Raw genomic sequence first — 56895 nt, forward strand, 5'->3', positions numbered from 1 at the left:
TCCGTCGTCCTCGCCCTCATCGTGCTGTGGACGCGCGACCTGTCCCTGAACATGCTGACGCTGGGCGCGCTGACCATCGCCATCGGCCGGGTCGTCGACGACTCGATCGTGGTCCTGGAGAACATCAAGCGGCACCTCGGCTACGGCGAGGAGCGCCAGGAGGCGATCCTCAAGGCGGTCCGCGAGGTGGCCGGCGCGGTGACGTCCTCGACGCTCACCACGGTCGCCGTCTTCCTGCCGATCGGCCTGGTCGGCGGCATGGTGGGCGAGCTGTTCGGCTCCTTCAGCCTGACCGTGACGGCCGCGCTGCTGGCATCCCTGCTGGTCTCACTGACGGTCGTACCGGTGCTGTCGTACTGGTTCCTGCGTCCCCCCAAGGGCACCCCCGAGGACGCCGAGGAGGCCCGCCGCCGGGCCGAGGAGAAGGAGGCGAAGAGCCGTCTCCAGCGCCTCTACGTCCCCGTCCTGCGGTTCGCGACGAGGCGCCGTCTGACCAGCCTGGCGCTCGCGGCCGTGATCCTGGTCGGCACGTTCGGCATGGCGCCGCTGCTGAAGACGAACTTCTTCGACCAGGGCGAGCAGGAAGTCCTCACCGTCAAGCAGGAGTTGCGGCCCGGCGCCAGCCTGGCGACGACCGACACGCAGGCGAAGAGGGTCGAGAAGCTGCTCGGCGACACCAAGGGCGTCAAGGACTACCAGGTCACCATCGGCTCCTCCGGCTTCCTGGCGGCCTTCGGCGGCGGCACCGACACCAACCAGGCGTCGTACCAGGTCATGCTGGACGACTCGGTGCCGTTCGAGGACGTGCGGAACAGCATCGAGGACGGCCTGCACAAGCTGTCCGGCATCGGCACCACCACCGTCGCCGCCGGTGACGGCTTCAGCAGCCAGGACCTCAGCGTCGTCGTGAAGGCGGCCGACGGGGACGTCCTGCGCGAGGCCGCCGAACAGGTCCGCAGGACGGTGGCCGGACTGGACGACGTCACCGACGTCACCAGTGACCTGTCGCAGAGCGTGCCGCGCATCTCGGTCAAGGCCAACTCCAAGGCCGCGGAAGCCGGTTACAACGACCAGACGCTCGGCGCCGCCGTGGCCGAGGCGGTCCGCGGCACCACGGCGGCCAAGGCGATCCTGGACGACACCGAGCGGGACGTCGTCATCAGGTCGGCGAAGCCGGCCGAGACGCTCCAGCAGCTGCGGAACCTGCCCCTCGGCCCGGTGAAGCTGGGTGACATCGCCACCGTGCGGCTGGTCGACGGCCCGGTCTCCATGACCCGGATCGACGGTCAGCGCGCGGCCACTGTCACGGCCAGGCCGACCGGCGACAACACGGGCGCGGTGAGCGCGGACCTGACGTCCAAGCTGAACAGCCTGAAGCTGCCGGCGGGCGCCACGGCCGAGATCGGCGGGGTCTCCGAGGACCAGGACGACGCGTTCAAGAACCTGGGCCTGGCGATGCTCGCGGCGATCGCGATCGTCTTCATGCTGCTGGTCGCGACCTTCCGCTCGCTGGCCCAGCCGCTGATCCTGCTCGTCTCGATCCCGTTCGCGGCGACCGGCGCGATCGGCCTGCTGGTCGTCACCGACACCCCGATGGGCGTCCCCGCGATGATCGGCATGCTGATGCTGATCGGCATCGTGGTGACCAACGCGATCGTGCTGATCGACCTCGTCAACCAGTACCGCAAGCAGGGATACGGCGTCGTGGAGGCCGTGATCGAGGGCGGCCGGCACCGGCTGCGCCCGATCCTGATGACGGCCCTGGCGACGATCTTCGCCCTGCTCCCGATGGCGCTGGGTGTCACCGGCGAGGGCGGCTTCATCGCCCAGCCCCTCGCGGTCGTCGTGATCGGCGGTCTGATCACCTCGACCCTGCTCACCCTGCTCCTGGTCCCGACGCTCTACGCGATGCTGGAGCTCCGCAAGGAGCGCCGGGCGAAGAAGCGCGCGGCCAAGCGGGCCAAGAAGGCTGGGCTGTCCGAGCGGTCGGCCGCGGACTCCTCCTCGGACGAGCCGGAGCCCGCGTCGGTGTGACCGACTCGGCCGGGCCGGAGGCCGGGTACCGACCCCTCGGGGTCCGGTACCCGGCCTCCGGCGCTTCGCCGTTACGTATCCTGTGGCCCGAACGGGGTGACGGGGAGGGGGATTCCGGCGGTGCCACTGCACAAGGACGACCCGAAGTCGGTCGGCGGGTACAAACTGCTCGACCGGCTCGGAGCCGGCGGTATGGGAGCGGTCTACCTCGGCAGATCGCGTTCGGGCCGCGAGGTCGCCGTCAAGGTGGTGCACGCCCAGTACGCGGAGGACCCCGTCTTCCGCACCCGCTTCCGGCAGGAGATCGAGGCCGTCCGCAAGGTCAGCGGCGCCTTCACCGCACCGGTCGTGGACGCCGACCCGGAGGCGGCCCGGCCCTGGATGGCCACCCAGTACGTGTCCGGCCACTCGCTGGCCCGGCGGATCCGTGACCACGGCGCCCTGCGCGAGGGTGAACTGCGGCAGCTGGCCCTGGGGCTGGTGGAGGCTCTGCGGGACATCCACCGGGCCGGTGTGGTGCACCGGGACCTCAAGCCGGCGAACGTCCTGATGGCGGAGGACGGCCCCCGTGTCATCGACTTCGGCATCTCCCGCGCCGCCGAGAACCACAACACCCTCACCGAGACCGGCCAGATGATCGGCACCCCGCCGTTCATGTCCCCGGAGCAGCTCACCGACGCCCGCACGGTCGGCCCGGCCTCCGACGTCTTCTCCCTGGGCGCGCTGCTGGTGTACGCCCTGACCGGGCGCGGCCCCTTCGACGCCGACAGCCCCTATCTGACGGCGTACCGCGTGGTCCACGACGTCCCCGTCCTGGACGGTCTGGCCGAGCCGCTGCGCGGGGTCCTGGCGGGCTGTCTGGCCAAGGAGGCCGCCGACCGCCCCGAACTCGACGACCTGGCACGGCAGTTCGCGACGGCCCTGCCGGAGGCGGACACGGGCGAGTTCCCCACGGTGACCCTGCGCGGCGACGCACCCCTGGTGCCACCCACCCGCCCCGGCACCGTGGCCGACCCCGCGCCGACGCCCCGGCCGGGCCGCCGACGCCGTATCCGCCCCCTGCTGGCGGCGACCGGAACGGTGGGCGCCCTGGTCCTCGGGCTGACCGCCTACCTCCTGATCGGCCCGGGACAGGCCGAGAGCGACGCCGGGGCGAGCCCCGCGCCCTCCCCGGCCTCCCGGTGGGCGGCCCTGCCCGAGGGCTGGAAGCCGTGGCGGACGACGCTGTTCGAGCCCTCTTCCGTCGGCGGGAGGAAGCCGCTGGGGGCGTCGGGCGGTCTGCTGGCGGGCGAGCCCGGGTGCCGGATGCACGAGGAGGCCGTGTACTGCGCGGGCGACGGCATCCTGCCGGTACGCCTGGACGGCCGGAGCGGCAGGACCGTCTGGCGCGCCCAGACCGTCCCGGCCGACACCGACGGCGGGAGGTACTCCGCCCGGCTGATCGGCGTCCAGGACGGAGCGGTGATCGTGTCGCAGTCCGTCGCCACCGACTCCGCCGAGAACGACCCGCTCTACGTGCTCGGCCTCGACACCGAGACCGGCGAGCAGCTGTGGAAGAGCCGCGCGAACCACGAGAACATCGAGGCGGCCCTGTCCGGCGGCCTGCTCATGACCTCCACCGACGGCGTGAGCGTGTCGGCCCGGTCCCCGCGCACCGGCGCCGTGCGCTGGACCGTGAAGCCGCCCCCCGGCTACTACTGCGCCTTCCTGGGCAGCGACACCGGCGTGTACGCCCAGTGCACCCCGGCCGGCGTCCTGACCACGGGCGGCTACCGGCTCCTCGCCCTGGACCCGTCCGACGGCTCGATGCGGAACATCCGCACGCCGGACCAGACCGGCGTCCTCGGGGTCCTGGACGGGCGGGTGGTCATGATGCAGATGGCCTCGGGGGAGGAGGTGTCCGTCGCGGACGCGCCGTACGAACGCGTCCTGCTCATCGACCCGGACACCGGTGCCACCACCTCGGTGAAGCTGGCGAAGAGCTACGAGGGGGACAAGCCGGTGCTGTCGGGCGGCACCCTGTGGTTCGCCTCGCGCAGCGGCCTGGTGACCGCCGTGTCCCCGCTGACCGGCAAGCAGCTGTGGCAGACCCAGACCAGCCTGGAACAACCGGGCGCGCCCACCTACGACACCCGGACCCGCACCCTGTACCTGGCCAGCGTCAGCGGCCGGGTGGCGGCCCTCGACGGACGCGAGGGCGAGTCCCTGTGGGAGACACTGCCGCGCACGAGCGTGTCGTCCTCCGACCCGGTGAACGGCCCCCTCGTCCTGCTCCACCAGGGCGCGCTCGTCGTGGGCACACCCAACGGCACGCTGTTCTCCGTCGACCCCGCCCACCCCGAGGAGAAACCTGCGGAGGAACCCGCCTCGGGGTGAGCGTGCGTCGCACGGGGCCTACGGCAGCGCCAGCATCCGCTCCAGCGCCAGCTTCGCGAACGCCTCGGTCTCCTTGTCGACCTCGATGCGGTTGACGAGCTTGCCCTCGGCCAGCGACTCCAGCGTCCACACCAGGTGGGGGAGGTCGATGCGGTTCATGGTCGAGCAGAAGCAGACCGTCTTGTCGAGGAAGACGATCTCCTTGCCCTCGGGAGCGAAACGGTTCGCCAGACGGCGGACCAGGTTCAGCTCCGTGCCGATCGCCCACTTGGAACCGGCGGGCGCGGCCTCAAGGGCCTTGATGATGTACTCGGTCGAGCCGACGTAGTCCGCCGCTGCGACGACCTCGTGCTTGCACTCCGGGTGGACCAGCACGTTCACCCCGGGTATCCGGGCGCGGACGTCCTCCACCGACTCCAGCGAGAAGCGGCCGTGCACCGAGCAGTGCCCGCGCCACAGGATCATCTTCGCGTCCCGCAGCTGCTCGGCGGTCAGCCCGCCGTTCGGCTTGTGCGGGTTGTAGAGCACGCAGTCGTCCAGGGACAGGCCCATGTCCCGCACCGCGGTGTTGCGGCCGAGGTGCTGGTCGGGCAGGAACAGCACCTTCTCACCCTGCTCGAAGGCCCACTCCAGGGCGCGTTTCGCGTTCGACGAGGTGCAGATGAGACCGCCGTGCTTGCCCGTGAACGCCTTGATGTCCGCGGAGGAGTTCATGTACGAGACGGGCACGACCTGTTCGGCCACCCCGGCCTCGGTCAGCACGTCCCAGCACTCGGCGACCTGCTCGGCCGTGGCCATGTCGGCCATGGAGCAGCCGGCCGCCAGGTCCGGCAGGACCACCTTCTGGTCGTCGGACGTCAGGATGTCCGCGGACTCGGCCATGAAGTGCACACCGCAGAACACGATGTACTCGGCCTCCGGGCGGGCGGCCGCGTCCCGGGCCAGCTTGAAGGAGTCTCCCGTGACGTCGGCGAACTGGATGACCTCGTCGCGCTGGTAGTGGTGGCCGAGCACGAACACCTTGTCGCCGAGCTTCTCCTTGGCGGCGCGGGCCCGCTCGACGAGGTCCGGGTCGGAGGGCGAGGGCAGGTCGCCGGGGCACTCGACGCCCCGCTCGCTCCTCGGGTCGGCCTCACGGCCGAGCAGCAACAGGGCGAGCGGAGTCGGCTGTACGTCGAGCTCCGTGGTCTGGGCGGTGGTCACGGCACGCACCCTTTCTACTTTTCGTCTAACTGACGCTATCTATCATAACCCGGTTCACGTCACTTTGACGATGGTCATTGCGTCGATGTGACGTGAATCCCTGAAGGCCCGTCGAAGGTCCGTCGACGGTCGCTGTTCGCTTCGCCGCGCGTGTGCGAGCATGAAGGAACAGGCGAAAAGACAAGTGCCGCCCGGAATGAATCCGCGGCCCCGGCGGTTGTACCCGTCGGCAAGCAGTCTCCGTACAACCCGGGAGAGATGTAGATGTCCGTATCGGACGAGACCAGCACCGTCACCGACGGCATCATCCTGTCCGACGCCGCCGCGGCGAAGGTCAAGGCCCTGCTCGACCAGGAAGGCCGTGACGACCTGGCCCTGCGTGTCGCCGTTCAGCCCGGTGGCTGCTCCGGCCTGCGCTACCAGCTCTTCTTCGACGAGCGTTCCCTCGACGGCGATGTCGTCAAGGACTTCGGCGGTGTCAAGGTCGTCACCGACCGGATGAGCGCCCCGTACCTGGGCGGCGCGTCCATCGACTTCGTCGACACCATCGAGAAGCAGGGCTTCACGATCGACAACCCGAACGCGACGGGTTCCTGCGCCTGCGGCGACTCCTTCAGCTGACCCCCGCGGTCGTCCGAGCGACGAGAAGGCGGCGGCCCCCTCCGACGGGGCCGCCGCCTTCGCGCATGTCCCGGTCCGTGATCAGCGCGCCCCGGACGTCTCGGGGAGCCGTGCCCCCTTCTTCTCCAGCGGGATCTCCTTGCCGTCGGAACCCACGACCTTCCGGTCGCCCAGCGGCTCCTCCAGCTGCACCGTCCGGTGGTACTCCTTGGCGATCATGATGCAGACCTTGTCCCGCCACGGGGTCTCGGTCACCGTCACGGTCACCTCGTCCCCGCTCTCGCGCGCCGTGACCTTGTAGTCGCCGCACACCCCGCCGGTGTAGGCGACGGTCAGGCCGGTGCCGTCGGCCGTGTAGCCGTCGACCCGGACGTCCCTCGTGGCCGGCGCCGCGGTCGGCTCGTCACCCGGGTCGCCCGGCTGCGTGCTCGGCTGCCCCGAGGGCTCGTCGGAGGGTGCCGGGGAGGCCAGGTACTTCGGATCGATCGCCGGATGCGTGACCGTGAAGGCGTCCTGCGCCCCCGCCGCCCGCACCTCGAACAGCCATGACGGGACCAGCGCCTGCCGCCCGTCCACCACCTGCGACGACAGCCCGAACACGGCCTTCTCGACCGTGAGCGTCTCCCGCGGCGCGGTCGCCCCGGCCCCGGAGGACTCGCACGGCGCTTCCAGCCGGTCCTTCAGCGGTACGGGGCTCGCGCAGCCGCCGATCCCCATGTACCGGCCGGGCACCCGCGCCGAGTTCAGCGCCGCCAGCGTCTTCTCCGCGTCCAGCACGGGATACGTGTCGCTCTTCACCGGCGACTTCAGCAGACCGCTGCCGCTCACCACGTCGCCCTGCGCGTCGACGGTCACGCCGGTCGCCCAGCCGTAGGTGGGCATTCCGCCCACGAGCGGATCGGCGTTCACCAGCCGTTGGGCGCCCACGGTCCGGCTCGCGTCCGACTTCGCGTCGTCCTGACCCACCGCCTTGAGCACCGGCGCGGCCGCCTTCTTCGCGACCGTCTCGCTCACCGGGTTCCCGGACGGGTCCGCGGGGGTCTTGGGGCAGACGGTGGTGCTCGTGCAGGAGTCGGAGCCCGGCGCGTAGCGCTGGAACGTCCAGCTGCCCGGCGCCTGCTTGTTCACCCGCAGCAGCGGTCCCGAGCCGTCCCTCTCCCCGACCGTCCAGGACTGCCCCTGGGCCACCGGTTTCCCGGTCACCCCGAGCGCCGCGGCCAGCCCGGCCACCTCGCCCGCGGTGACCTGTCCGCCCGTCCGGTACACCGGCGCCGAACCGGGACCGTCCGGCAGCGTCCCGTCGGCGCGGTACGTGGCGCCGTTCGGATCGGGCTCACCGGGTGCGACGCCGTTCGTACCGCTGCTTTCGGAGTAGCCCTCGATGGCCAGCGGCGGGGGAGTGCCGTCACCGGAGGCCCCCGACGTCCGCCCGTCCGGGCCTCCGGAGCCGTCGGAGGCGGTCGTCGCGAAGTACGCCCCACCACCGCCGACGAGCAGCACGGCGGCCGCGACGGCGACGGCGACGAGAGCGGGCCGCCGCCGCGGCGGCTCGGCGACGCCGGCCGAGTCGTCGCCGGTGGCGGTCACATCGGCGCCGGACTCCTCCGGAGCGGGAGGAGCCCCGGCTTCGGGCCCGGTCCGGTCCGCTTCGGTCTCAGGGGCGTCAGGGATCTCAGGGGCTTCAGAGGCCTCAGGGGCCTCGGCGGGCTCATCGGCCTCGGCAGACTGACCGGCTTCAGGAGTCTCGCTGGCCTCAGGAGTCTCACTGGTCTCGGTGGCGGTGACCGGTCCGGGAGTCTCCGCCGACTCCTCGTCACCGGCCGCCGCCCCACCCTCTTCCCCGACCTCGTCCCGGGCCGCCTCCGCGGTCTCTTCCGCGGTCTCCTCCGGCGTCTCCGTCTCCCCTGCCTTCTGCGCCGCCTTCTCCGCAGCAGGCCCGACGGCCCCGTCGGTGTCCCGCGGCGTACCGGCGTTCTCGGCGGCGCCGTCCTCCGGGGCAACGTCGTCGTTGTCGGGTCGCTCGGTGTTCACCGCATCGCTCCTTCGGCTGTGCGTCTGTCCCATGACCCTGACCCGACCCTGTCAAAGAGGCGGGCCGGTGGGTCGTATCGCGCATCCCCTTTACGGGGGACGGCGATGGGACGCAGCGGGGGAGCGCGCGGTTCCCTGCGGAGCGCCGGAAAGGCGCCGCCTCAGTCCCCGTACTCCGACATGGCCTCCAGCAGCCGGGCCGACCCCGGCGGTACGGTCACACCGTGGATGAGGGACGGGGAGACCGGAAGGGGCACGATCCGCTTGGGGACGGCCCAGTGGGGAGCCATCCGGGCGCAGTCGCCGCGCAGCGACGCCAGATCGCCGTCGAGGTCGGCCGGAGCGGGAGAGCGGAGTTCAAGGTTCGTCATAGCGGCACCGTAGGCACGGTCGAGCCCGCGAAGAAAGATCTACTATCGGGTAGTTTTCCCCACTTCAGCGCCTCGCAGAGCCCCGCGCCGACCCGATAGCGTGAAGCGTCCACCCGTCTCCCTACAGGAGAGTCAACGCCGTGCGCATCGCAGTCACCGGCTCCATCGCCACCGACCACCTCATGACCTTCCCCGGCCGCTTCGCCGACCAGTTCGTCGCGGACCAACTGCACACGGTCTCGTTGTCCTTCCTCGTGGACAACCTCGACGTGCGCCGGGGCGGCGTCGGCGCGAACATCGCCTTCGGCATGGGCCAGCTGGGCACCCGGCCGATCCTGGTCGGTGCCGCGGGCTTCGACTTCGACGAGTACCGGGCCTGGCTCGACCGGCACGGCGTCGACACCGCCTCGGTGCGCATCTCCGAGACGCTGCACACCGCCCGCTTCGTCTGCACCACCGACGCCGACCACAACCAGATCGGCTCCTTCTACACCGGTGCGATGAGCGAGGCCCGTCAGATCGAGCTGAAGACCGTCGCCGACCGTGTCGGCGGCCTCGACCTGGTCTCCATCGGCGCCGACGACCCGGAGGCGATGCTCCGCCACACCGAGGAGTGCCGCTCCCGCTCCATCCCCTTCGCCGCCGACTTCTCCCAGCAGATCGCCCGCATGGAGGGCGAGGAGATCCGGATCCTGCTGGACGGGGCGACGTACCTCTTCTCCAACGAGTACGAGAAGGGCCTCATCGAGTCCAAGACCGGCTGGTCCGACGCGGAGATCCTCTCCAAGGTCGGCCACCGCGTCACCACCCTCGGCGCGCAGGGCGTACGCATCGAGCGGGTGGGCGAGAAGGCGATCGAGGTCGGCTGCCCGGAGGAGGAGCGCAAGGCCGACCCCACGGGCGTCGGCGACGCCTTCCGCGCCGGGTTCATGTCCGGGCTCGCCTGGGGTGTCTCCCTGGAGCGCGCGGCCCAGGTCGGCTGCATGCTGGCGACCCTCGTCATCGAGACGGTCGGCACGCAGGAGTACCAGCTGCGCCGGGCGCACTTCATGGACCGCTTCACCAAGGCGTACGGGCATGAGGCGGCGGCGGAGGTCCAGGGGCACCTGGTCTGACGTCCGGCCGGGATCATCCGAGCCGGCGGACCAGATAGGCCGTTCCTCGTTCCGCCGGCTCCTCGCCCACGTACTCCTGTTCGCGCATCTGGCACCACGCCGGGATGTCGAGCCGTGCCGCCTCGTCGTCGGACAGGACCCGCACGGTGCCGCCCACCGGCACACTCCCGATCACCTTGGCCAGCTCGATGACGGGGACCGGGCACCGCTTGCCGAGGGCGTCCACGACGAGTTCGTCGCCCCCGACGTCCCGGACGACGGCCGAGGGCACCGGCGCCCCCAGCTTCTCGCGCACCCCGCGCACCGCCCCCGGCAGGACGGCGAGGAACCTCTCCACGTCCTCCTCCGCCGTCCCCGCCGGCAGCGAAACCCGCACGTTTCCCTCACTCAGCACCCCCATCGCCTTGAGCACATGGCTCGGCGTCAGCGTGCTGCTCGTACAGGACGATCCGGACGAAACCGAGAAACCCTCCCGGTCGAGCTCGTGCAGCAGGGTCTCTCCGTCGACATAGAGACAGGAGAAGGTGACGATCCCCGGCAGCCGCCGCTCCGGATCGCCCACCACCTCCACATCCGGCACCAGCTCCGGCACCCGCGCCCGGATCCGTTCCGTCAGCTCCCGCAGCCGTACCGCCTCCCGCTCCGCCTCCGCCCGTACCGCCCGCAGGGAGGCCGCGGCCGCGACGACGGCCGGCAGGTTCCCGAAGCCGGGAGCCCGTCCCGACTCCCGCTCGTCGGCGGGCCCTTGGACCGAGAACCGCACCCCCTTGCGCACGACGAGCAGCCCCACACCCGCCGGACCGCCCCACTTGTGCGCGCTCGCCGTCAGCAACGACCAGTCGCCCGCCACGGGCCCCCACCCGAGCGACTGCGCCGCGTCCACCAAAAGCGGCACCCCGGCGGCCCGGCAGGCCTCGGCCACCTCCGCCACCGGCTGCTCGGTCCCCACCTCGTGATTGGCCGACTGAAGACACGCCACGGCGGTGTCCGGGCGGAGCGCGTCCACGTACGACTGCGGGCTCACCGCTCCCGTACGGTCCACGGCCACCCGGGTGACCAAACCGTCCTCCTTCTCGTGCACCTCGGCCGAATGGAGCACGGAAGAATGCTCGACAGACGACACGATCAGGTGACGCCCCACCCGCCGCCGCCCCGCCAACGCCCCCGCGATCCCGGCATGCACGGCCTGAGTCCCGGACGCCGTGAACACCAGTTCATCAGGACGACACCCCACTGCCTCAGCAGCAGCCTCCCGAGCAGCATCCAACAACATCCGAGCCCGCCGCCCTTCCCGGTACAGCCGAGAGGGATCGGCCCACCCTTCGTCGAGGGAGGCCAACAGCGCCTGACGAGCGACGGGATGGAGTGGAGAAGCGGAGGCGGCGTCAAGATAGGACACACGGCAACGCTAACCCCCTCAGGGGCGCGGGGCTGTATCGATTAGCGGCTCCGCCGCGGGGTGCGACCAGTCACAAACAACGCGCAGCCGCCAATTCAGCGAACCACCCCACTCACTAGGCACCCCCCGCTGAACCCTCGGAGAGCGTCGGCTAGGGTTTGGTCCGCATAAACATCCAAACCCCTGCCCGACGCAGGGCGGCGACCGACCACCGAGTTAGGCAGGCCGCAGCCAATCCGCGCGGGCGAGACTCTCGGGAAGGCGCTACGTGAGTCCCAACGGCTCCGACCGCTCGCCGCGGCGCCCGATGCGGCGGAAGCTGCTGCAGGCACTGACCGCGGGCCTGGTCCTGGCGACCGCAACCGGTTGCACATACAAGGACTTCCCCCGCCTTGGTATGCCCACCCCCACCACGGAAGAGGCTCCGCGGATCCTCTCCCTGTGGCAGGGCTCCTGGGCTGCCGCGCTCGCCGTCGGCGTGCTGGTGTGGGGCTTGATCCTGTGGAGTGCGATCTTCCACCGGCGCAGCCGCACCAAGGTCGAGGTCCCTCCGCAGACCCGGTACAACATGCCCATCGAGGCGCTGTACACGGTGGTCCCGCTCATCATCGTCTCGGTCCTGTTCTACTTCACGGCCCGTGACGAGTCGAAGCTCCTCAGCCTCAAGAAGGAGCCCGACGTCACCGTGAACGTCGTCGGCTTCCAGTGGAGCTGGGGCTTCAACTACATCACGCCCGTCGACGGTTCCACCGGTGACGCGAAGACCGACAAGAACCTGGCCGCGATCCCGGACCGGTTCAAGGAGGACTTCCCGGCGAACTCCGGCGGTGTCTACGACGTCGGCACGCCCGGCACGCGGAACCCGCAGACCGGCAACCCGGGCCCGACCCTCTGGCTTCCCAAGGGCAAGACGGTCCGCTTCGTCCTCACCTCGCGTGACGTCATCCACTCCTTCTGGGTGGTGCCGTTCCTGATGAAGCAGGACGTCATCCCGGGTCACACCAACGCCTTCGAGGTCACTCCCAACCGGGAGGGCACCTTCCTGGGCAAGTGCGCCGAGCTCTGCGGCGTCGACCACTCCCGGATGCTGTTCAACGTGAAGGTCGTCTCCCCCGAGCGCTACGAGCAGCACCTCAAGGACCTCGCCAAGAAGGGGCAGACCGGTTACATTCCCGCCGGCATCGCGCAGACGAGCCACGAGAAGAACCGGGAGACGAACAACCTGTGAGCATCCTCAACGAACCCCAGGGTGCCGCGGCGGCGGAGCCCCACTACGCGGACGAGCTGCCGGTCAGGCGCAAGCAGCCCGGCAACGTCGTGGTCAAGTGGCTCACCACCACTGACCACAAGACGATCGGCACGCTGTATCTGGTCACGTCGTTCGCGTTCTTCTGCATCGGTGGCGTGATGGCGCTCTTCATGCGCGCCGAGCTGGCCCGTCCCGGCCTGCAGATGATGTCGAACGAGCAGTTCAACCAGGCGTTCACGATGCACGGCACGATCATGCTGCTGATGTTCGCGACGCCGCTGTTCGCCGGCTTCGCGAACTGGATCATGCCGCTCCAGATCGGCGCGCCGGACGTGGCCTTCCCCCGGCTGAACATGTTCGCCTACTGGCTGTACCTGTTCGGCTCGCTCATCGCGGTGGGTGGCTTCCTCACCCCGCAGGGCGCGGCCGACTTCGGCTGGTTCGCCTACAGCCCGCTGTCGGACGCGGTCCGCTCGCCGGGCATCGGCGCCGACATGTGGATCATGGGTCTGGCCTTCTCCGGCTTCGGCACCATCCTCGGCTCGGTCAACTTCATCACCACGATCATCTGCATGCGCGCTCCGGGCATGACGATGTTCCGCATGCCGATCTTCGTGTGGAACGTGCTGCTGACCGGTGTCCTGGTCCTGCTCGCCTTCCCGGTCCTCGCGGCCGCGCTGTTCGCCCTGGAGGCGGACCGCAAGTTCGGCGCCCATGTCTTCGACTCCGCCAACGGCGGGGCCTTGCTGTGGCAACACCTCTTCTGGTTCTTCGGCCATCCAGAGGTGTACATCATCGCTCTGCCATTCTTCGGAATCATTTCCGAAGTGATCCCGGTGTTCTCGCGCAAGCCGATGTTCGGCTACATGGGTCTGGTCGCGGCGACCATTTCCATCGCGGGTCTGTCCGTGACGGTGTGGGCGCACCACATGTACGTCACCGGCGGTGTCCTCCTGCCGTTCTTCTCCTTCATGACGTTCCTCATCGCCGTACCAACGGGCGTGAAGTTCTTCAACTGGATCGGAACGATGTGGAAGGGGTCCCTGAGTTTCGAGACCCCGATGCTCTGGGCCACCGGCTTCCTGATCACCTTCACCTTCGGTGGTCTGACCGGTGTCATCCTGGCCTCGCCGCCGATGGACTTCCACGTCTCGGACTCCTACTTCGTGGTGGCGCACTTCCACTACGTCGTCTTCGGCACCGTCGTCTTCGCGATGTTCTCCGGCTTCCACTTCTGGTGGCCGAAGTGGACCGGCAAGATGCTCGACGAGCGCCTCGGCAAGATCACCTTCTGGACGCTGTTCATCGGCTTCCACGGCACCTTCCTGGTCCAGCACTGGCTGGGTGCCGAGGGCATGCCCCGCCGGTACGCGGACTACCTCGCGGCCGACGGCTTCACCGCCCTGAACACGATCTCGACGATCAGCTCGTTCCTGCTCGGCCTGTCGATCCTGCCGTTCTTCTACAACGTGTGGAAGACGGCCAAGTACGGCAAGCCGGTCGGCGTCGACGACCCGTGGGGCTACGGCCGCTCGCTCGAATGGGCGACGTCCTGCCCGCCCCCGCGGCACAACTTCCTCACCCTGCCGCGGATCCGCAGCGAATCCCCGGCGTTCGACCTGCACCACCCGGAGATCGCCGCTCTCGACCAGCTCGAGAACGCCGGTCACGGTGAGAAGGCTCTGGCCGGCAACGGCGGCAAGGAGGCCGGCAAGTGAAGGTCCAAGGCTGGATGTTCATGTGGCTGAGCGTCTTCGTGCTCGCCATGGCCGTCGTCTACGGCATTTGGTCGAAGGAGCCGGCCGGTACCACGGCCCTCTTCCTGGCCTTCGGCCTGTGCATCATGATCGGCTTCTACCTGGGCTTCACGGCCAAGCGGGTCGACGTCGGCGCACAGGACAACAAGGAGGCGGACGTCGCGGACGACGCCGGCGAGGTCGGGTTCTTCAGCCCGCACAGCTGGCAGCCGCTCTCCCTCGCGGTCGGTGGCGCCCTCGCCTTCCTGTCGATCGCGATCGGCTGGTGGCTGATGTACTTCTCGGCGCCGCTGGTCCTGGTCGGCCTCTGGGGCTGGGTCTTCGAGTACTACCGCGGTGAGAACCGCACCCAGTAGCACGAGCCGAGCTCGACAGGAGCCCGGACACTCCGTCAGGAGCGTCCGGGCTCCTGCGTTTGCCGCAACCTCCGTCCCTCGTACGAGTCACCCGGCGCGCCGTGGTTGACCGGCCTCCCTAGCGTGAGGTCATGAGCCACGCACCCCGCACCCGAACCGTCGTCGGCTGCACGCTGCTGGTGATCGCCCTCGGCGCGGGCGTCACCGCATGCGGCTCCGACGGCCACCCGCTGTCCGCCGAGCCGTACGACGCGGCGGACCAGATCGCCTTCAGCGGCCCCGTCGGCGACGGCGGGAAGGCCGACCCCGGCAAGCCCCTGGAGGTCACCGCCGAGGACGACGACGGGCGCATCACGGACGTCACGGCCAGGGACGCCACGGGACGCCATGTGGCGGGCGAACTCTCCGCCGACGGCACCCGCTGGCACAGCACCTCCCCGCTCGCCGCCGACGCCCACTACACGGTCCGTGTGAGCACCGAGGACGAGGACGGGGCGCCCGGCCGCCGGGTCGTCACCTTCGACACCGGCAAGCCCCGCACCAAGAAGCGCCTGGACGTCACCTTCGGCCCCAAGGCGGGCAAGTACGGCGTCGGCCAGCCGATCACCGCCGAGCTGAGCACGCCGGTCCAGGACAGGGCCCAGCGGGCCGTCGTCGAGCGCGCCCTCAAGGTGGAGTCCACGCCTTCCGTGCAGGGCGCCTGGCACTGGGTGGACGACAAGGAACTCCACTACCGCCCCAAGGAGTACTGGCCCACCGACGCCACCATCCAGGTCCGCAGCAACCTGGAGGGCATCAAGGTCAGCGACCGGCTGTGGGGCGGCCGGGCCAAGCCGCTCAGGCTGACCACGGGGGACCGTGTCATCGCGGTGACGGACGCCTCGTCGCACTCGATGACCGTCTACCGCAACGGCAAGGCGATCAACACGATCCCCGTCACCACCGGCAAGGCCGGCTTCGAGACCCGCAACGGCGTCAAGGTCGTCCTGGGCAAGGAGTACTTCGTACGTATGCGCGGTACCAGCATCGGCATCGCCGAGGGTTCCTCGGAGTCGTACGACCTACCGGTCTACTACGCCACCCGGGTCACCTGGAGCGGCGAGTACGTCCACGCCGCCCCCTGGTCCGTCGGCTCCCAGGGCTACGCCAACGTCAGCCACGGCTGCACCGGCATGAGCACCGCCAACGCCGAGTGGTTCTTCGACACCGTCCGCGAGGGCGACCTCGTCAAGGTCGTCAACTCCTACGGCGACACGATGGAAGCCTTCGGCAACGGCTTCGGCGACTGGAACCTCGCCTGGAAGAAGTGGCGCGGAGGCAGCGCCCTGGTGACGGGAGACCCGGAGGGCCCGGGCCCCGAGGAGGCGGCGCGTTTGAGGCCGACGACTGTGTGAGCCCCTAGGGGCGCGGGGAACTGCGCGATCAGCCGCGACGGACCCGCAGCCGCCCACGAACCACCCGGTCCCGAGCTCTTAGGCGCTCAAAGCCTTCCGATCCCGCAACAAAGACGCCAGCGCCGCCGCGAACTCCACCGGATCCACCGGAAGCGTCACGGCCGCCTCGGCCCGGCTCCAGGTGGCCAGCCAGGCGTCCTGGGGCCGCCCGATGAGCAGCAGCACCGGCGGGCAGTTGAACACCTCGTCCTTGATCTGACGGCACATCCCCATGCCGCCCATCGGCACGGCCTCGCCGTCCAGGACACAGACGTCCACGCCGCCCTTGTCCAGCTCGCTCAGCACGGCCGCCGGAGTCGCGCACTCCAGGAACTCGACGACCGGGACATCCGGCGCGGGCCGCCTCCCCGCCGCCAGCCGCACTTGCTCGCGGGTGTTGGAGTCGTCGCTGTAGACCAGCACCGTGGCGGTCGGCTGCATTGTTCCTCCGTGACGTCAGCGTCGTAAGGACAGGCCCGTTGGGCGGATGCTACTCCCTTGAACACCACGTCAACACCGGTCCGGAGCAGGGAGACACTCCGAACGGCACCCCCCGGAGTGAGGGCGGGATAAGCGACCGACATAATGTCGGTCGTGGCGACAGCAACGACAGAGACAACCGGGCACGCGCACCCATCGGTCAACCGGCCGAACCTCACCAGCGTCGGAACCATCATTTGGCTGAGTTCCGAGCTGATGTTCTTCGCGGCCCTCTTCGCGATGTACTTCACCCTGCGATCGGTGACGGGTCCTGATCACTGGAAGGAAATGGCGCATGCCCTGAACCTTCCGTTCTCGGCGACCAACACCACGATCCTGGTGCTCTCCTCCCTCACCTGCCAGCTCGGCGTGTTCGCCGCCGAGCGCGGTGACGTGAAGAAGCTCCGGATGTGGTTCATCGTCACGTTCGTCATGGGCGCGGTGTTCATCGGCGGTCAGGTCTACGAGTACACCGAGCTGGTCAAGAAGGACGGGCTCTCGCTCTCCTCCGACCCGTACGGCTCGGTCTTCTACCTGACGACCGGCTTCCACGGCCTGCACGTGACGGGCGGCCTCATCGCCTTCCTGTTCGTCCTCGGCCGCACCTACGCGGCGAAGAGGTTCACCCACGAACAGGCGACCGCGGCCATCGTCGTGTCCTACTACTGGCACTTCGTCGATGTCGTGTGGATCGGCCTCTTCGCCACGATCTACCTGATCAAGTAGCCGGGGCCCGCTCCCGCACTCCCAAGCATCGACGCAGAAGATCCTGACACCGGGGTAATCCGTGAAAAAGCTCTCCGCACGACGACGCCACCCGGCGGCGGCGCTCGTCGTCCTACTCCTCGCGCTGGTCTTCAGCGGGGGGCTGTACGCCCTGTTCGCGCCAGCGGACCAGGCGAAGGCCGACGAAACAGCCCAGTCCCTCGCCATCGAAGAGGGCAAGAAGCTCTACGCCGTAGGCTGCGCCAGCTGCCACGGCACCGGCGGTCAGGGCACCTCCGACGGTCCTAGCCTGGTGGGCGTGGGCGCCGCGGCCGTCGACTTCCAGGTCGCGACGGGCCGTATGCCGGCCCAGCAGCCGGGCGCGCAGGTCCCGAAGAAGAAGAACATCTACTCGCAGGCCGAGATCGACCAGCTGGCCGCGTTCATCGCGTCCCTGGGTGCCGGTCCGTCCGTCCCGACCGAGGCGGAGTACGGCCCCGAGGGCGCCGACATCGCCAAGGGCGGCGAGCTGTTCCGCACCAACTGCGCGCAGTGCCACAACTTCACCGGCAAGGGTGGCGCGCTGACGCACGGCAAGTTCGCGCCGAGCCTCGAGGGCGTCGACCCGAAGCACATCTACGAGGCCATGCAGACCGGCCCGCAGAACATGCCGTCGTTCCCCGACGCCACGCTGTCGGAGCAGAACAAGAAGGACATCATCGCGTACCTGCACGCGGTCAACGGCGACGAGACCGTCAGCAACGGTGGTCTTGAGCTGGGCGGGCTCGGCCCGGTCAGTGAGGGCCTCTTCGCCTGGATCTTCGGCCTCGGTGCGCTGATCGCGGTCGCCGTCTGGGTCGCCGCTCGGACCGCAAAGGCCAAGAAGTCATGAGTAGCCAAGACATTCCAGAAGAGAACCTGCCTGCTGAGCAGTCCGCAGGACACAACGAGTACGCGCACGGCGCGGTAGGCGTCGCGGACGAGAAGCACCCCTTCGCCGACCCCGGCCTGCCGCCCCACGAGCACCGGATCCAGGACATCGACGAGCGGGCCGCCAAGCGGTCCGAGCGCACGGTCGCCCTGCTGTTCACGGTGTCGATGCTGGCCACGGTCGCCTTCATCGTCTCGTACGTCGCGATCCCGCACGACAAGCCGATCTACGTCTTCCCGATCGGGCACATCAACGCGCTGAACTTCGCGCTGGGCCTGACCCTCGGTACGGCGCTGTTCACGATCGGCGCGGGCGCGGTCCACTGGGCCCGCACCCTGATGTCGGACGTGGAGGTCGCCGACGAGCGGCACCCGATCGAGGCGGCCCCCGAGGTCAAGGCCAAGGTCATGGCCGACTTCCGGGACGGTGCCAAGGAGTCGGCGCTCGGCCGTCGCAAGCTGATCCGCAACACGATGTTCGGCGCGCTGGCCCTGTTCCCGCTCTCCGGTGTCATGCTGCTGCGCGACCTCGGCCCGCTGCCCGGCACCAAGCTCCGCCACACCATGTGGCGCAAGGGGCTGATGCTGGTCAACATGAACACCAACGAGCCGCTGCGTCCCTCCGACGTCGCGGTCGGCTCGCTGACCTTCGCCAAGCCCGAGGGCCTGGAGGAGCACGACCACGAGTTCCAGACCGAGATCGCCAAGGCCGCCCTGATGATCGTCCGGATCCAGCCGGACAACATCAAGGACAAGCGCGAGCTGGAGTGGTCGCACGAAGGCATCGTCGCGTACTCGAAGATCTGCACCCACGTCGGTTGCCCGATCTCCCTGTACGAGCAGCAGACGCACCACGTGCTCTGCCCCTGCCACCAGTCCACCTTCGACCTCTCCGACGGTGCCCGAGTGATCTTCGGCCCCGCCGGTCACGCCCTGCCGCAGCTGCGCATCGGTGTGAACGACGAGGGCTACCTCGAGGCGCTCGGCGACTTCGAAGAGCCCGTCGGTCCTGCATTCTGGGAGCGCGGATGAGCACTACAGAGTCCTCCACCGAGTCCCGCGCACGCGGGAAGGCACCGGCCGGCGAACGCGTCGCCGACTGGGCGGACGGCCGGCTGGGGATCTACTCCCTGGCCAAGGCCAACATGCGCAAGATCTTCCCCGACCACTGGTCGTTCATGCTGGGTGAGGTCTGCCTCTACAGCTTCATCATCATCATCCTCACGGGTGTGTACCTGACGCTGTTCTTCCACCCGTCGATGAACGAGGTGGAGTACCACGGCAGCTACGTCCCGCTGCAGGGACAGCTGATGAGCGAGGCGTTCAACTCGACCATGCACATCTCCTTCGATGTGCGCGGTGGTCTGCTGATCCGGCAGATCCACCACTGGGCGGCGCTGATCTTCCTCGCCGGTATGTTCGTGCACATGATGCGGGTGTTCTTCACGGGCGCGTTCCGCAAGCCGCGTGAGGTCAACTGGCTGTTCGGCTTCCTGCTGTTCGTCCTGGGCATGTTCACCGGCTTCACCGGCTACTCGCTCCCGGACGACCTGCTCTCCGGCACCGGTGTCCGCTTCATGGAGGGTGCGATCCTGTCCGTGCCGATCGTCGGCACGTACCTGTCGTTCTTCCTCTTCGGCGGTGAGTTCCCGGGCGGCGACTTCGTGGCCCGCTTCTACTCGATCCACATCCTGCTGCTGCCGGGCATCATGCTCGGTCTGGTGGTCGGCCACCTGATCCTGGTCTTCTACCACAAGCACACGCAGTTCGCGGGCCCCGGCAAGTCCAACAACAACGTCGTCGGCATGCCGCTGCTGCCGGTCTACATGGCCAAGGCCGGAGGCTTCTTCTTCCTGGTCTTCGGTGTCATCGCGGCCATCTCGGCGATCGCCACGATCAACCCGATCTGGTCCATGGGCCCCTACCGCCCGGACCAGGTGTCCACCGGCGCCCAGCCCGACTGGTACATGGGCTTCTCCGAGGGCCTGATCCGAGTGATGCCGGGCTGGGAGATCGACTTCTGGGGTCACACGCTCGTGCTGGGCGTGTTCATCCCGCTGATCATCTTCCCGCTGGTCCTGGTCGCGATCGCGGTCTACCCGTTCATCGAGTCCTGGGTCACCGGCGACAAGCGCGAGCACCACATCCTGGACCGCCCGCGCAACGCCCCGACGCGCACGGCCTTCGGTGTCGCGTGGATCACCTGGTACATGGTGCTGCTGATCGGTGGTGGAAACGACCTCTGGGCCACCCACTTCCACCTGTCGATCAACGCCATCACCTGGTTCGTGCGGATCGCGTTCTTCGTGGCGCCGGTCATCGCGTTCGTCGTCACCAAGCGGATCTGCCTCGGCCTCCAGCGCCGCGACCGGGAGAAGGTGCTGCACGGTCGCGAGACCGGCATCATCAAGCGCCTGCCGCACGGTGAGTTCATCGAGGTGCACGAGCCGCTCAGCCAGGACGCGCTGCACACGCTCACCGCGCACGAGCAGTACAAGCCGGCCGAGATCGGCCCGACGGTCGACGAGAACGGCGTCGAGCGCAAGGTGAAGGGCTCCGAGAAGCTGCGCGCCAAGCTCAGCGAGGCGTACTTCGGCGAGGAGTCCCAGATTCCCAAGCCGACCGTCGAGGAGTACAAGGAGATCACGAGCGGCCACGGCCACCACTGATCGCTGCGGCGTCGCCACGCCACACCAAAGGGCCCCGTCCGGTCTTCGGACGGGGCCCTTTGCCGTGCCTTCCGGCTGGATAGGGTGGGGCCACACTCTTTTACGAGGGATCTCCTCTCGTACGACACCCAGGAGCGGCCTTATGAGCGCTGTGACCCCCGCTGGAGGCGACACCGCGGCGGGCCGTTCCTGGCCCGAGGTGCTGAACTCCCTGCTGTCCGGCCATGACCAGGACGCCGACGCCACGTTCTGGGCGCTGGACCGGATCATGCGCGGCGAGGCGACCGACGCGCAGATCGCCGGGTTCGTGGTGGCGCTGCGGGCCAAGGGGGAGACCGTCGAGGAGATCACCGGTCTGGTCCGGGCGATGTACGAGCACGCCAACGTGATCGAGGTGTCGGGTCCGACCGTCGACATCGTCGGCACCGGCGGCGACGGCGCCAAGACGGTGAACATCTCCACGATGTCCTCGATCGTCATCGCCGGCACCGGGGCGAAGGTCGTCAAGCACGGCAACCGGGCCGCGTCCTCCGCGTCCGGCGCCTCGGACGTCCTGGAGAAGCTCGGCGTCAACCTGGAGCTGACCCCGCAGCGGGTGGCCGAGGTGGCCGAGGAGGCCGGGATCACCTTCTGCTTCGCGATCAAGTTCCATCCGGCGCTGCGTCATGTGGGCGCCGCCCGCGGCCAGTTGGGCATCCGCACCGTCTTCAACGTCCTCGGTCCGCTGACCAACCCCGCCAGGGTGCGGGCCCAGGCGGTCGGGGTCGCCGACCCGCGCATGGCGCCGATCGTCGCGGGCGTCTTCGCCGAGCGCGGCAACTCCTCGCTGGTCTTCCGCGGCGACGACGGCCTCGACGAGCTGACGACCACGGCCACCTCGCGGGTCTGGATCGTCCGGGACGGCAAGGTCACCGAGGAGACCTTCGACCCGCGGGACGTCGGCATCGAGCTGGTGCCGGTGGAGGCCCTGCGCGGCGCCGATCCGTCCTACAACGCCGACGTCGCCCGACGCCTGCTGAACGGTGAGACGGGCCCCGTGCGGGACGCCGTACTCCTCAATTCGGCGGCCGCGCTGGTGGCGCTGGAACCCGGCGGGGGGACGCTGGCCGACCAACTGCGGGCCGGGATGGCGAAGGCCGCGGAGTCGATCGACTCCGGGGCGGCCAAGCTGGCGCTGGACCGCTGGGTGGCGGCCAGCAACGCGTGACCCGCACGTCGTCGTGATGTCCCGCGATCCGGACACGGGTTGCGGGACCGCGATCATCTCGCGTAGGTTTTCGAACCAGGTCATGAGTGACAGTCATGAGGCCCCGGCCGACTGTCCGGCAACCCTCCGTCCGTGGCGGGGTGCCCCGGGTGAAGACCAGGCCGTAGGCAGCGAGGTCTACGGCAAGCGCGGATCCCTCTCGCTCTTCTGACAGAGCACGGCCCAGGGATCCTGGTCTCCGAGGGAGTCTTCCGTGAGCAAGCGAATGCGATAGGGCGCCGAGCCCCACCTCCGCACACCCCTGGCACCTTTCTCTTTTTCACGGGAGTTCCCCCATGTCTGTCGCCACTGCTGTCTCCAGCGCTGTCTCCGACCACGCCATTTGTGCCCCGCTGCCCGTTCTGGGCAGGGATGTCACCGTCCCGCTCGTCACGGGCGGCGAGGTGACTTACGCCGCCCTCGACTACGCGGCCAGCGCGCCGGCGCTCCAGCGTGTCTGGGACGACGTGGCGGCGTACGCGCCCTACTACGGCAGCGTGCACCGGGGGGCCGGTTACCTCTCGCAGCTGTCCACCGAGCTCTTCGAGAACGCCCGCAGGACGGTCGCCGAGTTCCTCGACTGCCGTACGGACGACCAGCTGGTCTTCACCCGGTCGACCACCGACTCGCTGAACCTGCTGGCCGCCGCGCTGCCCGCCGACTGCCAGGTCTTCGTCTTCGAGACCGAGCACCACGCCTCGCTGCTGCCCTGGCGGGACGCCCACGTCACCTACCTGGACGCCCCGCGCACCCCGGACCAGGCCGTCGAGACCCTGGAGCGGGCCCTCGCCGCCCGCGACCCCCGTGGCCCGGCCCTCGTCTGCGTCACCGGTGCCTCGAACGTCACCGGCGAGCTGTGGCCGGTGCGCGAGCTGGCCGCCGCCGCGCACGCGCACGGAGCCCGGATCGTCCTGGACGCCGCCCAGCTGGCCCCGCACCACCCGGTCTCGGTCCAGGAGCTCGACGTCGACTGGGTCGCCTTCTCCGGGCACAAGCTGTACGCGCCCTTCGGCTCCGGCGTCCTGGCCGGCCGCGCCGACTGGCTGCGGGCCGCCGACCCCTACCTCGCGGGCGGCGGCGCCAGCCGCAAGGTCACGCGGCGCGCCGACGGGGGAGTGGACGTGGAGTGGCACGACAGCGCCGCCCGCCACGAGGCCGGGTCCCCGAACGTCATCGGCGCCTACTCCATCGCCTCCGCCTGCAAGGCGCTCACCGAGGCCGGCTTCGACACGCTCGTCGCCCGCGAGCGGTACCTGATCAACAAGGTCCGCGAGGGCCTGGCGGGGGTCCCCGAGGTGCGGATCCTCTCCCTGTTCGGCGACGACGCCCCGCGCGTCGGCGTGCTCTCCTTCGTCGTCGACGGCTGGAACAGCTCCCACTTCGCCGCCGCGCTCTCCGCCGAGTACGGCATCGGCGTGCGCGACGGCCTCTTCTGCGCCCACCCGCTGGTGCGCACCCTGCTCGGCAGCGACCCGCAGTCCCAGGGCGAGTGCGGAGCCCCGGAGGCCGCGCCCGGCGAGAAGTCCCTGAACGCGATCCGGGTGAGCTTCGGCGCGGGCACGCCGGACGAGCACGTGGAGCGGTTCGTGACCGCCGTGACGGAGCTGGTGCGGGACGGCGCCCGCTGGAACTACCGCACCGAGGACGGGCGTTGCGTGCCCGACACCTCCGCGTGAACCGGTAGCCGGGCGCCCAGCAGGATCATCCTCAGGGCGCGCTCGGAGGCGTCCGTGAGGAGTTCGGAGGCCCGGACGAGGGCCTCCGCCAGAGCCATCGGCGCCGGCAGGATGCCGCTGTACGCGTCCACGCCGGGCACACTGTGCGCCCCCTCGCCGAGCGTGCCCGCCAGCGCGAGCACCGGACGCCCGTGCAGCTTGGCCCGCCGGGCCACCTCGGCCGGGACCTTCCCGCGGGGTGTCTGGTGGTCCAGGGCGCCCTCGGCGGTGACCACCAGGTCGGCGCGGGCCAGCCGGGCGTCCAGGTCGAGATGGTCCAGGAGGACGTCGAAGCGGGGCAGGAGCCGGGCACCGACGGCGGCCAGACCGGCGCCCAGCCCTCCCGAGGCGCCGGTGCCGTCGCCGTACCGCAGGTCGGCGTGGGTGACGGCGAGGTCGCGGGTGAGGACGTCCGCCCAGTGCTCCAGGCCCGCCGACAACTCCTCCACCTGGGCGGGGGTCGCGCCCTTCTGGGGGCCGAAGACACGGGCCACCCCGCGTGCCCCGCACAGCACGTTGAACGGGTTGCAGGCGACCAGCAGCTCCACCTCCCGCAGCCGCGGGTCCAGGCCGCGCGCGTCGACGCGGCTCAGCCGCCTCAACTCCCCGCCCCCGCGCGGAAGTTCGAAGCCGTCCGCGTCCAGCAGTCGCATCCCGAGGGCCTGCAGCGCGCCCGCGCCCCCGTCGGAGGTCCCCGAGTCCCCGCAGCCGACCAGGATCCGCCGGGCACCGGTGTCCAGCGCGGCACGGATCAGCTCGCCGACGCCGTATGTCGTGGTGGCGCCGGGGTCGCGCAGCGAGCGGGGGACCAGGGAGAGGCCGGCCACCGCCGCCATCTCCACGACCGCCGTGTCCCCGGAGCCCAGCAGCGCGAAGTGCGTGCCGATCCGTTCCCCGACCGGACCCGTGGCGGCCAGCGCGACGAGCCGGCCCCCGGTCGCGGCCGCCAGCGCGGCGGCCGTCCCCTCACCCCCGTCCACCAGCGGAATGAGATCGAGCTGGGCTTCCGGCAGCACCCGCCGCACCCCGTCCCCGATGGCATCGGCGGCGGCCTGCGCGGACAACGACTCCTTGAACCCACTGGGGGCGACGACGACTCGGCTGAGCATGTGGATCTCCTAGGGGGTCAGCGGGACGCCGAGCAGTGGCCATACCGCGGTGGCGAAGAAGAGGACGAGCAGGGCGGTCAGAGGCGCCAGGACGGCGGAGAGGCGGAGCAGGTCGCGGGGCGTGTAGGTGGGCGTACCGGGGAGGTCGGAGAAGAGCGTGACCGGCTTGGCGGAGGCGGGCAGCGTGTGGCAGAAGCCCGCGGCGGCCGTGGAGGCGAGCGCGGCCGCGACCGGGTTGACGCCGGCACCCACCGCGGCCGCGACGACCAGCGGGACCAGTACGGAGGAGCGGGCCGAGCGGGACTGGAGTATCAGATGCGCGGCCGTGCTGACCGCGATCACGACCGCGAGGAAGACCAGCGGGGTGACACCCGCCGGCAGCCCGGACACCAGCCACTTCGCCGCGCCCGAGTCGGCGAGCGCGACCCCCATCGCCATGGTCGCGGCCATGAACAGCAGCAGCGACCACGGCACGGTCTTCAGCGCGTCCTTCAGCCCTACGGTGCCCAGCGCGGGCGAGGCCGCCACGACCGCGCCGATCAGCGCGACGACCGCGGGCGGCACCCGGTGCAGGGGCTCGCTGCACCACAGGACGACGACCGTGCCCAGGAGCAGCGCGCAGCGTGTCTCGGCCTGCGTCCAGGGGCCGGTGACCGGGGTGTCCGTGTGCCGCTGGATCTCCTCGGCGGTGATGTGCACGGCACCCTCGCGGTCCGCGCGCCGCGTGGTGGTCAGCAGGACGGTCTCGGCGGCCAGGTGGGAGGAGGCCACGGCCAGCGGCAGCCCCAGCAGCAGCCACTCGGTGAAGCCGATCCGCTCACCGGTCGCCTCCCACAGCACCGACACGGTGATCAGATGCGCGCCCGCTCCGATCAGGGTCGCCACCGCCGACAGCAGGATCACGGTCGGGAACAGCAGCGCCAGCATCACGACCAGTCGTCTCCGGTCGGCGAGCGCCTTGGCGAGGGCCAGGAACACCGGCAGCGCGAGAGCGGCCCGGCCGGAGGTGGCGGGCACCGCGAACGCCGTGACGACCAGTGCGGCCGTCGTCAGGTGCACCAGCTGCCGTACCGTGCGCGCCCCGCCCACCAGGAACGCCGCCGCCCGTCCCGCGAGCCCGGTCCGGGTCACCGCGGCCGCCAGCACGAAGGCGCAGATCAGCAGCCACACGGTGGAGTCGCCGAGGGTGCCGAACAGGGTGTCGCTGCTGATCACCCCGGTCACCGTGAGGGCGAGTCCGGCGCCCAGCGCGATGTACGTGTCGTCGATCGGCGTGGCGATCCACGCGCAGGTGGCCAGGGCGAACACGGCGAGGGTGAACCGGGCGTCGGAGCCCAGACCGGGGAAATTGGCGGGGACCGCGAGCAGCGCGCACAGGGACAGTGCCACGCACAGGGCCGCCGTCAGTCGGAGGTTCAGGATCACGTCACCTACGGTTCAGCCCGTCGGTGAGTCCTCAATGAGCCGCAGATGAAGGAAACTTCACGCGGGCATCCGGTACCCCATCCCGCGGACCGTCTCCAGCCGCTCGGCGCCCAGCTTCTTGCGCAGGGCGCGCACGTACACGTCCACGATGTTCGAGCCCGGGTCGAAGTCGTAGCCCCACACGTGGGACAGGATCTGCTCGCGGGAGAGCACCTGGCCGGGGTGGCGCAGGAACAGCTCCAGCAGCACGAACTCCCGGGCCGTCAGATCGACCGTCCGCTCCCCGGAGCGGGCCCGGCGGGTGCGCAGGTCCAGGCTGAGCGAGCCGGAGCGCAGCATGGTCACCTCCGGCGCGCGGGCCGCCGTACGCAGACGCAGGCGTACCCGGGCGAGCAGTTCCTCGAAGCGGAACGGCTTGGTCATCCAGTCGTCGGCGCCGCCCTCCAGGCCGGCCACCGTGTCGCGGACGGAGTCGCGGGCGGTCAGCACGATCACCGGGACCGTCACCCGGGCCTCGCGCAGCTGCCGCAGCACGGTGAAGCCGTCCCGGCCGGGCAGCCCGATGTCCAGGACGACCAGGTCGAAGCCGCCGGTCAGGGCGTACTCGTGGCCCGCCTCGCCGTCGCCGACGACGGTGGTGGTGAAGCCGTTGGCACGCAGGCCCTTCTCCACGAAGGAGGCGATGCGTTCCTCGTCCTCGACGATGAGAATGCGGTTCACGGGGTCGCCTTTCGGCCGAGCGCTGTCATGGGGTCGCGTCCTCCACGGTGAGGACGAAGGTGGCGCCGCCGCCCTCGGTGTCGTGCACCCGGACCCGGCCGCCGTGCCCCTCCGCGATCGCCTTCACGATGGACAGCCCGAGGCCCGCCCCCGAGCCTCGGGCGCCCCGGCGGGAGGTGCCGCGCCGGAACCGCTCGAAGATCACCTCGGCGTCCTCGGGGCGGACCCCGGTGCCGGAGTCGGCGACGTACAGCTCGATCCGCGCGCCCTCGGCGCGGGAGCCGATGCGCACGGTCTGGCCGTCGGTCGTGTGCTGCACGGCGTTCTGCGCCAGCTGCACCATCGCCTGGGTGATCCGCTGGGGGTCCACCTCGGCCTCCCGGTCGGCGACCTCGGCGAGCTGCCACTGGCGGTCCCCGAGGGTGCGGACCTTGACGTAGACGTCGGCGGTGAGTTCGGCGAGCTGGACCGGTTCGGGGCGCACGAAGTCCGGGCGCTCGGCCTTGGCGAGGAGCAGCAGGTCCTCGACGATGCGGCTCATCCGGTCCAGTTCGTCGGTGACCAGACGGACCGTCTCCTCGCGTTCGGCGGGATCGTCGCCCATCAGCTCCAGATGGCCGCGCACGATCGTGATCGGGGTGCGCAGCTCGTGCCCGGCGTCGTCGACGAACTGGCGCTGGGCGGCGAAGGCCCGCTCCAGCCGGTCGAGCATCGCGTTGAAGGTCTCCGCGAGCGCGGCGATGTCGTCGTGGCCGTGGACCGCGATCCGCCGGGTGAGGTCGTGCTCGGTGAGCTCCGCGGCGGCGAGCCGGACCAGCCGTACCGGCCTGAGGATGCGGCCGGCGACCGCCCAGGCGATACCGGTGGTCAGCAGCAGGGCGACCCCGGAGATGGCGAGCAGGATGCGGAAGACGACCTCCACCCGCTCCAGCTCCCGCGCGGGGTGCACGGCGACGACGAACGCGGCCTCCGGGGCGCCGCCCGGCCGGGTGATGACCACCTTGGCCCAGCGGACGTCACCGGACGACCGTTTCAGCACGCCCGAGGAGCCGGGGGCGTCGTAGATACGGCGGCGGGCGTCGGCGTCCTCGTACAGCGGACGGGCGGCGGGGTCCTCGCGCGGCTGGTAGATCCGCCGGGGATCGCCTGCCGCGGTGCCCACCAGGCCGATCAGCTCCTCGTCCGGGTCGGCGTACTGGCGGACCAGGAAGGCCGACAGCAGCTTGCCCGGATCGGTGAAGGGGCGACCGGTGTCCGGGTCGGCGCCCTCCTTCTGGAAGTTGGCGAACTCGCCGGTCTCCTGGGTGAGCAGGCGGTTGATCCGCTCGTCGGTCTCGCGCAGCAGGATCGAGCGGGTGGTGGTGGCCACCGAGGCGAGCGCGACCGCCATGACGAAGAGCAGCCAGAGCAGGATGCGGACCCGGGCGGAGAGCCGCCGCCGGGATCCCTCAGCGGTCGTCGCCGGGTCCGTCGTCGTCGGTCGCGTCGTCCGGTCCGGTCGGGCCGCGGTCGTCGTCATCGTCATCACTCGCGGTGCTGTCGGTCACCGGAGGCCGCGAGACGACCTCGTCGCTCGGCGTCGGCCCGGGCGGGGTGGGGGTCGGGGTCGGCGAGCCGGTGTCCAGCTCGACCTTCGGAGGGACCTTCGGGGCCTCGGGACTGTCGGTGAGGGCGAAACTGGTCGCGGCGATCCCCAGCGGGATCACCACGACGGCGGCGAGGGCCGCCAGCCGGCGGGAGAAGACCATGGGCCTCATGCTGCGCCCGGCGGCCGGGCGCCAGGATGAGCCCGAGATGAAGAACTCTTCATCTCCGCCGGGGCACCCTCCGCCGGGGCGGGACCGTCAGCTGTCCAGCCCGATCGCGAAGGCCGCCTCCAGGTCGTGCTGCGAGTACGTACGGAACGCCACGTGCGTGTCCGTCGCCTCCACCCCGGGGATCTTGCTGATGCTGCCCGGGATGACCTCCGCCAGGTCCTCGTGCTGCTTGACCCGGACCATGGCGATCAGGTCGTAGGTCCCGGTGACGGAGAAGACCTCGCTGACGCTTTCCAGCGCGGCGATCCGCTCCGCGATCTCGGGGATCCGGTCCACGCTGGTCTTGATGAGGACGATCGCGGTGATCACGGCTGTTTCTCTCCCTCGGAGGCCGGAGCTGGGGCGGACCTCACTCTAGTGGTAGGCCCGAACACCACCCAGGCCAAGCCGAGGCCCAGGCCGAGGCCGATGAGGTGGGCCAGGTAGGCGACGCCGGGGCCCTGACCGGCCTGGCCGGCGGCCAGCCATTGGAGGGCCGCCCAGAAGGGGAGGACCACCCAGGCGGGGAAGCGCAGGGGGAGGAAGAAGAGGAAGGGCAGGAGACTGGTGACGCGGGCCGTGGGGAACAGGTACAGGAACGCTCCGAGGATCGCGGAGATCGCCCCGGACGCGCCGACCAGGGACTGCCCGGAGCCGGCGTTGGCGGCCGCGTAGCCCAGCAGGGCCAGGTAGCCGCAGCCGAGGTGGAAGAGGGTGAACCGGACGTGTCCCATCCGCTCCTCGGTCATCACCCCGAACACATAGAGGAAGAGCATGTTGCCCAGCAGATGCACCCAGCTGCCGTGGACGAACAGGGCCGTGGCCGGGGTGAGCACGGCCCGCGCCGAGCCCTCGAACAGTTCCGCGGGCACCACGCCCCAACGGTGGAAATAGGCCCGCTGCGCGGCGAGCAGCGCGTCCCCGGTGCCGTACGCCGGATTGAGCCCCGCCGCCGGACCGGTCACGAAGACCAGCGAGCACAGGGCGATCAGGCCGTACGTCATCGGCGCCGGCGACCTGCGCACCCTCCGGCCCGCCCGGCCGACCGTCCCGATCCAGTTGCCGATCATGGACACAGAGCATGACGTAAGGGGACCGAACGGAACAGACTGCCTCGCCGCCGGTCGGGCCGCGCGGACGCCCGAGCGGCGAGTCCCCGCCAGGCCGTAGGGTTACGGCCACACGTATCGGGGGAGCCCGGTGCGTCACGGACACTAGAAGGACTAAAGGAAAGAGCACGGTCACGATGACGGTTCCCCTGCCGACCGCCTCCACGCGGTGGCGCTGCACCCTCTGCGGCAACCTCACGCGCTTCGACGTGACCCGCTCGTCGAAGGTCGTCGAGTACGTCCACCTCGACCTGGCCGGTGAGCCGAAGGTCGAGGAGCGCGAGGTGGTCAGTGAGACCATCGAGTCGGTGCGCTGCCGCTGGTGCAACGCCGTGGACCAGGTGGAACTCGTGGACAGGCCGGGCGCCGGCTCCTGACAGGGAGCGGCCCCGTACAGGCATTGGGGAGTAAGGGATGGTGGAGACCACGGGCGGGGGGCCGGGCGACGGCGCCGCCGAGGTGCTCGACCGCCCGCTGCCCGACGGAGTGCGCCGCAGGGTCGTCCAGATCGTCTCGGACGGCTTCGGTGGCCTGACCGTCGCCGAACTGCCCGCCCAGCTGAGGCAGTACGCCCGGTTCGCCCCGAACCGCCGCGCCAAGTTCGCCGGCAACGCCATGGCGGCCGCCCTGGAGACCGATCCGCTGTTCAGGCAGCGCATCGGGGAGAAGTTCAGAGAGGCGCAGCCGGAGCTCTCCGGCGCCCTCGACTCCGGCTCGCCGCCCCCGGCCGCGGACCCGCTCGACGTGGCGGCCGCGGCCTACGTACTGCGGCCCACCGACTGGGTGAAACTCGTGACCGCGGCCGGCGAGGAGGCCCAGCGGGCCGACGCCGAGCGGGCCGACGAGGAGAGCCGGGCCGAGCTGGAGCGGCTGCGCGAGGAACTCGACCGGGCCCGTGAGCACACCCGCACCGAGACCGAGCGGCTGCGCACCGAGCTGGACGCGGCCAAGAAGGAAGCGGATTCGCTGCACCGCAAGCTGCGTGCCGCCTACAGCGACGTCAAGCGCGGCGAGGCGGCCCTGCGCAAGGTGCACGCCGAGATGGAGGCCGTGCGCACCGACAGTCACGCCCAGGTCTCCGCGGCCGAGAGCGAGTCCCGGCGGCTGAAGTCCCGCCTCGGGGAGGCGGAGGCGGCCCTGGAGGCCACCCGCCGGGCCGCGCGCGAGGGCCGCAGCGTCGAGGACATGCGGGTACGGCTGCTTCTGGACACGCTGCTCGACGCCACCCAGGGACTGCGGCGGGAACTGGCCCTGCCGCCCGTCTCGGTACGGCCGGCGGAGACCGTGGACGCCGTCGAACCCGGCCGCATGACCCCGAAGGACATCGCCGCGCGGGCCCTGTCCGAGAACGACCCCGCCATCCTCGACCAGCTCCTCGCGCTCCCGCAGGCCCATCTGGTCGTCGACGGCTACAACGTCACCAAGACCGGCTATCCCCAGATGCCGCTGGAGAAGCAGCGGCTGAGGCTGCTCGGCCAGCTCTCGCAGCTCGCCGCCCAGACCGGCGCCGAGGTCACCTGTGTCTTCGACGGGGCCGAGCTGGCCGCGCCGGTACTGCTGGCGCCGCCGCGCGGGGTCAGGGTGCTGTTCTCCAAGCCGGGCGTCACCGCCGACGAGTTGATCCGTCAGCTGGTGCGCGCCGAGCCGCCGGGCCGTCCGGTCATCGTCGCGTCCACCGACCGTGAGGTGGCCGACGGGATCGCCAAGGCGGGTGCGCGGCCGGTGGCTTCTGCGGTGCTTCTGAAGCGGCTGTCCTAAACGTCAAAGGGCAGGTTTATTGCCCGAATTGGCGGGATCGTCACGCAACGTAGTGTCAAGTGGGTGTCACTCCAGGTGAGTTATGTGCAAAGAATGCACGGCGTGACGAGATTTTGCTCCTGAGGATTTGAACTGATCACGGGAAGGTCACTAGGGTCTGGGCTCGAACCTCCGAGCGGGTGATCACTCAAAAGAAGGAGTTCACCTCCGTGGCGTCCCACCGTCGACCCAAGCAGCCGAGCCGCACGCGCGTGACCGTGCTCACCACCGCAGCTGCTGCCGCTGTGGCTTTCAGCGCCAATGCCGCCAACGCGGCGCCGAGCGAGAAGCCGAGCAAGGACGAGGTCAAGTCCAAGGTCGACAAGCTCTACGAGCAGGCGGAGCAGGCCACCGAGAAGTTCAACGGGGCCAAGGAGAAGCAGGAGAAGCTCCAGAAGGAGATCTCCACCATCCAGGACAACGTCGCCCGGGGTCAGGAGGAGCTCAACGAGCTCCGTGACTCCATAGGCCTGGCGGCCGCCGCCCAGTACCGCACCGGCGCCATGGACTCCTCCCTCCAGCTCTTCCTGTCGTCGAACCCGGACGACTACCTGGACAAGGCGTCCACCGCCGACCAGCTCAGCTCGCAGCAGGTCGAGGCGCTGAAGAAGATCCAGGAGAAGCAGCGCGAACTCGCGCAGGAGCGTTCCGAGGCCTCCGAGAAGCTCAAGGACCTGGCCTCCACCCGCACCGAACTGGGCAAGAAGAAGAAGGAAGTCCAGAGCAAGCTCGCCGAGGCGCAGAAGCTCCTCAACAGCCTGACGGCCGCCGAGAAGGCCGCCCTCGCCGCCGCGGACCAGCGCGCCAGCCGCGACTCCGCCGAGCGCGTCGACCTCGGCGACGCCCCCGTCGGCTCCGGCCGCGCCATGGCCGCCTTCCAGGCCGCCCAGTCCCAGATCGGCAAGCCGTACGTCTACGGCGCCACCGGCACCGCGTCCTACGACTGCTCGGGCCTGACCTCCTGGGCCTACGCCCAGGCCGGCGTCTCCATCCCGCGCACCTCGCAGGCCCAGGCCAACGCCGGCACCCGGATCTACTCCGAGAGCCAGCTCAAGGTCGGCGACCTCGTCATCTTCTACGGCGACCTGCACCACGTCGGCTTCTACGCGGGCAACGGCCAGGTGCTGCACGCCCCGCGCTCCGGCACGGTCGTGCGCTACGAGTCGATCAACAACATGCCGTTCCAGTTCGGCGTCCGGATCTGATCCGCTGCGGCGTCCGGACCTGATCCGGCCCTGATCCGCTGCGGCGCCGGGATCTGATCAGCTTCAAGATCAGGACACGACACCGCCCGTTCGGGCGAATCCCCGCGACGTGAAGTGACCCCACGCCCCGCCCACGACCTGCGTCGTAGGCGGGGCGTCACGGTGTGTGGCCGCGGAGGTCGTTGGTGGGTGCCCGGTGACGGGGCTACTGTCTGCCGCGTTTCCTCATCCGCCAGCGGAAAGGAGTGCGGCTTCCCGTGGGGTTCCATCGCCGCCTTGCATCGCCGTCCGGGTTCAACCGGGGTGCCGGTGCCGCCCTGTGTGTGCTGTCCGCCGCTGCCGCGGCCCTCGGCGCCGTACCGGCGAACGCCGCACCGCACGACGACACCCGCGCCGAGGTGGACCGCCTCTACGAGGAGGCCGAGAAGGCGACCGAGGCCTTCAACAAGGCCGACGAGAACGCCGACACGCTCCGCGAGGAGGTCGACGAGGCCCAGGACCGGATCGCCCGCCAGCAGGACCGCATCAACACCATGCGGGACGCGCTCGGTTCGCTGGCGGGCGCCCAGTACCGCGCCGGCGGCCTCGACCCCTCGCTCGCGCTGCTGTTCTCCGACGACCCGGACGACTACCTGGACAAGGCCGCCGTCCTGGACCGGATCACCGTCCACCAGGCCGGGGAGCTCAAGGACCTCCAGACGGCCATGCGCGAGATCGCCCAGGACCGCGCGGAGGCGTCCGGCAAGCTCGGTGAGCTGGAGAAGAGCCGCAAGGCCGTCGCCTCCCACAAGCGGACGATCGAGAAGAAGCTCGCCAGGGCACGGCAGCTGCTCAACGCCCTGCCGTCCGACGAGCGCGCCGCCTACGACCGGGCCTCCCGCTCCGGCCGTGCCGACATGCCCGACCTCGGGAACGCGGCCCCGCCCTCGGCCCGCGCCGCGGCCGCCGTCGCTGCCGCCCGCTCCGCGCTCGGCAAGCCCTACGTCTGGGGCGCCAACGGCCCCTCCGGCTTCGACTGTTCGGGCCTGATGCAGTGGTCGTACGCACAGGCCGGGGTCTCCCTGCCGCGCACCTCGCAGGCGCAGCGCTACGCGGGCCGACAGGTCCCGCTCTCCCAGGCCCAGCCCGGCGATCTGGTCACCTACCGCTCCGACGCCAGCCATGTCGCGATGTACATGGGCAACGGCCAGGTGATCCACGCGCCCTACCCCGGAGCGCCGGTGCGCTACGACCCGGTGAACATGATCCCGGGCGCGACCGCCACCCGGGTCTGACCGCCCGCCCGGCGCCCACCGTACGATCGGCACGTGGCTGGTCGAGGGCGGGCGTCGGGACGCGGAATCGTGGCGCTGTGTCTGGTGCTGCTGGCGGCCCTGGTGGGCTGCGGCGGCCGGCCCGCCGCCGACGGCACGAAGGCCGAGGTGCAGCGGCTGCTGGACCGGCGGGCCACCGCGGTCCTCGACCAGGACCCGGCGGCGTTCACCAGGACCGGCGCGCTGAGCTGGTTCCAGAACCTCTCCGCGGTCCCGCTGGCCGGCTGGACCTACCGGGTCACCGCCGTGCGCCGCACCGGGAACACCGCCACCGCCGACGTCGAACTCGGCTACCGCGTCCAGAACTACGACAGCGCCCCCGTCACCGTCGCCCGCACCGTGGACCTCTCCGTGGACGTGGAGGGCCAGTGGTACGTGGACGCCGAGCGGCCCGCCGAGAAGGCGCCCCAACAGCTGTGGGACCAGGGCGAGGTGGTCGTCGTCCGGGGCGAGCACAGCCTCGTCATGGGCGTCGGACAGACCGGCGAGACCCTGCACTCCTACGCGGACCTCGCCGACCGTGCCGTTCCAGCGGTGTCGGACGCCTGGGGCACCGACTGGTCCCGGCACGTCGTGGTCCTCGTACCGAAGTCCCTGGCGGGGATGGCCGCGCTGCTCGGCTCGCCCGCCTCCTCCTACCGCGGGATCGCCGCCGTCACCACCGGCGAGACGGGCGCCCCGGCACGGGCACCGTCCGACCGGATCATCGTCAATCCCGACGCCTACGGTGTTCTCGGCGCCGTCGGCAAGCAGGTCGTCCTCACCCACGAGACCACCCACGTCGCCACCCGCACCGCCACCACCGCCGCGACCCCGCTGTGGCTGTCCGAGGGGTACGCCGACTGGATCGGCTACCGCGGCAGCGGCCGCACGCCCACCCAGGCCGCGCCGGAACTGCAGCAGGCGATCGGCGCGGGCCGGGCACCGACGACCCTGCCCACCGACCGGGACTTCGGTTTCGGCGGCGACGCCGACGAGCTCGCCCGCGCCTACGAGAGCGGCTGGCTGGCCTGCCGCATGATCGCCGACCACTGGGGCGAGGCACGGCTCCGCGAGTTCTACGCGGCCGTCGGAGCCCACGACAAGCGCGCCGGAGCGGTCGAGAACGCGATGAAGAGCGTCCTCGGCACGACACTCGGGGAGTTCACCACCGAGTGGCGGAACTACCTGCTCGATCAGCTGGGCTGATCGAGCACCTCGGTGGTCTTGGCAGGGGTGGTCCGGTCCGGGGCCGGGGCGGCCGCAGGCTTCGGTACCGTCGCCCGCCACAGGACGCGGGCCGCGGTGATCGTGGCGAGGACGAGGAGGCCGTTGCGGATTACCAGGAGGGTGATGCCGAGGGGGGTGCTGCCGACGACGTCGGCGAAGTAGAGGGGGAACTCCAGGACCGTCACGAAGCTCGCCAGCAGCACCAGGAGCACGGGTACGGTCATGCGGCTTGCCCGGAAGCACGCGCAGACCGCTGCCAGGCCGATCAGCCACACCAGGTACTGCGGGCTGATCACCCGGCTGGTCGTGGTGAACATCAGCACCGCCACGAACGCCGCGTCGGCCATGGTGTGCGCCTCGAAGCGGGTCGCCAGCACCCGCCACAGCAGCAGCCAGCCGAAGGTCATACCGGTCAGGGCCAGCGCGGCCGAGCTCACGATGTTCACCCAGGGCCCGAGGAACTCCACCGAGCCGTAGTTCAGCAGCACCTGGCCGTCCCAGCCGTGGTGCCGGGCGACGTGGAAGACGAGCGAGCCCAGCGACTCCACCTCGGTGCCCCGGTCGCGCTGGAAGGTCAGGAAGGCGAAGGCGCCCGGCATGGCGAGGGAGAACAGCGCGGCCAGCGCGGCGACGGTGGCCACCGCCGAGACCCAGCCGGCCCGGGCGCGGACCCCCAGCAGCACCAGCGCCGGCCACACCTTCAGCATCGCCCCGAAGCCCGCCAGCGCCCCCATCAGCCGGGGGTGCCGCGAGCCCACCAGCAGCGCGGCGACCGCGACTCCGGTGACCATCACGTCGTAGCGGGAGTAGACGGTCGGGCCGAGCAGGGGTACGCCGACCACCCACACCCAGGCCCCGTGCGGCCGCTTCCCGGGGCGTAGACCGGCGTACACCAGCAGGGCGAGGACGACCAGGTCGGCGAGGCAGGCGAGGACGAAGAACGCCGAGGTGTAATCCAGGCCGGGGAGCAGGGCGGGGGAGAGGATCGCGAGGGCGGCGGCGGGCGGGTACTGCCAGGTCACGTCGTCCAGCGGGAAGGTGCCGGTGCGCAGGACCTCGAACCAGCCCTGGTAGGTGACGGAGACGTCACTGGTGACGTCGGGGCCCGGGAAGATGTACACCTTGTACACGAACAGCAGCAGCACCAGCCTGGTCACGCACCAGGTGAGCAGCAGCCACGGCAGTGACCGCCTCGCTCCCGACGTCTCCACGTGATCCCCTGCCTGTTCGAATTCCCGCTCCGAGGGGAACATGATGGCGTCCCCTGCTGTGAGCGTGCCATACGGCCGCGCCCGGCTGTGAGCAGGTCGTTCGGTAGGGTCGGCGGCGATGCACAGGACGGCGACACAGAAGACGGCGACGCGTAAGACGGCGATGCACAAGACTCTCGTGGTGACGAACGACTTCCCGCCCCGCCCGGGCGGCATCCAGGCGTTCCTGCACAACATGGCGCTGCGGCTCGACCCGGAGCGGCTCGTCGTCTACGCCTCCACCTGGAAGCGGGGCCGGGAGGGCGCCGAGGCGAGTGCCGCCTTCGACGCCGAGCAGCCCTTCACCGTCGTGCGGGACGCCACGACGATGCTGCTGCCGACGCCCGGTGCCACCCGGACGGCCGTCCGGCTGCTGCGCGAGCACGGGTGCACCTCGGTGTGGTTCGGGGCGGCGGCCCCGCTCGGGCTGATGGCGCCGGCGCTTCGGAAGGCGGGCGCCGAGCGGCTGGTGGCCACCACCCACGGGCACGAGGCCGGGTGGGCGCAGCTGCCCGCCGCGCGGCAACTGCTGCGCCGGATCGGGGAGTCCACCGACACCATCACCTACCTGGGCGAGTACACGCGCTCGCGGATCGCGACCGCGCTGACGCCCGACGCGGCCTCGCGGATGGCGCAACTGCCGCCCGGGGTCGACGAGAAGACCTTCCATCCCGGCTCGGGCGGTGACGTGGTCCGGGCGCGGCTCGGGCTGACCGACCGGCCCGTCGTCGTGTGCGTCTCGCGGCTGGTGCCGCGCAAGGGGCAGGACACGCTGATCCTCGCCATGCCCCGGATCCTGGCCGCCGAGCCGGACGCCGTGCTGCTGATCGTGGGCGGTGGACCGTACGAGAAGGAACTGCGCAAGCTGGCGCGGGAGACCCGGGTCACCGACTCCGTCCGCTTCACCGGCACGCTGCCCTGGTCCGAGCTGCCCGCGCACTACGGCGCCGGGGACGTGTTCGCGATGCCGTGCCGGACCCGGCGCGGCGGGCTCGACGTCGAGGGGCTCGGGATCGTCTACCTGGAGGCCTCCGCGACCGGGCTGCCCGTCGTCGCCGGTGACTCCGGCGGCGCCCCGGACGCGGTCCTCGACGGCGAGACCGGCTGGGTGGTGCGCGGCGGCTCGGTGGAGGAGACCGCCGAGCGGATCACCGTGCTCCTCGGCGACGCGGAACTGCGGCGGCGGATGGGGGAGCGGGGACGGGAGTGGGTCGAGGAGAAGTGGCGCTGGGACTTGTTGGCGGAAAAGTTGAAGGCGTTGCTATAGCCGGAGGCGGATAGTCCGCGGATGCTGCGCGCATGACAGCAAAACTGACGCAGCATCAAGTAACACAGCATCAGCTGACGCAGAATCAGCTGGCGCGGCATCGGCTGACGAGACGTCAAATCCTCGGTATGGTCGCCCTCCAGACGGCCGCCGCCACCGGTCTCACCCGCATCGGTCTGAAGTCGGCACAGGCGGTCGAACCGGCCGCCGTCGACAACGCCCCCGCCATCGTGGTCGGTTCGGGCTACGGCGGTGCCGTCGCCGCCCTCCGCCTCGGCCAGGCCGGCATCCGCACGATCGTGCTGGAGATGGGCCGCCTGTGGAACACCCCCGGCCCCGACGGCAAGGTCTTCTGCTCCACCGCCGCCCCGGACCGGCGCTCGATGTGGTTCCGCACCCGCACCGAAGCCCCGCTCGCCACCTTCCTCTGGCTCGACGTCGTCAACAAGGACATCAGCCCCTACCCGGGCGTCCTGGACCGCGTCCGCTTCGCCGACATGTCCGTCTTCGTGGGCCGCGGGGTCGGCGGCGGCTCCCTGGTCAACGGCTCGATGGCGGTCACCCCGCCGCGGTCCTACTTCGCCGAGCAGTTCCCCGGCGTGGACGCCACGGAGATGTACGACACCTACTTCCCGCGCGCCCGCGCCATGCTCGGCGTCAACACCGTCGACCCGGCCTGGTTCGAGTCCACCGAGTGGTACCGGTTCAGCCGGATCTCCCGCAAGCACGCCGCCAACACCGGTCTGAGGACCACCTTCGTCCCCAGCGTCTACGACTTCGGCTACATGCAGCGCGAGGCCGCGGGCACCGCCACCAGATCGGCCCTCGGCCAGGAGGTCATCTACGGCAACAACTTCGGCAAGAAGAGCCTCGACAAGACGTATCTGGCGTCCGCGCTCGGCACCGGCAACGTCACCATCCACACCATGGAGAAGGCCACCGGCATCAGCCGGGCGAGCGACGGCAGTTGGGTGCTGACCGCCGAGCGCATCGACGACACCGGCACGGTCGTCGGCACCAGGCAGTACGGCTGCACCTACCTCTTCCTCGGCGGCGGCAGCCTGGGGACGAGCGAACTCCTGCTCCGGTCACGGCAGTCGGGGACGCTCGCGGCCCTGGACCCGAGCGTCGGAGCGGGCTGGGGTCCCAACGGCAACACGATGCTCGGGCGGGCCAACCACCTGTGGGACACCGTCGGCGCCAACCAGTCGACCATGCCGGTCCTGGGCATCGACGACTGGGCCAACACCGCCAACCCCGTCTTCGCCGAGATCGCCCCGCTGCCCACCGGCCTCGAACACTGGGTCAGTCTCTATCTGGCGATCACCAAGAACCCGCAGCGCGCCAGATTCTCGTACGGCAGCGGGGGGTTGAGCCTGGACTGGAGCGCCGCGCAGAGCTCGGTCTCCTCCGGCATGGCGAAGAAGCTCTTCGACCGGATCAACGCCGCCAACTCGACGATCTACCGGTACGACCTGTTCGGCTCCTCCAACAAGGTCTTCGCCGACGACTTCACCTACCACCCGCTGGGCGGCTGCGTGCTGGGCCGGGCGACCGACAACTACGGCCGGGTGAAGGGGTATTCGAAGCTGTACGTCACCGACGGCTCGTTGATCCCGGGCAACATCGGGGTGAACCCGTTCGTCACCATCACCGCGCTCGCCGAACGCACGATGGCGCGGGTCCTCGCCGAGGACACCGCGCCATGAACCGTCGTAGGCCCCAAAGGGCGTGCTACTTCTGGTAGATCGCCTCGATCTCGTCCGCGTAGTCCTTCGCCACCACGTTCCGCTTGAGCTTCAGCGACGGCGTCAGGTGGCCCGAGTCCTCCGTGAACTGGGAGGAGAGAATGCGGAACTTCCGCACCGATTCCGCCTTCGACACCGCGGCGTTGCCGTCGTCGATCGCGGCCTGGATCGCAGCGTTCAGGTCCGCGTCCGCGCGCAGCGACGCCGCGGTGGAACCCGCCGGCTTGCCGTGCTCGGCGGCCCAACGGCCCAGGAACTCCTCGTCGATGGTGACCAGCGCGCCCACGAACGGCCGCCCGTCGCCCACCACCATGCACTCCGCGACCAGCGCGTGCGACCGGATGCGGTCCTCGATCACGGCCGGGGCGACGTTCTTGCCGCCCGCGGTGACGATGATCTCCTTCTTGCGGCCGGTGATCCTGAGGTAGCCGTCCTCGTCGAGGGTGCCGATGTCACCGGTGTGGAACCAGCCGTCGGCCAGCGCCTCGGCGGTCGCGGCCGGGTTGTTCCAGTACTCCTTGAACAGGTGCTCGCCGTGCAGCAGCACCTCGCCGTCGTCGGCGATGCGGACCACCGAGCCGGGCAGCGGCTGGCCGACCGTGCCGATCTTCTGGCGGTCCCAGGGGTTGAAGGCGGTCGCGGCACAGGACTCGGTCAGGCCGTAGCCCTCCAGGACCGTGAAGCCGATCCCGCGGAAGAAGTGGCCGAGGCGCTCGCCCAGCGGGGCTCCGCCGGAGATCGCGTACTCGCCCTTGCCGCCCAGGACCGCGCGCAGCTTGCTGTAGACCAGCTTGTCGAAGGTCTTGTGCTTGATCTTCAGGCCGAGAGACGGGCCCGACGGGGTGTCCAGCGCCTTGCTGTAGGCGATCGCGGTATCCGCGGCCTTGTCGAAGATCTTGCCCTTGCCGTCCGCCTGCGCCTTGGCGCGCGCCGAGTTGTAGACCTTCTCGAAGACGCGCGGCACACCGAGGATCAGCGAGGGCCGGAAGGACGCCAGCTCGGTGGTGAGGTCCTTGATGTCCGGGACCATGCCCAGCTTGATCGGCGCCATCATCGGCGCGATCTGCACCAGGCGGCCGAAGACGTGCGCGAGCGGCAGGAAGAGCAGGACCGAGCATTCACCGGTGCGGAACAGCGGCCGCAGCCGCTCGACGATGTTGCCGCACTCGGCGAAGAAGCTGCGGTGGGTGAGCACGCAGCCCTTGGGACGGCCGGTGGTGCCGGAGGTGTAGACGATGGTCGCGGGGTCGTCCGCCTTGGCGAGCGAGCCGCGCTCCTCGACGGCCTCGTCGGTGACGTCCTGGCCGAGCCGCCCGAGCTCCTCCACACCACCGCCCTCGATCTGCCAGACGTGCTTGAGGGCCGGCAGGGTGTCGCGCACCGACTCGACGGCCGCCGTGTGGTGGTCCAGCTCCACGATGCAGGCGGTGGCGCCCGAGTCGCTGAGGATCCACTGCACCTGCTCGGGCGAGCTGGTCTCGTACACCGGCACGGTGACCGCGCCCGCGCTCCAGATCGCGAAGTCCAGGAGCGTCCACTCGTAGCGGGTCCTGGACATCAGGCCCACCCGGTCGCCGGGCTGCACACCGGAGGCGATGAGCCCCTTGGCGGCGGCGTGCACCTCGGCGAGGAAGGCGGTGGCCGTCACGTCCTGCCACGCTCCGCCCACCTTGCGGGCGATGACGGCGACGTCCGGGTGCTGCGCGGCGTTTCTCCGGACGATGTCGGTGAGATTGCCGTCCGCAGGGACCTCGTACAAAGCCGGAAGGCTGAACTCGCGCAAGACTGCTGCTCCTAATAAGGCGCCGGCGCCACGACGTTGTGTGATGCGACGGTCCGGTCCAAGGCCGGGCAGGTGCCCAAGGGTTCGCCCCGGGCCTGGAGGCCTCTGGTTGAAATCCTGAGCACGACTGGACTGCCCGGACGTTACCCGCCGGTATGGCTTCTTCGACAGGGGGGTCCGGCGAGATGTTCGCCGCGTCACACGGTTTGGTGTTCCTCGGCGCACAGTAGTCGACGCACTAACTGACTGGCCAGTAACCGCAAGCTCCGCCGCCACTGTTCACGTCTGGCGCACACGCTTACTCTTGATCGTCATGGCACCCACACCCGCCGGCAACGACAGAACGCGCGTCCACGTGGTGAGCGACGTGCACGGAAACGCCCGCGACCTGGCCAGAGCCGGTGACGGCGCGGACGCCCTGATCTGTCTGGGTGACCTCGTCCTCTTCCTCGACTACGCCGACCACTCCCGCGGCATCTTCCCCGACCTGTTCGGCGTGGAGAACGCCGACCGCATCGTGGAACTGCGCACCGCCCGTCGCTTCGAGGAGGCCCGGGAGCTCGGCGCCCGGCTGTGGGGCGGCATCGGCACCGACCGGGCCACCGCCATCGAGAAAGCGGTGCGCAAGCAGTACGCCGAGATGTTCGCCGCCTTCCCGACACCGACGTACGCCACCTACGGCAATGTCGACATGCCGCCACTGTGGCCGGAATACGCCGGACCCGGTACCACCGTGCTCGACGGCGAGCGGGTCGAGATCGGCGGCCGGACCTTCGGCTTCGTCGGCGGCGGCCTCAAGACCCCGATGCGCACGCCGTACGAGATCAGCGACGAGGAGTACGCGGCGAAGATCGAGGCGGTCGGCGAGGTGGACGTGCTGTGCACCCACATCCCGCCGGAGGTGCCCGAACTCGTCTACGACACGGTCGCGCGCCGCTTCGAGCGGGGGAGCCGGGCGTTGCTGGCGGCTATCAGGCGCACCCGTCCCCGGTACGCGTTGTTCGGCCACGTCCATCAGCCGCTGGTGCGGCGGATGCGGATCGGGGCGACGGAGTGCGTCAACGTGGGGCACTTCGCGGGGACCGGGAAGCCGTGGGCGCTGGAGTGGTGAGCGGGGCGGTGAGTGCGGTCCGAGCGCGGTGGTGCGCGGCTTCCGGCGGACGGCGAGCGGTTCCCGGTGAATACGCCCGCTCGCCTGCGCGGTAGCCTTCACGCTGCACACACGTGCGCACGACCCTGCCTCACCGGACCGCATCTGGAGGAGCCACCGCGATGGCGGAACACACCAGCTCGAGCATCACGATCGAGGCGGCACCGGCCGATGTCATGGCGGTCATCGCCGACTTCGCCCGCTACCCGGACTGGACCGGCGAGGTGAAGGAGGCGGAGGTGCTGGCGACCGACGCCGCCGGACGCGCCGAGCAGGTCCGCCTCGTCATGGACGCCGGCGCGATCAAGGACGACCAGGTCCTGGGATACACCTGGACCGGTGAGAACGAGGTCTCCTGGACGCTGGTGAAGTCCCAGATGCTGCGTTCCCTGGACGGTTCGTACGTACTGAAGCCGACGGGGTCCGGGGCGACGGAGGTCACGTATCTGCTGACCGTCGACGTCAAGATCCCCATGCTCGGCATGATCAAGCGCAAGGCGGAGAAGGTCATCATCGACCGGGCGCTGGCGGGTCTGAAGAAGCGGGTGGAAGCGGGTGGAAGCGGGGCAGTAGGGGGCGCGCCGTAGGGGGTGCCTGTTCTGTCCCGGGTGCGGGCCGGTGGGGGCTGGTCGCGCAGTTCCCCGCGCCCCTGGGTTGGTGCACTCACGCCGCTCAAACTGCACCCACCCCCGCCCAGCCCCCGCACCGGGCACGTTACGGTTCACCCCTATGCGCACCCTCCTGATCACGGGCCCCGGCGGCAGCGGTCGCACCACGGTCGCCGCCGCCACCGCTCTACGCGCCGCAGGCAACGGCACCCGCACGCTGCTCCTCAGTGCCGACCGCACCGACAGTCTCGGCGCGGTGCTGGGCGTGCCGACGGGGGCGAAGCCGGTGGAGGTCGCCGAGCGCCTCACGGCCTGGCGTCCGGACGCCACCGCCCGCTTCCGGCAGGACCTCGCCGCGTTCCAGGAGCGCGCCACCTCCGCGCTCGACCTGCTCGGCGCCTCCCGCCTGGACCCGGAGGAGGTCACACCGCTCCCGGGCGCCGAGGAACTCAGCCTGCTGCGCGCGGTGCGGGACGCGGCCCTCGCCGAGGTGCACGACCTGCTGATCGTCGACCTCCCGCCCACCCCGCAGGCGCTCGCCCTCCTCGCGCTCCCCGAGGAACTCCGCCGCTATCTGCGCCGCCTGCTCCCGCCCGAGCGGCAGGCGGCCCGCGCGCTGCGCCCCATGCTCGGCCGGCTGGCCGGCGTGCCCATGCCGGCGGAGTGGCTGTACGAGACGGCCTCCCGCTGGGACCTGGAGCTCGGCGCCGTGGAGGCGGTCCTCGCCGACCGTGACACCGTCGTACGGATCGTCGCGGAGCCCGGCCCGGCCGGCGCCGACGCCGTGCGCACCGCGGGACTCGCCCTCGCCCTGCGCGGCCTGCGCCCCGACGCGCTGGTGGCGAACCGGGTCGTACCGGAGGCCTGGTCCCCGGGTCTCGTCGCCCAGCAGCGCAAGGCACTGGAGGAGTGGCAGGAGACGTACGACGTCCACGGCGTACCCCATCTCGGCCACGACCCCCGCGGCACCGACGACCTCGCGGCCCTCCCGGTCCCCGGAGTCAACGACACGGACTCCACCGTCGAGTGGCCCGTCACCGACAGGCTCGCCGAGGAGGGCGTGCTGGTCTGGCACCTCCCGCTGCCCGGCGCGATACGCGAGGAGCTGGACCTGATCCGGCGCGGCGACGAACTCGTCCTGGCGGCGGGCCCGTTCCGGCGGATCGTTCCGCTGCCGTCGGCCCTGCGCCGCTGCACCGTGGACGGCGCCGCGCTGCGCGAGGGCGAACTGCGGATCCGATTCGCCCCGGACCCCGATCTCTGGCCGCAGACCCCGTGAACCGGGTACGCCCGTTCGGGTAACGTCGGAGGGACGAACCGTAGTCAGGAGTCCGTCATGAGCGAAGAGCTCCGCCCGTCCGACGCCGGTGACAGCGAGGCGATCGACGAGGTGCGGGCGAGCGACGCCGACGCCTGGGCGACCGCGTGCGCCGAGGACCTCGCCGCCGAGAAGGCCCGCCGCCGCGCCGAGTACGGCCCGCCGCCCGGCTCGGCCGCCGAGGAACTGCGCAGGCTCGTCGACACCGTCGCCGAGAAGCTCGACAAGCTGTCGGGCCTGCAGTCCCCGCTGCTCGGCGCGGTCGCGGGACCCGCCGCCCAGCAGGTGGTCAAGCAGGTCGTCCAGCAGGCCAAGGCGGCCGTCGAGCCCGTCATCGAACGCAACCCGGACGTCTTCGACCACCTCGCGGCGGCGGGCAACGAACTGCTGGCCGCCTACCGCTCCGCCGTCCAGGCCCAGGAGGGCCGCTGGACGGGCCGCGACACCGCCCCGCGCGACCTGGACGAGAGCCCCCGCGACAAAGGCGACGAGGCGGGCCCCGGCCAGCGCATCGACCTGGACTGAAACCCCTGACGGCAGGGCCTCGGGTACGGTTGGCCGTAGCGGGGCTCGACCGAAACTGAGGGATTCATGGGACTCACCATCGGCGTCGACATCGGCGGCACGAAGATCGCGGCCGGCGTGGTCGATGAGGAAGGCAACATCCTCTCGACCCACAAGGTGCCGACCCCGGGCACGCCCGAGGGCATCGTGGACGCCATCGCCTCCGCGGTGGAAGGCGCCCGTGCCGGGCACGAGATCGTCGGCGTGGGCATCGGTGCGGCCGGGTACGTCAACCGCCAGCGCTCCACGGTCTACTTCGCGCCCAACATCGACTGGCGCAACGAGCCGCTGAAGGAGAAGGTCGAGGCCCGCGTGGGCCTCCCGGTCGTCGTGGAGAACGACGCCAACGCCGCCGCCTGGGGCGAGTACAAGTTCGGCGGCGGCAAGGGGCACCGCAACGTCATCTGCATCACGCTCGGCACCGGCCTCGGCGGCGGCATCATCATCGGCAACAAGCTGCGCCGTGGTCACTTCGGCGTCGCCGCCGAGTTCGGCCACATCCGCATGGTGCCGGACGGCCTGCTGTGCGGCTGCGGCTCGCAGGGCTGCTGGGAGCAGTACGCCTCCGGCCGCGCCCTCGTGCGGTACGCCAGGCAGCGCGCCAACGCCACCCCGGAGAACGCCGAGCTGCTCCTCGGCCTCGGCGACGGCACCCCCGACGGCATCGAGGGCAAGCACATCTCCATGGCCGCCCGCCAGGGCGACCCGGTCGCCGTCGACTCCTACCGCGAGCTCGCCCGCTGGGCCGGCGCCGGTCTGGCCGACCTCGCCTCCCTCTTCGACCCCTCCGCCTTCATCGTCGGCGGCGGCCTCTCCGACGAGGGCGAACTCGTCCTCGACCCCATCCGCAAGTCCTACAAGCGCTGGCTGGTCGGCGGCAACTGGCGCCCGGTCGCCGACGTCATCGCCGCCCAACTGGGCAACAAGGCGGGCTTGGTAGGAGCAGCGGACCTGGCAAGGGAACCGGACCCGATCATGTAGCAGGGGGCGACTGACCCCACTCAGGGGCGCGGGGCTGTATAAACATGCGGCTCCGCCGCGTGGGCGCGACAAGCCACGACGTACCGGCAGTCGCGCACAACCCTCGCGCCCCGAGTCATTGGGCGTACGTTAAGGACCATGGCGCCGCTCCCACAGTCCCGCACAGACCCCGACGGTTCAGCCCTCATCCGCGTACTCAGCTACAACATCCGCTCGATGCGCGACGACACAGACGCCCTGGCCAGAGTCATCACCGCCTGCGCCCCCGACCTCGTCCTCGTCCAGGAAGCCCCCCGCTTCTTCCGCTGGCGCAAGAAACTCGCCCGGCTGGCGGCCGCCTCCGGCCAGGTGATCCTCACCGGCGGCGGCACGGCGGCGGGCCCGGCGATCCTCTGCTCGCTCCGGGCCACCGTCGAACGCACCGAGGACATCCTGCTCCCGCTCACCCCGGGCCACCACCGCCGCGGCTTCGCCACCGCCGTCGTACGGTTCGGCGGCGCCCGGGTCGGCGTCCTGAGCTGTCATCTCTCGCTGCAGAAGGACGAGCGGTACGACCAGAGCGGCATGCTCCTGGACCGGCTGGCCGGCATGGGCGTGGAACACGCGATCGCGGGCGGCGACCTCAACGAACGCCCCGGCGGCCGCACCTTCACCCGGCTCGCCGAGGGCCTCCAGGACTGCTGGGCCACCACCCCGTGGGGCGGCGAGCACACCTGGACCCGCGACGCCCCCCACCGGCGCATCGACGCGATCTTCGCCACGAAGGGCGTCGAGGTGCTCGGCTGCGGGGTACCGCTGGGTCAGCCGGGTGTGACCGAAGCCGATCTCCTGGCGGCCACGGACCATCTCCCGGTCCTGGCCGCCCTCAGAATCCCGGCGAGCTGGAGCATGCGCTAGACGACCGCGCCCCGCCCCGGATCGTCGTCCTCCTCGTCACCCGGCCGCATCCGCATGACCAGCGTGGCGAAGCCGCCCAGGAAGCCGCCGATGCCGAGCGTGGTGAGCCACCAGGTCATCTCCCAGCCCAGGAGGACGGCCAGCAGAAGCAGCAGCGGCCCGCCGAGGACGCCCAGCCAGGCGAACTTCGCCGTGGCGTCGGCGGCGGGCAGCGGCGGCGGCTCCGGTGGCACGAAGTGCCCCTCGTCGTCCTCCGCGAAGTCGTCCTCGGACGGCTCCGGCACGCTGTAGTCCCGCGGTCCGACACCGGGCGCGAAGGCCACGGAGCCGCCCAGCGGCTTCGCCGGCTTGTCGTCCTTGGCGGTCTCCTCGCGCTCCTTGGGCTCCTCGGTCCCCTCGGCCTTCTTGGCCTCCTTGGTGTCCCCGGGAGCGGTGTCGCCGGACGTGTCGTCGTTGGTCTCGGGTTCCAGCAGGGCCAGGTCCTCGACCGACTTGAAGGGCTTGGCGCCCGGCGGGTCCGGCGGTTCCTCGCCGTACCCCGCGACGATGGCCGCCCACGCGGCGGCCTCGTCGAACGGGACGCTCTGCTCCACCGGCTCGCGGTCCTCGCGCTCCCCGCGGTCCTCACGCTCGGAGTCGTGCTCAGCCACCTGTGGCCGTCCCTTCCTGCTGGCTCGATCGGCCGGCCTCGGCCGCCTCCTCGCCGACACCGGGTGCGAGCCGGCCGATGAACGCGAGGCTCTCCGCGAAGATCCGGTCCGCGTCATGGTCCAACGTCGCCACGTGGTAGCTCTGTTCCAGCACGATCTCCTGTACGTCGATGGAGGACACCCGGCTCAGCACCCGCGCCGAGTCGGCTGCCGGCACCACATGGTCCACGGCGCTGCGCAGGACCAGCAGCGGCTGGGTGACCTGCGGAAGCTCGCCGTCGACCAGGCGGAAGAAGGTGCGCAGGGAGTGCGCGGCACGCAGCGGCACCCGCTCGTACCCCAGCTCGGCCTCGCCCTCCTTGGCGATGTCGCTGGCGATGCCCCGCGTCGTCCGGACGAGGTGATGGACCACCGGGAGGGCGTGCGCGGCCAGTCCGTGCATCCGGTTCGCCGGATTGACGACCACCACACCGGTGACCGCGTCCCCGTGCCTGGCGGCCAGCCGGAGCGCGAGTGTGCCGCCCATCGACAGGCCCGCCACGAACACCCGCTCGCACCTGTCGCCCAGCAGGCGCAGTTCGCGGTCCACCTCGGCGTACCAGTCCTGCCAGCCGGTGAGCTGCATGTCCTCCCAGCGGGTGCCGTGCCCGGGCAGCAGCGGCAGCGAGACGGTCAGGCCGCGCGCGGCGAGATGCTCCGCCCAGGGGCGCAGCGACTGGGGGGAACCGGTGAAGCCGTGGCAGAGGAGGACGCCTACCTCCCCGCCCTCGTGGCGGAACGGCTCGGCTCCGGGCAGGACCGGCACCTTCGGTCTCCTGTTCATGAGAGGGACGTGCGTGTTCGCGGGCGTGTTCGGACGTGCGTGTTCATGAGAAGGCATGCGCAAAGCGAGGTGTGATGCGAAGTCCAGGTGGCTTCACCGTACGCGACCGCACTGACACCGACCAGGGCCGTCGGGCTCATTGGCGGTGCTCCGGGTTAAGGTCTGATCTACGGATACAGGAGGCACGCGGGTGTTGTACGGCACGATGAAGGTCGCCATCGGAGGGCCGCTGAAGGTCGCCTTCAGGCCCTGGGTGGAGGGACTGGAGAACATCCCGGCCGAGGGCGCCGCGATCCTGGCGAGCAACCACCTGTCGTTCTCCGACTCGTTCTTCCTGCCCGCGGTCCTGGGCCGCAAGGTGACCTTCATCGCGAAGGCCGAGTACTTCACCACGCCCGGCGTCAAGGGCCGCCTCACGGCCGCGTTCTTCAAGGGCGTGGGCCAGCTCCCGGTGGACCGTTCCGGCGCCCGGGGCGCGGGCGAGGCGGCCATCAAGAGCGGTATCGAGGTGCTGGAGAGCGGTGAGCTGTTCGGGATCTACCCGGAGGGCACCCGCTCGCCCGACGGCCGCCTCTACCGGGGCAAGCCCGGCGGCCTCGCGCGCGTGGCGCTCGCCACCGGCGCGCCGGTCATCCCGGTGGCGATGATCGACACCGAGAAGATCCAGCCGCCGGGCAAGGTGATGCCCAAGCTGATGAGGCCGGGCATCCGGATCGGCCGCCCCCTCGACTTCAGCCGCTACCAGGGCATGGAGCACGACCGCTTCGTCCTGCGCGCCCTGACCGACGAGGTCATGTACGAGATCATGAAGCTCTCCGGCCAGGAGTACGTCGACATGTACGCGACGGCCGCCAAGCGGCAGATCGCGGAGGCGGCCAAGGCCGAGAAGGACGCGGAGAAGGCCGCCAAGGCCGCGCTCGCGAAGGCGGAGAAGGCGGAGAAGGAGAAGGCGGAGAAGGAGAAGGCGGAGAGGACGGAGAAGGACGCGAGGGCGGAGACGGAGCCGTCGGGGTCCTAGGATCCTGAGACACGGCAGTCCGGGCGGGGTGGGGGAGATGGCCAAACGCGTTCGCGTCATGCGGATGTCGGTCGAGCAGCCGCTGTGGCGCGCGCTCACCGGCTACCGGGTGCTCACCATGCTGTACGCGATGGGGCTCTTCGTCAGCCAGTACGACACCTTCGACCGGCCCCGCATCGCGTACGTCTACTACGGCGTCCTGTTCGTCTGGACGCTCGCCACCCTGCCCCGCGTCCAGAACGCGGCGGCCTGCACCAAGCGCTTCCTCGCCGCCGACCTCTCCATCGCGCTCACCGGCATCGTCCTGACCCCGCTGGCCGTCAACGACCACCACATCCAGACCGGCGGCCCCACCCTGCCGTCGATATGGACGGCCGGATCGGTCCTGGCGTTCGCCATCAAGGGCGGCTGGCGCTGGGCCGCCTTCGCCTCCACCACGGTCGCCGTCGCCAACCTGATCGAGCGTGGCACCTGGGCCCGGGACACCGTCCACAACGTGATCCTGGTCTGGGTCGCCTCCATCGCCATCGGCTACGTCGTCGAGGTCGCCCGCGCCTCCGAGCGCACCCTCGCCCGCGCCCTGGAGATCGAGGCCGCCACCCGGGAGCGGGAGCGCCTGGCCCGGGACATCCACGACAGCGTGCTCCAGGTGCTGGCGATGGTGCAGCGCCGCGGCGCGGTCCTCGGCGGCGAGGCGGCCGAGCTGGGCCGGATGGCCGGCGAGCAGGAGGTCGCGCTGCGCACCCTGGTCTCCGGCGGGCTGGCCCCCGTCTCCCGGATCTCGGAGGACGCGGCCGAGGGGGCCGTCGTACGGGCCGTCGACGAGCCGGAGGAGCCTTCCGGGCCCGTCGACCTGCGCGCGCTGCTCGCCCCGTACGCCTCCGCGAAGGTCAACCTCGCCGAGCCCGGCGCCCCGGTACCGCTGCCCCCGGCCTCGGCGCGGGAGCTGGCCGCGGCCGTCGGCGCCGCCCTGGACAATGTCCACCGGCACGCCGGCGAGGACGCGCGCGCGTGGATCCTGGTCGAGGACGAGCCCGACGAGGTGATCGTGACCGTCCGCGACGACGGCCCCGGCATCCCCGAGGGCAGGCTCGCGCAGGCCGAGGGGGAGGGGCGGCTCGGGGTGGCCCTGTCGATCCGGGGCAGGCTGCGCGAGATCGGCGGCAGCGCCGAGCTGATCTCGATTCCCGGGCAGGGCACGGAAGTGGAGCTGAAGGTACCGAAGGTCTCACGGGGGAAGGCAGGCACACGATGAGTGACAAGGGCCCGATCAAGGTCATGGTCGTCGACGACCACCCCATGTGGCGCGACGCCGTCGCCCGTGACCTGGGGGAGTCCGGTTTCGACGTGGTCGCCACCGCGGGCGACGGCGAACAGGCGGTACGCCGGGCCAAGGCGGCCGCCCCCGACGTCCTGGTGCTCGACCTCAACCTGCCGGCCAAGCCCGGCGTCCAGGTCTGCAAGGAACTCGTCGGCCACAACCCGGCCCTCAGGGTCCTGGTGCTGTCGGCGAGCGGGGAGCACGCCGACGTCCTGGAGGCGGTGAAGTCGGGCGCGACCGGCTACCTGCTGAAGTCGGCCTCCACGGAGGAACTGCTCGACGCGGTCCGCCGTACGGCCGTCGGCGACCCGGTCTTCACCCCCGGCCTCGCCGGACTGGTCCTCGGCGAGTACCGCCGCCTCGCCTCCGAGCCGGCGCCGGCCGCCGACCCCGACCAGCCCAGGGCCCCGGAACTCACCGACCGCGAGACCGAGGTGCTGCGGCTGGTCGCCAAGGGCCTGAGCTACAAGCAGATCGCCGAGCGTCTGGTGATCTCCCACCGCACGGTCCAGAACCACGTCCAGAACACCCTCGGCAAGCTCCAACTGCACAACAGGGTCGAGCTGGTGCGCTACGCGATAGAGCGCGGACTCGACGACGAGTGACGTCTCCCGGTGGCGAAGCGAAGTCTCCCGACGACGAGTGAGATCTCTCGACGCCGGGTGAGACCCGCGCCACACTGCCCTTCGTCAGGTACCTGCGGCGAAGGGACTTTTCCATGCGCGTCGGAGTACTGACCGGAGGCGGCGACTGCCCCGGGCTCAACGCCGTCATCCGGGCCGTCGTCCGCAAGGGCGTACAGGAGTACGGCTACGACTTCGTCGGCTACCGGGACGGCTGGCGAGGTCCGCTGGAGGACGCCACCGTGCGTCTCGACATCCCGGCCGTGCGCGGCATCCTGCCCCGCGGCGGCACCATCCTCGGCTCCTCGCGCACCAACCCCCTCCAGCAGGCGGACGGCATCCGCCGGATCCGGGAGAACCTCGCCGCGCGAGAGGTCGAAGCGCTCATCGTCATCGGCGGCGAGGACACCCTGGGGGTGGCCGCCACCCTGTCCGACGAGCACGGCGTGCCCTGTGTCGGCGTCCCGAAGACCATCGACAACGACCTGTCCGCCACCGACTACACCTTCGGCTTCGACACCGCGGTCGGTATCGCCACCGAGGCCATCGACCGGCTCCACACCACGGCCGAGTCCCATATGCGGGTCCTGGTCGTCGAGGTGATGGGCCGGCACGCGGGCTGGATCGCCCTGCACTCCGGTCTCGCCGGCGGCGCCAACGTCATCCTCATCCCCGAGCAGCGCTTCGACACCGAGCAGGTGTGCGCCTGGGTGACCTCCCGCTTCAAGGCGTCGTACGCCCCCATCGTGGTCGTCGCCGAGGGCGCGATGCCGCAGGACGGCGACATGGTGCTCAAGGACCAGTCGCTGGACTCCTTCGGCCACGTCCGGCTCTCCGGCGTCGGCGAGTGGCTGGCCAAGGAGATCGAGAAGCGCACCGGCAAGGAGGCCCGGACCACGGTCCTCGGGCACGTCCAGCGCGGCGGCACCCCCAGCGCCTTCGACCGCTGGCTCGCCACCCGCTTCGGCCTGCACGCCATCGAGGCCGTCCGCGACGGCGACTTCGGCCGGATGGTCGCCCTGCGCGGCACGGACATCGTGCGCGTCCCGATCGCGGAGGCCACGGCCCGGCTGAAGACGGTGGACCCGAAGCTGTACGAGGAGGTCGGGGTGTTCTTCGGCTGAGGACCGGCCAGGGCGGCGAAGGCCGGCGGGGGCCGGTGGGGACACGGGGCCGGCGGCCCACGCTCCCCACCGGCCCTCCACCGTCCCGGCTACAGGGCGGGCCGCCGCTCCGAGCACCTGCCGGCCCGCAGGCCGCCCGTCAACTCCCGTACGACGGTCGCGCCGTTCAGCGTCAGCACCGACTCGGGGTGGAACTGCACACCCGCCATGCCCGGCCCCCGCAGCGCGTGCACCTCGCCCGACGCGCTGCGGCTGACCTCGATGCCGTGCGCGGCCAGCTCCCGTGCCGTCTCGTCGTCGCAGCGCGCCACGAAGCTGTTGTAGAAGCCGACCGTCTCCGCCCGCCCGAACAGATCGATCTCCGTCTGCGCGCCCTGGTACGGCACGTCCTTGCGTACGATCTCCAGCCCCAGCACGGCGGCGAGCAGCTCGTGTCCGAGGCAGACCCCGAGCACGCCGTGCCGGTTCTCCCGGATCACCTCGGCGGTCAGGGCCCGCAGGAACCGCATCTTGGGGTCGCCGGCGTCGGAGGGGTCACCCGGCCCGGGGCCCAGCACGATGGGCCCCTCGTGCGCGAGCACCGCCTCCCGCAGGCCCGGCTCGTCGTACCGGCGGACGCTCACGTCGAGTCCGCTCGACCGCAGGACGTGCGCGAGCATCGCCGTGAAGGTGTCCTCGCCGTCGACGACCAGCGCGTGTCCGCTGAGCTCCTCGGCACGGTCCTGCATCCGCAGCCAGAACGGCGCCAGCGAGGAGCGGCGCCCGTCCAGCGCGGCCCGCACCCGGGGATCGTCGGCCAGCCGCGGCCGTACGGACTCCGCACGCGGCCGGGACGGCCGTACGCCGAGAGCCGCCAGGACCCCCGCCGCCTTCGCGTGGGTCTCCGCGACCTCGCCCGCCGGGTCCGAACCGCGCACCAGGGTGGCGCCGACCGGGACCCGCAGCTGTCCGTCGGCGGAGATGTCGGCGGTACGGATCAGGATGGGCGAGTCCAGGGTCTGGGCGCCGCCGGAGTCCCGGCCGAGCAGCGCCAGCGCGCCGGCGTAGTAGCCCCGCCCGCCGGTTTCGTGCCGCTCGATGACCCGGCAGGCGTTCTGCACCGGCGAGCCGGTGACGGTGGCCGCGAACATGGTCTCCCTCAGGACCTCCCGCACGTCCAGGGAGGACTTCCCGCGCAACTCGTACTCGGTGTGCGCGAGATGGGCCATCTCCTTCAGCCGCGGTCCGATCACGACTCCGCCCATGTCGCCGACCGTGCACATCATCTTGAGCTCCTCGTCGACGACCATCGACAGCTCCTCGACCTCCTTGCCGTCGGCCAGGAACTCCAGCAGGTGCTCGGGGGTCGGCCCCTCGGCGGGATAGCGGTACGTCCCGCTGATCGGGTTCATCACGACCGTCCCGCCGGACATCCGCACGTGCACCTCGGGGCTCGCGCCGACGAGCGTCCGCTCCCCGGTGTGCACGACGAACGTCCAGTACGCGCCCCGCTCGCCCACCAGCAGCCGCCGGAACAGGGCGAGGGCGTCGGCGCGCGAGAACCCCGGGATCGCGCCCTCGTACGTCCGCCGGATCACGAAGTTCGCGCCCTCGCCCGCGCCGATCTCCTCCCGCAGCACCCGCCCGACGATCTCGGCGTACTCCTCGTCGGCCACGTCGAAGCCGCCGCCCTCGACCCGCACGTCGTCGACGGGGAGCTGGGCGAGGGCCTCCTCCAGGACCAGGGTGTGGGTCTCCTCGGGCGTCAGCACCGCGAGGGGGGTCCCGTCGTCGCGGACGTCGAAGCCGCGCTCGCGGATCTGGCGGAACGGGATCAGCGCCAGGCCCTCGTCGGGGAGGTCGGCCAGGCGGTCGTACCCGGTGACGGGGCCGAGGAGCACCTCGACGGTGTTCTCGTCATGGCCGGGGGTGCGGCGGCGCAGCAGGGCGAACGGGCGGGGATCGCCGAGCAGGTCGAGCAGGTGCATGGGTCCGTTTCCTTCTCACTGGGAGGAACGGACCCGGGAAACGCCGAAGGCCGCCCCTCGGGCGGCCTTCGCGAAGTCGTGCGTACGCGCAGTCAGTGGGCCGCCGGATGAGCGGTCCACCACCAGGTCTGGGTCGAATGCGCGAACATGCGAGGCACCCTACCCCACGCGCACCTGAGCGTGAGGGCGTCTCACCTGTCGAGCCAGGCGAAAATCACTCGACACGACCCCGTAATGTTGAGGTCGTGACCGTGAACGCTAAGACCAGCTCCACCGCTGGCAACACCTGGCGAGATCTGCCCGCGGCGCAGCAGCCCGAGTACCCCGACACCGAGGCTCTGCGCGCAGTCGTTGCGGACCTCGAGTCGTATCCGCCGCTCGTCTTCGCGGGCGAGTGCGACCAGCTGCGCGCGAGGATGGCGGCCGTCGCCAAGGGAGAGGCGTTCCTCCTCCAGGGCGGCGACTGCGCGGAGGCCTTCGACGCGGTCTCCGCCGACCAGATCCGCAACAAGCTCAAGACCCTGCTCCAGATGGGCGCCGTGCTGACGTACGCCGCCTCGGTGCCGGTGGTCAAGGTCGGCCGGATCGCCGGGCAGTACTCCAAGCCCCGCTCCAAGCCCACCGAGACCCGCGACGGCGTGACCCTGCCCACCTACCGCGGTGACTCGGTCAACGGCTTCGACTTCACCGAGGCCGCCCGCGTCCCCGATCCCGAGCGGCTGAAGCGGATGTACCACGCCTCCGCCTCCACGCTGAACCTGGTGCGCGCCTTCACCACCGGCGGCTACGCCGACCTGCGCCAGGTGCACGCCTGGAACCAGGACTTCGTGCGGTCCTCGCCGTCGGGGCAGCGCTACGAGCAGCTGGCCCGCGAGATCGACAACGCGCTGAACTTCATGCACGCCTGCGGGGCCGACCCGGAGGAGTTCAAGACGGTCGAGTTCTACTCCTCGCACGAGGCGCTGCTGCTCGACTACGAGTCGGCGCTGACCCGGGTGGACTCCCGGACGGGACAGCTGTACGACGTCTCCGCGCACATGGTGTGGATCGGCGAGCGCACCCGGCAGCTGGACCACGCGCACATCGAGTTCGCCTCGCAGATCCGCAACCCGGTCGGCATCAAGCTCGGCCCGACCACCACGGCCGAGGAGGCGCTGCAGTACATCGAGCGCCTGGACCCCGACCGTGAGCCGGGCCGGCTGACCTTCATCGTCCGCATGGGCGCCGACAAGGTCCGCGACAAGCTGCCCGAGCTGGTCGAGAAGGTCACCGCCTCCGGCGCCACCGTGGCCTGGATCACCGACCCGATGCACGGCAACACCTACGAGGCGGCCTCCGGCCACAAGACCCGCCGCTTCGACGACGTGCTCGACGAGGTCAAGGGCTTCTTCGAGGTCCACAAGGGCCTGGGCACCCACCCGGGCGGCATCCACGTGGAGCTCACCGGTGACGACGTCACCGAGTGCGTGGGCGGCGGCGACGAGATCTTCGTCGACGACCTGCACCAGCGCTACGAGACGGCCTGCGACCCGCGGCTGAACCGCAGCCAGTCGCTCGACCTGGCCTTCCTCGTGGCCGAGATGTACAGGGACCAGTAACGGTTTCGCCTATTACATGAGCATGCGGTGGGGCGCGGATCACATACGATCCGCGCCCCACCGCACTTTTAAGGCTCCTGTGAGCCGGGTAAGGTTAGGTTAGCCTCACCGATCAACGGGACGGCACCAAAGCGAACGATCCCGGCGGGAGGTGGACCGCGTGTACGTCTGCAACTGCTTCGGCGTGACCGAGGCGCAGGTGAGGAAGCACGCGGCGGACGGCGCCTGCACGCCCCGCCAGATAGCCTCCGCCTGCAAGGCGGGTACGGACTGCGGATCGTGCGTGCGGCGGATCCAGGCACTGCTGGGCCGGGGCGCGTGCCCGCGCCGTGACCTCGCTGACCAGGGTGAATCGGTTCTGGCCGAGCCGGTCCTGGCCGAGTTGGAGGAAGCCGCCTAGCTCTCCGGCTGCTCGATCAGCTGGGCGATGTAGAGCGCCTCGCCGAGCTTCTCCAGGATGTCCAGCTGGGTGTCGAGGTAGTCGATGTGGTGCTCCTCGTCCTCCAGGATCGACTCGAAGATGTTCGCGGACGTGATGTCGCCCTTCTCGCGCATCACCTTGATCCCGCGCTTGAGGCGGTCGATCGCCTCGACCTCGATCTGCCGGTCCGCCTCGAACATCTCCTTGACCGTCTGCCCGACGCGCACATGGAAGAGGCGCTGGTAGTTGGGCAGTCCGTCCAGGAAGAGGATCCGGTCGGTGAGGACCTCGGCGTGCTTCATCTCGTCGATCGACTCGTGTCGCGTGTACTTCGCGAGCTTCGTCCAGCCGAAGTTCTCCTGCATCTTCGCGTGCAGGAAGTACTGGTTGATCGCGGTCAGCTCGGCAGTC

52 protein-coding genes and 1 riboswitch (2 of these 53 running past the window's edge) are annotated in these 56895 nt (G+C 70.7%); of the genes, 33 read left to right on the forward strand and 19 right to left on the reverse strand.

The genetic code is table 11. The features are described 5' to 3' along the window. Positions 1–2034, forward strand: the 3' portion of a protein-coding gene (locus K4B79_RS04830; RefSeq protein WP_232024984.1) for an efflux RND transporter permease subunit. It extends 1107 nt beyond the left edge of the window; 2034 of the gene's 3141 nt are visible here — the last part of the coding sequence; the start codon falls outside the window, past its left edge; its stop codon occupies positions 2032–2034. A 120-nt stretch (positions 2035–2154) separates the two neighbouring features. Next, complete coding sequence (locus K4B79_RS04835) at positions 2155–4410, forward strand: protein kinase domain-containing protein (protein ID WP_232024985.1); 2256 nt, start codon at positions 2155–2157, stop codon at positions 4408–4410. 18 nt (positions 4411–4428) lie between these two features. Here the strand turns inward: K4B79_RS04835 and nadA are convergent, their stop codons facing one another. After that, positions 4429–5613, reverse strand: coding sequence for a quinolinate synthase NadA (gene nadA, locus K4B79_RS04840; protein ID WP_232024986.1), 1185 nt, complete (start codon positions 5611–5613; stop codon positions 4429–4431). A 264-nt stretch (positions 5614–5877) separates the two neighbouring features. On the opposite strand from nadA, the gene K4B79_RS04845 reads away from it, so the two are divergent. Next, on the forward strand, positions 5878–6234 hold the full coding sequence (locus tag K4B79_RS04845; protein ID WP_030582488.1) for an iron-sulfur cluster assembly accessory protein: 357 nt from the start codon (positions 5878–5880) through the stop codon (positions 6232–6234). A gap of 81 nt (positions 6235–6315) precedes the next feature. Here the strand turns inward: K4B79_RS04845 and K4B79_RS04850 are convergent, their stop codons facing one another. Both K4B79_RS04850 and K4B79_RS04855 read right to left on the reverse strand, forming a co-directional pair. Further along, positions 6316–8265, reverse strand: coding sequence for a hypothetical protein (locus tag K4B79_RS04850; protein WP_232024987.1), 1950 nt, complete (start codon positions 8263–8265; stop codon positions 6316–6318). Between the two features lie 161 nt (positions 8266–8426). After that, positions 8427–8636 carry a hypothetical protein gene (locus K4B79_RS04855; protein WP_232024988.1) on the reverse strand — a complete coding sequence of 70 codons (210 nt, stop codon included), beginning with the start codon at positions 8634–8636 and terminating at the stop codon, positions 8427–8429. A gap of 140 nt (positions 8637–8776) precedes the next feature. Between K4B79_RS04855 and K4B79_RS04860 the strand changes: the two genes are divergently transcribed. After that, the gene (locus K4B79_RS04860; RefSeq protein ID WP_232024989.1) at positions 8777–9751 is read left to right on the forward strand and encodes a carbohydrate kinase family protein; all 975 of its coding nucleotides are present in this window, start codon (positions 8777–8779) and stop codon (positions 9749–9751) included. A 13-nt stretch (positions 9752–9764) separates the two neighbouring features. Here K4B79_RS04860 and K4B79_RS04865 read toward each other — a convergent pair whose 3' ends face one another. After that, positions 9765–11150 (reverse strand): cysteine desulfurase/sulfurtransferase TusA family protein, encoded by a 1386-nt coding sequence (locus tag K4B79_RS04865; protein WP_232024990.1) that lies wholly within the window; start codon positions 11148–11150, stop codon positions 9765–9767. Between the two features lie 268 nt (positions 11151–11418). Between K4B79_RS04865 and ctaC the strand changes: the two genes are divergently transcribed. The 4 genes from ctaC to K4B79_RS04885 all read left to right on the forward strand — a co-directional run bounded on the left by ctaC (position 11419) and on the right by K4B79_RS04885 (position 15906). Beyond that, positions 11419–12378 (forward strand): aa3-type cytochrome oxidase subunit II, encoded by a 960-nt coding sequence (gene ctaC / locus K4B79_RS04870; protein ID WP_232024991.1) that lies wholly within the window; start codon positions 11419–11421, stop codon positions 12376–12378. Further along, on the forward strand, positions 12375–14117 hold the full coding sequence (ctaD, locus tag K4B79_RS04875; RefSeq protein WP_232024992.1) for an aa3-type cytochrome oxidase subunit I: 1743 nt from the start codon (positions 12375–12377) through the stop codon (positions 14115–14117). Before ctaC ends, ctaD begins: the two co-directional genes overlap by 4 nt. Then, positions 14114–14512: a cytochrome c oxidase subunit 4 gene (locus tag K4B79_RS04880; protein ID WP_232024993.1), complete on the forward strand. Its 399-nt coding sequence runs from the start codon at positions 14114–14116 to the stop codon at positions 14510–14512. Before ctaD ends, K4B79_RS04880 begins: the two co-directional genes overlap by 4 nt. A 131-nt stretch (positions 14513–14643) precedes the next feature. Next, the gene (locus tag K4B79_RS04885; protein WP_232024994.1) at positions 14644–15906 is read left to right on the forward strand and encodes a L,D-transpeptidase; all 1263 of its coding nucleotides are present in this window, start codon (positions 14644–14646) and stop codon (positions 15904–15906) included. A 78-nt stretch (positions 15907–15984) separates the two neighbouring features. On the opposite strand, the gene K4B79_RS04890 is transcribed toward K4B79_RS04885, so the two are convergent. Then, positions 15985–16386 carry a hypothetical protein gene (locus K4B79_RS04890; protein WP_232024995.1) on the reverse strand — a complete coding sequence of 134 codons (402 nt, stop codon included), beginning with the start codon at positions 16384–16386 and terminating at the stop codon, positions 15985–15987. Positions 16387–16530: 144 nt separating this feature from the next. Between K4B79_RS04890 and ctaE the strand changes: the two genes are divergently transcribed. The 6 genes from ctaE (at position 16531) to K4B79_RS04920 (ending at position 23651) form a co-directional block, all read left to right on the forward strand. Beyond that, positions 16531–17151 carry an aa3-type cytochrome oxidase subunit III gene (gene ctaE / locus K4B79_RS04895; protein ID WP_067431166.1) on the forward strand — a complete coding sequence of 207 codons (621 nt, stop codon included), beginning with the start codon at positions 16531–16533 and terminating at the stop codon, positions 17149–17151. A gap of 61 nt (positions 17152–17212) precedes the next feature. Then, a complete protein-coding gene (gene qcrC, locus K4B79_RS04900; protein ID WP_232024996.1) occupies positions 17213–18022 on the forward strand; it encodes a cytochrome bc1 complex diheme cytochrome c subunit in 810 nt (269 codons plus the stop codon). Next, positions 18019–19092: a cytochrome bc1 complex Rieske iron-sulfur subunit gene (gene qcrA / locus K4B79_RS04905; RefSeq protein WP_232024997.1), complete on the forward strand. Its 1074-nt coding sequence runs from the start codon at positions 18019–18021 to the stop codon at positions 19090–19092. Before qcrC ends, qcrA begins: the two co-directional genes overlap by 4 nt. Next, positions 19089–20729 carry a cytochrome bc1 complex cytochrome b subunit gene (gene qcrB / locus K4B79_RS04910; protein WP_232024998.1) on the forward strand — a complete coding sequence of 547 codons (1641 nt, stop codon included), beginning with the start codon at positions 19089–19091 and terminating at the stop codon, positions 20727–20729. Before qcrA ends, qcrB begins: the two co-directional genes overlap by 4 nt. A gap of 142 nt (positions 20730–20871) precedes the next feature. Beyond that, complete coding sequence (gene trpD / locus K4B79_RS04915; protein ID WP_232024999.1) at positions 20872–21936, forward strand: anthranilate phosphoribosyltransferase; 1065 nt, start codon at positions 20872–20874, stop codon at positions 21934–21936. 78 nt (positions 21937–22014) lie between these two features. Continuing rightward, positions 22015–22131, forward strand: a riboswitch (SAM riboswitch). Positions 22132–22271: 140 nt separating this feature from the next. Continuing rightward, positions 22272–23651 carry an aminotransferase class V-fold PLP-dependent enzyme gene (locus tag K4B79_RS04920; RefSeq protein WP_232025000.1) on the forward strand — a complete coding sequence of 460 codons (1380 nt, stop codon included), beginning with the start codon at positions 22272–22274 and terminating at the stop codon, positions 23649–23651. Here the strand turns inward: K4B79_RS04920 and K4B79_RS04925 are convergent. The 7 genes from K4B79_RS04925 to K4B79_RS04955 all read right to left on the reverse strand — a co-directional run bounded on the left by K4B79_RS04925 (position 23606) and on the right by K4B79_RS04955 (position 29810). Continuing rightward, positions 23606–24799: a glycerate kinase gene (locus K4B79_RS04925; protein ID WP_232025001.1), complete on the reverse strand. Its 1194-nt coding sequence runs from the start codon at positions 24797–24799 to the stop codon at positions 23606–23608. The genes K4B79_RS04920 and K4B79_RS04925 overlap by 46 nt on opposite strands. A gap of 9 nt (positions 24800–24808) precedes the next feature. Then, positions 24809–26224, reverse strand: coding sequence for an SLC13 family permease (locus K4B79_RS04930; protein ID WP_232025002.1), 1416 nt, complete (start codon positions 26222–26224; stop codon positions 24809–24811). Between the two features lie 57 nt (positions 26225–26281). After that, positions 26282–26944 (reverse strand): response regulator transcription factor, encoded by a 663-nt coding sequence (locus K4B79_RS04935; RefSeq protein WP_232025003.1) that lies wholly within the window; start codon positions 26942–26944, stop codon positions 26282–26284. Positions 26945–26969: 25 nt separating this feature from the next. Continuing rightward, the gene (locus tag K4B79_RS04940) at positions 26970–28463 is read right to left on the reverse strand and encodes a sensor histidine kinase (RefSeq protein WP_232025004.1); all 1494 of its coding nucleotides are present in this window, start codon (positions 28461–28463) and stop codon (positions 26970–26972) included. Then, complete coding sequence (locus K4B79_RS04945) at positions 28393–28692, reverse strand: small secreted hydrophilic protein (protein ID WP_232025005.1); 300 nt, start codon at positions 28690–28692, stop codon at positions 28393–28395. Before K4B79_RS04945 ends, K4B79_RS04940 begins: the two co-directional genes overlap by 71 nt. A 96-nt stretch (positions 28693–28788) precedes the next feature. Further along, positions 28789–29070 carry an Lrp/AsnC family transcriptional regulator gene (locus K4B79_RS04950; protein WP_020137395.1) on the reverse strand — a complete coding sequence of 94 codons (282 nt, stop codon included), beginning with the start codon at positions 29068–29070 and terminating at the stop codon, positions 28789–28791. Then, on the reverse strand, positions 29067–29810 hold the full coding sequence (locus K4B79_RS04955; protein ID WP_232025006.1) for a rhomboid family intramembrane serine protease: 744 nt from the start codon (positions 29808–29810) through the stop codon (positions 29067–29069). Before K4B79_RS04955 ends, K4B79_RS04950 begins: the two co-directional genes overlap by 4 nt. A 176-nt stretch (positions 29811–29986) precedes the next feature. On the opposite strand from K4B79_RS04955, the gene K4B79_RS04960 reads away from it, so the two are divergent. The 5 genes from K4B79_RS04960 to K4B79_RS04980 all read left to right on the forward strand — a co-directional run bounded on the left by K4B79_RS04960 (position 29987) and on the right by K4B79_RS04980 (position 35352). After that, the gene (locus tag K4B79_RS04960) at positions 29987–30226 is read left to right on the forward strand and encodes a hypothetical protein (RefSeq protein ID WP_037719539.1); all 240 of its coding nucleotides are present in this window, start codon (positions 29987–29989) and stop codon (positions 30224–30226) included. A 37-nt stretch (positions 30227–30263) separates the two neighbouring features. Beyond that, a complete protein-coding gene (locus tag K4B79_RS04965) occupies positions 30264–31607 on the forward strand; it encodes an NYN domain-containing protein (protein WP_232025007.1) in 1344 nt (447 codons plus the stop codon). Between the two features lie 209 nt (positions 31608–31816). Beyond that, the gene (locus K4B79_RS04970; protein WP_232025008.1) at positions 31817–32851 is read left to right on the forward strand and encodes a C40 family peptidase; all 1035 of its coding nucleotides are present in this window, start codon (positions 31817–31819) and stop codon (positions 32849–32851) included. A gap of 257 nt (positions 32852–33108) precedes the next feature. Beyond that, positions 33109–34125 carry a C40 family peptidase gene (locus K4B79_RS04975; RefSeq protein ID WP_232025009.1) on the forward strand — a complete coding sequence of 339 codons (1017 nt, stop codon included), beginning with the start codon at positions 33109–33111 and terminating at the stop codon, positions 34123–34125. 33 nt (positions 34126–34158) lie between these two features. Next, entirely contained in the window at positions 34159–35352 is a 1194-nt protein-coding gene (locus tag K4B79_RS04980; protein WP_232025010.1) for a hypothetical protein, read from the forward strand. On the opposite strand, the gene K4B79_RS04985 is transcribed toward K4B79_RS04980, so the two are convergent. Next, positions 35340–36584: a glycosyltransferase family 87 protein gene (locus K4B79_RS04985; RefSeq protein ID WP_232025011.1), complete on the reverse strand. Its 1245-nt coding sequence runs from the start codon at positions 36582–36584 to the stop codon at positions 35340–35342. The two genes, K4B79_RS04980 and K4B79_RS04985, sit on opposite strands and share 13 nt — an antisense overlap. Before the next feature lie 163 nt (positions 36585–36747). Between K4B79_RS04985 and K4B79_RS04990 the strand changes: the two genes are divergently transcribed. Then, complete coding sequence (locus tag K4B79_RS04990; RefSeq protein ID WP_232025012.1) at positions 36748–37890, forward strand: glycosyltransferase family 4 protein; 1143 nt, start codon at positions 36748–36750, stop codon at positions 37888–37890. Between the two features lie 128 nt (positions 37891–38018). After that, positions 38019–39599: a GMC oxidoreductase gene (locus K4B79_RS04995; protein WP_232025013.1), complete on the forward strand. Its 1581-nt coding sequence runs from the start codon at positions 38019–38021 to the stop codon at positions 39597–39599. 25 nt (positions 39600–39624) lie between these two features. Here the strand turns inward: K4B79_RS04995 and K4B79_RS05000 are convergent, their stop codons facing one another. Next, positions 39625–41421 (reverse strand): AMP-dependent synthetase/ligase, encoded by a 1797-nt coding sequence (locus K4B79_RS05000; protein ID WP_232025014.1) that lies wholly within the window; start codon positions 41419–41421, stop codon positions 39625–39627. A gap of 355 nt (positions 41422–41776) precedes the next feature. On the opposite strand from K4B79_RS05000, the gene K4B79_RS05005 reads away from it, so the two are divergent. The 6 genes from K4B79_RS05005 to K4B79_RS05030 all read left to right on the forward strand — a co-directional run bounded on the left by K4B79_RS05005 (position 41777) and on the right by K4B79_RS05030 (position 46939). Beyond that, positions 41777–42532, forward strand: a complete 756-nt coding sequence (locus K4B79_RS05005; protein WP_232025426.1) for a metallophosphoesterase family protein — start codon at positions 41777–41779, stop codon at positions 42530–42532. A 161-nt stretch (positions 42533–42693) separates the two neighbouring features. Further along, complete coding sequence (locus K4B79_RS05010; RefSeq protein ID WP_232025015.1) at positions 42694–43158, forward strand: SRPBCC family protein; 465 nt, start codon at positions 42694–42696, stop codon at positions 43156–43158. Between the two features lie 142 nt (positions 43159–43300). After that, a complete protein-coding gene (locus K4B79_RS05015) occupies positions 43301–44458 on the forward strand; it encodes an ArsA family ATPase (protein ID WP_232025016.1) in 1158 nt (385 codons plus the stop codon). 57 nt (positions 44459–44515) lie between these two features. After that, positions 44516–45022, forward strand: a complete 507-nt coding sequence (locus tag K4B79_RS05020; RefSeq protein WP_232025017.1) for a DUF5304 domain-containing protein — start codon at positions 44516–44518, stop codon at positions 45020–45022. Between the two features lie 66 nt (positions 45023–45088). Beyond that, positions 45089–46042, forward strand: coding sequence for an ROK family glucokinase (locus tag K4B79_RS05025; RefSeq protein ID WP_232025018.1), 954 nt, complete (start codon positions 45089–45091; stop codon positions 46040–46042). Between the two features lie 138 nt (positions 46043–46180). After that, positions 46181–46939 (forward strand): endonuclease/exonuclease/phosphatase family protein, encoded by a 759-nt coding sequence (locus tag K4B79_RS05030; RefSeq protein ID WP_232025019.1) that lies wholly within the window; start codon positions 46181–46183, stop codon positions 46937–46939. On the opposite strand, the gene K4B79_RS05035 is transcribed toward K4B79_RS05030, so the two are convergent. Together K4B79_RS05035 and K4B79_RS05040 are read right to left on the reverse strand one after the other, a co-directional pair. Beyond that, positions 46936–47589 (reverse strand): hypothetical protein, encoded by a 654-nt coding sequence (locus tag K4B79_RS05035; protein ID WP_232025020.1) that lies wholly within the window; start codon positions 47587–47589, stop codon positions 46936–46938. The two genes, K4B79_RS05030 and K4B79_RS05035, sit on opposite strands and share 4 nt — an antisense overlap. Next, positions 47582–48394, reverse strand: a complete 813-nt coding sequence (locus tag K4B79_RS05040; protein WP_232025427.1) for an alpha/beta hydrolase — start codon at positions 48392–48394, stop codon at positions 47582–47584. The genes K4B79_RS05035 and K4B79_RS05040 overlap by 8 nt, the downstream gene beginning before the upstream one ends. A 223-nt stretch (positions 48395–48617) precedes the next feature. Between K4B79_RS05040 and K4B79_RS05045 the strand changes: the two genes are divergently transcribed. From K4B79_RS05045 to K4B79_RS05060, 4 genes are all read left to right on the forward strand, one after another. Next, the gene (locus K4B79_RS05045; protein ID WP_232025428.1) at positions 48618–49430 is read left to right on the forward strand and encodes a lysophospholipid acyltransferase family protein; all 813 of its coding nucleotides are present in this window, start codon (positions 48618–48620) and stop codon (positions 49428–49430) included. Positions 49431–49467: 37 nt separating this feature from the next. Continuing rightward, positions 49468–50685: a MacS family sensor histidine kinase gene (macS, locus tag K4B79_RS05050; protein ID WP_232025021.1), complete on the forward strand. Its 1218-nt coding sequence runs from the start codon at positions 49468–49470 to the stop codon at positions 50683–50685. Then, complete coding sequence (locus K4B79_RS05055; RefSeq protein WP_232025022.1) at positions 50682–51356, forward strand: response regulator; 675 nt, start codon at positions 50682–50684, stop codon at positions 51354–51356. Before macS ends, K4B79_RS05055 begins: the two co-directional genes overlap by 4 nt. 113 nt (positions 51357–51469) lie before the next feature. Continuing rightward, complete coding sequence (locus tag K4B79_RS05060; protein ID WP_232025023.1) at positions 51470–52498, forward strand: 6-phosphofructokinase; 1029 nt, start codon at positions 51470–51472, stop codon at positions 52496–52498. 89 nt (positions 52499–52587) lie between these two features. Here the strand turns inward: K4B79_RS05060 and K4B79_RS05065 are convergent, their stop codons facing one another. Beyond that, positions 52588–54465: an anthranilate synthase family protein gene (locus K4B79_RS05065; protein ID WP_232025024.1), complete on the reverse strand. Its 1878-nt coding sequence runs from the start codon at positions 54463–54465 to the stop codon at positions 52588–52590. Between the two features lie 92 nt (positions 54466–54557). Then, positions 54558–54614 (reverse strand): trp operon leader peptide, encoded by a 57-nt coding sequence (locus K4B79_RS48540; protein ID WP_073723848.1) that lies wholly within the window; start codon positions 54612–54614, stop codon positions 54558–54560. 96 nt (positions 54615–54710) lie between these two features. Between K4B79_RS48540 and K4B79_RS05070 the strand changes: the two genes are divergently transcribed. Both K4B79_RS05070 and K4B79_RS05075 read left to right on the forward strand, forming a co-directional pair. Beyond that, positions 54711–56063, forward strand: a complete 1353-nt coding sequence (locus K4B79_RS05070; RefSeq protein ID WP_232025025.1) for a class II 3-deoxy-7-phosphoheptulonate synthase — start codon at positions 54711–54713, stop codon at positions 56061–56063. A 151-nt stretch (positions 56064–56214) separates the two neighbouring features. Beyond that, complete coding sequence (locus tag K4B79_RS05075; RefSeq protein ID WP_232025026.1) at positions 56215–56463, forward strand: (2Fe-2S)-binding protein; 249 nt, start codon at positions 56215–56217, stop codon at positions 56461–56463. Here K4B79_RS05075 and bfr read toward each other — a convergent pair. After that, positions 56460–56895, reverse strand: the 3' portion of a protein-coding gene (gene bfr / locus K4B79_RS05080) for a bacterioferritin (RefSeq protein ID WP_232025027.1). 44 nt of this gene lie beyond the right edge of the window; 436 of the gene's 480 nt are visible here — the last part of the coding sequence; its start codon lies beyond the right edge, outside the window — the gene reads right to left on this strand; it ends in the stop codon at positions 56460–56462. The genes K4B79_RS05075 and bfr overlap by 4 nt on opposite strands.

The sequence above is a fragment of the Streptomyces lincolnensis genome, assembly GCF_021173675.1.
Taxonomy (GTDB): domain Bacteria; phylum Actinomycetota; class Actinomycetes; order Streptomycetales; family Streptomycetaceae; genus Streptomyces; species Streptomyces lincolnensis_B.

What these genes read in the sequence shown, in the direction of transcription:
- K4B79_RS05015 (WP_232025016.1), top strand. Translation starts at nt 43,301, where the DNA reads ATGCGCACCCTCCTGATCACGGGCCCCGGCGGCAGCGGTCGCACCACG.
- K4B79_RS05045 (WP_232025428.1), top strand. Translation starts at nt 48,618, where the DNA reads ATGAAGGTCGCCATCGGAGGGCCGCTGAAGGTCGCCTTCAGGCCCTGG.
- K4B79_RS05010 (WP_232025015.1), top strand. Translation starts at nt 42,694, where the DNA reads ATGGCGGAACACACCAGCTCGAGCATCACGATCGAGGCGGCACCGGCC.
- K4B79_RS04995 (WP_232025013.1), top strand. Translation starts at nt 38,019, where the DNA reads ATGGTCGCCCTCCAGACGGCCGCCGCCACCGGTCTCACCCGCATCGGT.
- K4B79_RS04845 (WP_030582488.1), top strand. Translation starts at nt 5,878, where the DNA reads ATGTCCGTATCGGACGAGACCAGCACCGTCACCGACGGCATCATCCTG.
- K4B79_RS04965 (WP_232025007.1), top strand. Translation starts at nt 30,264, where the DNA reads ATGGTGGAGACCACGGGCGGGGGGCCGGGCGACGGCGCCGCCGAGGTG.
- K4B79_RS05025 (WP_232025018.1), top strand. Translation starts at nt 45,089, where the DNA reads ATGGGACTCACCATCGGCGTCGACATCGGCGGCACGAAGATCGCGGCC.
- K4B79_RS05060 (WP_232025023.1), top strand. Translation starts at nt 51,470, where the DNA reads ATGCGCGTCGGAGTACTGACCGGAGGCGGCGACTGCCCCGGGCTCAAC.
- K4B79_RS04940 (WP_232025004.1), bottom strand. Translation starts at nt 28,463, where the DNA reads ATGACGACGACCGCGGCCCGACCGGACCGGACGACGCGACCGACGACG.
- K4B79_RS05020 (WP_232025017.1), top strand. Translation starts at nt 44,516, where the DNA reads ATGAGCGAAGAGCTCCGCCCGTCCGACGCCGGTGACAGCGAGGCGATC.
- K4B79_RS04925 (WP_232025001.1), bottom strand. Translation starts at nt 24,799, where the DNA reads ATGCTCAGCCGAGTCGTCGTCGCCCCCAGTGGGTTCAAGGAGTCGTTG.
- qcrB (WP_232024998.1), top strand. Translation starts at nt 19,089, where the DNA reads ATGAGCACTACAGAGTCCTCCACCGAGTCCCGCGCACGCGGGAAGGCA.
- K4B79_RS04885 (WP_232024994.1), top strand. Translation starts at nt 14,644, where the DNA reads ATGAGCCACGCACCCCGCACCCGAACCGTCGTCGGCTGCACGCTGCTG.
- K4B79_RS04890 (WP_232024995.1), bottom strand. Translation starts at nt 16,386, where the DNA reads ATGCAGCCGACCGCCACGGTGCTGGTCTACAGCGACGACTCCAACACC.
- K4B79_RS05055 (WP_232025022.1), top strand. Translation starts at nt 50,682, where the DNA reads ATGAGTGACAAGGGCCCGATCAAGGTCATGGTCGTCGACGACCACCCC.
- K4B79_RS05030 (WP_232025019.1), top strand. Translation starts at nt 46,181, where the DNA reads ATGGCGCCGCTCCCACAGTCCCGCACAGACCCCGACGGTTCAGCCCTC.
- trpD (WP_232024999.1), top strand. Translation starts at nt 20,872, where the DNA reads ATGAGCGCTGTGACCCCCGCTGGAGGCGACACCGCGGCGGGCCGTTCC.
- K4B79_RS04960 (WP_037719539.1), top strand. Translation starts at nt 29,987, where the DNA reads ATGACGGTTCCCCTGCCGACCGCCTCCACGCGGTGGCGCTGCACCCTC.
- ctaE (WP_067431166.1), top strand. Translation starts at nt 16,531, where the DNA reads ATGTCGGTCGTGGCGACAGCAACGACAGAGACAACCGGGCACGCGCAC.
- K4B79_RS04955 (WP_232025006.1), bottom strand. Translation starts at nt 29,810, where the DNA reads ATGATCGGCAACTGGATCGGGACGGTCGGCCGGGCGGGCCGGAGGGTG.
- K4B79_RS04945 (WP_232025005.1), bottom strand. Translation starts at nt 28,692, where the DNA reads ATGGTCTTCTCCCGCCGGCTGGCGGCCCTCGCCGCCGTCGTGGTGATC.
- K4B79_RS04920 (WP_232025000.1), top strand. Translation starts at nt 22,272, where the DNA reads ATGTCTGTCGCCACTGCTGTCTCCAGCGCTGTCTCCGACCACGCCATT.
- qcrA (WP_232024997.1), top strand. Translation starts at nt 18,019, where the DNA reads ATGAGTAGCCAAGACATTCCAGAAGAGAACCTGCCTGCTGAGCAGTCC.
- macS (WP_232025021.1), top strand. Translation starts at nt 49,468, where the DNA reads ATGGCCAAACGCGTTCGCGTCATGCGGATGTCGGTCGAGCAGCCGCTG.
- K4B79_RS04990 (WP_232025012.1), top strand. Translation starts at nt 36,748, where the DNA reads ATGCACAAGACTCTCGTGGTGACGAACGACTTCCCGCCCCGCCCGGGC.
- K4B79_RS04855 (WP_232024988.1), bottom strand. Translation starts at nt 8,636, where the DNA reads ATGACGAACCTTGAACTCCGCTCTCCCGCTCCGGCCGACCTCGACGGC.
- K4B79_RS05065 (WP_232025024.1), bottom strand. Translation starts at nt 54,465, where the DNA reads ATGCACCTGCTCGACCTGCTCGGCGATCCCCGCCCGTTCGCCCTGCTG.